The sequence below is a fragment of the Nocardia sp. genome (assembly GCF_025465275.1).
GTDB lineage: Bacteria > Actinomycetota > Actinomycetes > Mycobacteriales > Mycobacteriaceae > Nocardia.
Genome location: NZ_JAODNK010000072.1, coordinates 1 through 57671, shown reverse-complemented (window position 1 = coordinate 57671; position 57671 = coordinate 1). Strand labels below are relative to the sequence as shown.

Annotated in this window: 51 protein-coding genes and 1 tRNA gene (1 of these 52 running past the window's edge); 24 read left to right on the top strand and 28 right to left on the bottom strand. The window is 65.0% G+C overall.

The genetic code is table 11. The annotated features are described in order from the left end of the window. The 12 genes from JWN03_RS16225 to JWN03_RS16170 all read left to right on the top strand — a co-directional run. A protein-coding gene (locus JWN03_RS16225) for a MinD/ParA family ATP-binding protein (RefSeq protein ID WP_297615322.1) crosses the window boundary here: on the top strand, nucleotides 1-1055 show its 3' portion. Its footprint begins 322 nt before the window's first position; 1055 of the gene's 1377 nt are visible here — the last part of the coding sequence; the start codon falls outside the window, past its left edge; its stop codon occupies nucleotides 1053-1055. A 33-nt stretch (nucleotides 1056-1088) separates the two neighbouring features. After that, complete coding sequence (locus JWN03_RS16220) at nucleotides 1089-1484, top strand: hypothetical protein (RefSeq protein WP_297615321.1); 396 nt, start codon at nucleotides 1089-1091, stop codon at nucleotides 1482-1484. Nucleotides 1485-1727: 243 nt separating this feature from the next. Next, entirely contained in the window at nucleotides 1728-2261 is a 534-nt protein-coding gene (locus JWN03_RS16215) for a hypothetical protein (protein ID WP_297615320.1), read from the top strand. A 15-nt stretch (nucleotides 2262-2276) separates the two neighbouring features. Then, nucleotides 2277-4457, top strand: coding sequence for a hypothetical protein (locus JWN03_RS16210; RefSeq protein ID WP_297615318.1), 2181 nt, complete (start codon nucleotides 2277-2279; stop codon nucleotides 4455-4457). Continuing rightward, complete coding sequence (locus JWN03_RS16205) at nucleotides 4454-6028, top strand: hypothetical protein (RefSeq protein WP_297615316.1); 1575 nt, start codon at nucleotides 4454-4456, stop codon at nucleotides 6026-6028. Before JWN03_RS16210 ends, JWN03_RS16205 begins: the two co-directional genes overlap by 4 nt. Before the next feature lie 10 nt (nucleotides 6029-6038). After that, nucleotides 6039-7547: an ATP/GTP-binding protein gene (locus tag JWN03_RS16200; RefSeq protein WP_297615314.1), complete on the top strand. Its 1509-nt coding sequence runs from the start codon at nucleotides 6039-6041 to the stop codon at nucleotides 7545-7547. Further along, nucleotides 7544-8044 (top strand): hypothetical protein, encoded by a 501-nt coding sequence (locus tag JWN03_RS16195; RefSeq protein ID WP_297615312.1) that lies wholly within the window; start codon nucleotides 7544-7546, stop codon nucleotides 8042-8044. Before JWN03_RS16200 ends, JWN03_RS16195 begins: the two co-directional genes overlap by 4 nt. After that, entirely contained in the window at nucleotides 8041-9429 is a 1389-nt protein-coding gene (locus tag JWN03_RS16190; RefSeq protein ID WP_297615310.1) for a type IV secretory system conjugative DNA transfer family protein, read from the top strand. Before JWN03_RS16195 ends, JWN03_RS16190 begins: the two co-directional genes overlap by 4 nt. Then, the gene (locus JWN03_RS16185) at nucleotides 9426-9920 is read left to right on the top strand and encodes a hypothetical protein (protein WP_297615308.1); all 495 of its coding nucleotides are present in this window, start codon (nucleotides 9426-9428) and stop codon (nucleotides 9918-9920) included. The genes JWN03_RS16190 and JWN03_RS16185 overlap by 4 nt, the downstream gene beginning before the upstream one ends. A gap of 5 nt (nucleotides 9921-9925) precedes the next feature. Beyond that, nucleotides 9926-11305, top strand: coding sequence for a DUF1173 family protein (locus JWN03_RS16180; RefSeq protein WP_297615306.1), 1380 nt, complete (start codon nucleotides 9926-9928; stop codon nucleotides 11303-11305). Then, on the top strand, nucleotides 11224-12816 hold the full coding sequence (locus JWN03_RS16175; RefSeq protein WP_297615304.1) for a hypothetical protein: 1593 nt from the start codon (nucleotides 11224-11226) through the stop codon (nucleotides 12814-12816). Before JWN03_RS16180 ends, JWN03_RS16175 begins: the two co-directional genes overlap by 82 nt. 18 nt (nucleotides 12817-12834) lie before the next feature. Further along, nucleotides 12835-14142, top strand: coding sequence for a hypothetical protein (locus JWN03_RS16170; protein ID WP_297615302.1), 1308 nt, complete (start codon nucleotides 12835-12837; stop codon nucleotides 14140-14142). A gap of 326 nt (nucleotides 14143-14468) precedes the next feature. On the opposite strand, the gene JWN03_RS16165 is transcribed toward JWN03_RS16170, so the two are convergent. Continuing rightward, entirely contained in the window at nucleotides 14469-14723 is a 255-nt protein-coding gene (locus JWN03_RS16165) for a hypothetical protein (protein WP_297615300.1), read from the bottom strand. Between the two features lie 615 nt (nucleotides 14724-15338). Between JWN03_RS16165 and JWN03_RS16160 the strand changes: the two genes are divergently transcribed. Both JWN03_RS16160 and JWN03_RS16155 read left to right on the top strand, forming a co-directional pair. Then, nucleotides 15339-16247: a helix-turn-helix domain-containing protein gene (locus tag JWN03_RS16160; protein WP_297615298.1), complete on the top strand. Its 909-nt coding sequence runs from the start codon at nucleotides 15339-15341 to the stop codon at nucleotides 16245-16247. After that, nucleotides 16234-16428, top strand: coding sequence for a DUF397 domain-containing protein (locus JWN03_RS16155; protein WP_441343000.1), 195 nt, complete (start codon nucleotides 16234-16236; stop codon nucleotides 16426-16428). The genes JWN03_RS16160 and JWN03_RS16155 overlap by 14 nt, the downstream gene beginning before the upstream one ends. A gap of 74 nt (nucleotides 16429-16502) precedes the next feature. Here the strand turns inward: JWN03_RS16155 and JWN03_RS16150 are convergent, their stop codons facing one another. The 4 genes from JWN03_RS16150 to JWN03_RS16135 form a co-directional block, all read right to left on the bottom strand. Further along, the gene (locus JWN03_RS16150; RefSeq protein ID WP_297615294.1) at nucleotides 16503-16682 is read right to left on the bottom strand and encodes a DUF6374 family protein; all 180 of its coding nucleotides are present in this window, start codon (nucleotides 16680-16682) and stop codon (nucleotides 16503-16505) included. Between the two features lie 234 nt (nucleotides 16683-16916). Beyond that, on the bottom strand, nucleotides 16917-18326 hold the full coding sequence (gene cysS / locus JWN03_RS16145; RefSeq protein WP_297615292.1) for a cysteine--tRNA ligase: 1410 nt from the start codon (nucleotides 18324-18326) through the stop codon (nucleotides 16917-16919). A 23-nt stretch (nucleotides 18327-18349) separates the two neighbouring features. Continuing rightward, complete coding sequence (locus JWN03_RS16140) at nucleotides 18350-19777, bottom strand: KamA family radical SAM protein (RefSeq protein ID WP_297615291.1); 1428 nt, start codon at nucleotides 19775-19777, stop codon at nucleotides 18350-18352. Nucleotides 19778-19846: 69 nt separating this feature from the next. After that, nucleotides 19847-21583 carry a DinB family protein gene (locus JWN03_RS16135; protein ID WP_297615289.1) on the bottom strand — a complete coding sequence of 579 codons (1737 nt, stop codon included), beginning with the start codon at nucleotides 21581-21583 and terminating at the stop codon, nucleotides 19847-19849. A gap of 499 nt (nucleotides 21584-22082) precedes the next feature. On the opposite strand from JWN03_RS16135, the gene JWN03_RS16130 reads away from it, so the two are divergent. The 4 genes from JWN03_RS16130 (at nucleotide 22083) to JWN03_RS16115 (ending at nucleotide 26742) form a co-directional block, all read left to right on the top strand. Then, entirely contained in the window at nucleotides 22083-23168 is a 1086-nt protein-coding gene (locus tag JWN03_RS16130; protein ID WP_297615287.1) for a helix-turn-helix domain-containing protein, read from the top strand. Between the two features lie 82 nt (nucleotides 23169-23250). Then, entirely contained in the window at nucleotides 23251-24120 is an 870-nt protein-coding gene (locus JWN03_RS16125) for an inositol monophosphatase family protein (RefSeq protein ID WP_297615285.1), read from the top strand. A 68-nt stretch (nucleotides 24121-24188) separates the two neighbouring features. After that, nucleotides 24189-25241, top strand: a complete 1053-nt coding sequence (locus tag JWN03_RS16120; protein WP_297615283.1) for a Gfo/Idh/MocA family protein — start codon at nucleotides 24189-24191, stop codon at nucleotides 25239-25241. A gap of 133 nt (nucleotides 25242-25374) precedes the next feature. Further along, nucleotides 25375-26742: a hypothetical protein gene (locus JWN03_RS16115; protein ID WP_297615281.1), complete on the top strand. Its 1368-nt coding sequence runs from the start codon at nucleotides 25375-25377 to the stop codon at nucleotides 26740-26742. 262 nt (nucleotides 26743-27004) lie between these two features. On the opposite strand, the gene JWN03_RS16110 is transcribed toward JWN03_RS16115, so the two are convergent. The 14 genes from JWN03_RS16110 to JWN03_RS16045 all read right to left on the bottom strand — a co-directional run bounded on the left by JWN03_RS16110 (nucleotide 27005) and on the right by JWN03_RS16045 (nucleotide 43279). Continuing rightward, nucleotides 27005-28180 (bottom strand): SMI1/KNR4 family protein, encoded by a 1176-nt coding sequence (locus JWN03_RS16110; RefSeq protein ID WP_297615279.1) that lies wholly within the window; start codon nucleotides 28178-28180, stop codon nucleotides 27005-27007. Nucleotides 28181-28255: 75 nt separating this feature from the next. Next, nucleotides 28256-32878, bottom strand: coding sequence for a MobF family relaxase (gene mobF, locus JWN03_RS16105; protein ID WP_297615277.1), 4623 nt, complete (start codon nucleotides 32876-32878; stop codon nucleotides 28256-28258). Nucleotides 32879-33482: 604 nt separating this feature from the next. Beyond that, nucleotides 33483-33812, bottom strand: a complete 330-nt coding sequence (locus tag JWN03_RS16100) for a hypothetical protein (RefSeq protein WP_297615275.1) — start codon at nucleotides 33810-33812, stop codon at nucleotides 33483-33485. A gap of 99 nt (nucleotides 33813-33911) precedes the next feature. Then, nucleotides 33912-34205 (bottom strand): hypothetical protein, encoded by a 294-nt coding sequence (locus JWN03_RS16095; RefSeq protein WP_297615274.1) that lies wholly within the window; start codon nucleotides 34203-34205, stop codon nucleotides 33912-33914. Between the two features lie 119 nt (nucleotides 34206-34324). After that, nucleotides 34325-34771 (bottom strand): single-stranded DNA-binding protein, encoded by a 447-nt coding sequence (ssb, locus tag JWN03_RS16090; protein ID WP_297615273.1) that lies wholly within the window; start codon nucleotides 34769-34771, stop codon nucleotides 34325-34327. Nucleotides 34772-35160: 389 nt separating this feature from the next. Beyond that, on the bottom strand, nucleotides 35161-35382 hold the full coding sequence (locus JWN03_RS16085) for a hypothetical protein (protein ID WP_297615271.1): 222 nt from the start codon (nucleotides 35380-35382) through the stop codon (nucleotides 35161-35163). Between the two features lie 56 nt (nucleotides 35383-35438). Beyond that, nucleotides 35439-36296, bottom strand: coding sequence for a bifunctional DNA primase/polymerase (locus JWN03_RS16080; RefSeq protein ID WP_297615269.1), 858 nt, complete (start codon nucleotides 36294-36296; stop codon nucleotides 35439-35441). Between the two features lie 79 nt (nucleotides 36297-36375). Further along, nucleotides 36376-38079, bottom strand: a complete 1704-nt coding sequence (locus JWN03_RS16075; protein ID WP_297615267.1) for a ParB/RepB/Spo0J family partition protein — start codon at nucleotides 38077-38079, stop codon at nucleotides 36376-36378. 147 nt (nucleotides 38080-38226) lie between these two features. Further along, nucleotides 38227-38436, bottom strand: coding sequence for a hypothetical protein (locus tag JWN03_RS16070; RefSeq protein ID WP_297615265.1), 210 nt, complete (start codon nucleotides 38434-38436; stop codon nucleotides 38227-38229). Nucleotides 38437-38575: 139 nt separating this feature from the next. Then, entirely contained in the window at nucleotides 38576-39808 is a 1233-nt protein-coding gene (locus JWN03_RS16065; protein ID WP_297615263.1) for a hypothetical protein, read from the bottom strand. An 83-nt stretch (nucleotides 39809-39891) separates the two neighbouring features. After that, entirely contained in the window at nucleotides 39892-40473 is a 582-nt protein-coding gene (locus JWN03_RS16060) for a hypothetical protein (RefSeq protein ID WP_297615261.1), read from the bottom strand. Between the two features lie 46 nt (nucleotides 40474-40519). Then, nucleotides 40520-41221: a hypothetical protein gene (locus JWN03_RS16055; protein ID WP_297615259.1), complete on the bottom strand. Its 702-nt coding sequence runs from the start codon at nucleotides 41219-41221 to the stop codon at nucleotides 40520-40522. Between the two features lie 470 nt (nucleotides 41222-41691). Continuing rightward, complete coding sequence (locus JWN03_RS16050) at nucleotides 41692-42117, bottom strand: Rv3235 family protein (protein ID WP_297615257.1); 426 nt, start codon at nucleotides 42115-42117, stop codon at nucleotides 41692-41694. A 52-nt stretch (nucleotides 42118-42169) separates the two neighbouring features. Further along, complete coding sequence (locus tag JWN03_RS16045; protein WP_297615232.1) at nucleotides 42170-43279, bottom strand: DUF4192 domain-containing protein; 1110 nt, start codon at nucleotides 43277-43279, stop codon at nucleotides 42170-42172. Between the two features lie 1124 nt (nucleotides 43280-44403). On the opposite strand from JWN03_RS16045, the gene JWN03_RS16040 reads away from it, so the two are divergent. The 4 genes from JWN03_RS16040 to JWN03_RS16025 all read left to right on the top strand — a co-directional run bounded on the left by JWN03_RS16040 (nucleotide 44404) and on the right by JWN03_RS16025 (nucleotide 46811). Next, the gene (locus tag JWN03_RS16040; protein ID WP_297615231.1) at nucleotides 44404-44592 is read left to right on the top strand and encodes a hypothetical protein; all 189 of its coding nucleotides are present in this window, start codon (nucleotides 44404-44406) and stop codon (nucleotides 44590-44592) included. Nucleotides 44593-44969: 377 nt separating this feature from the next. Further along, nucleotides 44970-45302 (top strand): hypothetical protein, encoded by a 333-nt coding sequence (locus tag JWN03_RS16035; RefSeq protein ID WP_297615228.1) that lies wholly within the window; start codon nucleotides 44970-44972, stop codon nucleotides 45300-45302. Nucleotides 45303-45934: 632 nt separating this feature from the next. Next, on the top strand, nucleotides 45935-46408 hold the full coding sequence (locus JWN03_RS16030) for a roadblock/LC7 domain-containing protein (protein WP_297615226.1): 474 nt from the start codon (nucleotides 45935-45937) through the stop codon (nucleotides 46406-46408). A 31-nt stretch (nucleotides 46409-46439) separates the two neighbouring features. After that, on the top strand, nucleotides 46440-46811 hold the full coding sequence (locus JWN03_RS16025; protein ID WP_297615224.1) for a hypothetical protein: 372 nt from the start codon (nucleotides 46440-46442) through the stop codon (nucleotides 46809-46811). Nucleotides 46812-47039: 228 nt separating this feature from the next. Here the strand turns inward: JWN03_RS16025 and JWN03_RS16020 are convergent, their stop codons facing one another. From JWN03_RS16020 to JWN03_RS16010, 4 genes are all read right to left on the bottom strand, one after another. Then, nucleotides 47040-48041 (bottom strand): tyrosine-type recombinase/integrase, encoded by a 1002-nt coding sequence (locus JWN03_RS16020; RefSeq protein ID WP_297615222.1) that lies wholly within the window; start codon nucleotides 48039-48041, stop codon nucleotides 47040-47042. 237 nt (nucleotides 48042-48278) lie between these two features. Further along, nucleotides 48279-48461 carry a helix-turn-helix transcriptional regulator gene (locus tag JWN03_RS45500; protein ID WP_366914437.1) on the bottom strand — a complete coding sequence of 61 codons (183 nt, stop codon included), beginning with the start codon at nucleotides 48459-48461 and terminating at the stop codon, nucleotides 48279-48281. Between the two features lie 519 nt (nucleotides 48462-48980). After that, a tRNA-Pro gene (locus tag JWN03_RS16015) sits at nucleotides 48981-49057 on the bottom strand. 189 nt (nucleotides 49058-49246) lie between these two features. Continuing rightward, the gene (locus tag JWN03_RS16010; protein WP_297615220.1) at nucleotides 49247-50044 is read right to left on the bottom strand and encodes an SDR family NAD(P)-dependent oxidoreductase; all 798 of its coding nucleotides are present in this window, start codon (nucleotides 50042-50044) and stop codon (nucleotides 49247-49249) included. 146 nt (nucleotides 50045-50190) lie between these two features. Between JWN03_RS16010 and JWN03_RS16005 the strand changes: the two genes are divergently transcribed. Continuing rightward, nucleotides 50191-50898, top strand: coding sequence for a GNAT family N-acetyltransferase (locus JWN03_RS16005; protein ID WP_297615218.1), 708 nt, complete (start codon nucleotides 50191-50193; stop codon nucleotides 50896-50898). Nucleotides 50899-51011: 113 nt separating this feature from the next. On the opposite strand, the gene JWN03_RS16000 is transcribed toward JWN03_RS16005, so the two are convergent. The 5 genes from JWN03_RS16000 to JWN03_RS15980 form a co-directional block, all read right to left on the bottom strand. Next, nucleotides 51012-52073, bottom strand: coding sequence for an LLM class flavin-dependent oxidoreductase (locus tag JWN03_RS16000; RefSeq protein ID WP_297615216.1), 1062 nt, complete (start codon nucleotides 52071-52073; stop codon nucleotides 51012-51014). Between the two features lie 101 nt (nucleotides 52074-52174). Further along, nucleotides 52175-53098 (bottom strand): TIGR03564 family F420-dependent LLM class oxidoreductase, encoded by a 924-nt coding sequence (locus JWN03_RS15995; RefSeq protein ID WP_297615214.1) that lies wholly within the window; start codon nucleotides 53096-53098, stop codon nucleotides 52175-52177. Between the two features lie 46 nt (nucleotides 53099-53144). After that, entirely contained in the window at nucleotides 53145-54185 is a 1041-nt protein-coding gene (locus JWN03_RS15990; RefSeq protein WP_297615212.1) for an NAD(P)-dependent alcohol dehydrogenase, read from the bottom strand. A 118-nt stretch (nucleotides 54186-54303) separates the two neighbouring features. Beyond that, entirely contained in the window at nucleotides 54304-55908 is a 1605-nt protein-coding gene (locus JWN03_RS15985; RefSeq protein WP_297615210.1) for an FAD-binding protein, read from the bottom strand. A gap of 112 nt (nucleotides 55909-56020) precedes the next feature. After that, entirely contained in the window at nucleotides 56021-56665 is a 645-nt protein-coding gene (locus JWN03_RS15980) for a TetR/AcrR family transcriptional regulator (RefSeq protein WP_297615207.1), read from the bottom strand. A 105-nt stretch (nucleotides 56666-56770) separates the two neighbouring features. On the opposite strand from JWN03_RS15980, the gene JWN03_RS15975 reads away from it, so the two are divergent. Further along, nucleotides 56771-57622 (top strand): alpha/beta fold hydrolase, encoded by an 852-nt coding sequence (locus tag JWN03_RS15975; RefSeq protein ID WP_297615204.1) that lies wholly within the window; start codon nucleotides 56771-56773, stop codon nucleotides 57620-57622. Nucleotides 57623-57671 lie beyond the last annotated feature (49 nt).

Here is a 57671-nt window from a genome sequence, read left to right as displayed (position 1 = left end):
CCGCCCGGTGGGGATGGCGAGGACGAGTCAACGCCTTCGGATTGCGGGTGCGGCCACAGCGGCGTGGGCAGGAGGTGGCGTACCGGCAGGCGGTGGAACGGATCCGCCAGCCACTGCCCGGCACCCCGGTGGTACTGGTCGCCAATCCCAAAGGCGGCAGCGGCAAAACCCCAGCAGCAGTGTTGCTGTCGGCCCTGTTCGGGCGGCATCGCGGAGGCCGGGTGGTGGCCTGGGACGCCCACGAAGCATGCGGGAGCCTCGCCTCGCGGGCGGCCTGCTGCCCGAGCGAGCACACCGTGTGGGATGTCCTGAGCCACGCCCATGAACTGTGCACCGCCAACGCCGACGCCTCCGGGCTGGCCCGGTTCCTGCAACGCCAGCCGACTCTCGATGAGATCCTGGCCTCGGACCAAACACCCGGCGGCAGCGTGTGCATCGGCCGCGAGGAGTGCGCGGCGCTCTTGGCGGTGTTGCGGCGCCACCGCGAAATAGTGGTCGTCGATACCGGCAGCAACGACCGCGCCGATGGGTTCCGGTGGGCGGTAGCCAACGCTACCCAGTTGGTGGTGCCGGTGATCGGGCGCCGGGATGTGATCGTGTCGGCGCTGCGCTTGCTCGACGGCATCGCCGAGGACGGGCACGAAGACCTGGCCGCTCGCGCGGTGATCGCGCTGTGCGGTGCCGGTGCCCAGCAGGCGCAGGTCACGGACACTTTGGCGGCTGCCGGGATTACGCGCGTGGTTGTGGTGCCGTTCGACCCGGTCTTGGCCAGCGGCGAACGCATCGTCGTGAGCCGACTGGGCCGCCCGTCGGTGCGTGCCTGGACCGAAGTCGCCGCCACGGTGGCCGACAGTGTCGCGGAAACCCTTGCCGCTCGGCATCTTCCGATGCAGACCCGGTTCGTTCCCGATATCCGATGGGCAGCGGGTATGGACGAGGCGACTCATCAGCGGCTGCTGGCGTACGCGCTGCATGAAGGGCAGCTCTCGCGTAGCCGAACAATCCGCACTCCAGCCTCTCCCACCCCGGTCGACGACCTCGACCCGGGCTGGTGAGAACCGATCCGAACACAAATGAGGTGAACGGCTATGGAAACGAAACACATTGTCCTGCTGGGAGTTCGGGCCTGCCGCAGCGTGGGAGCGGCTCTCGCGGGCGCGGTGGTGGTCGTCTGCGCTGCCCCGTCGGCATCCGCGCAGATCACCAACCCGCTGGGCGGCATCAAGCCGGACTTCGGGCTCTTCGACGGCGCCCTGGATTCCTCGTGGAAACGGATCGTCGCGTTCCTGTGGGCGCTGGTGGTGATCGGTGCGTCGGTGCGGGTGATCGTCGGAGCGTTCAAAGTCAAACGCGCCAAGTCCCGCGGCTACACCAACGATCTCGCCGAAGGCAGTGAGGACCTGCAGGACGCGCTGGTGTCCCTCGGCCTGGTCGGGCTCGCCTCCCCGCTGGTGGCCACCGTCCTGTTCGTCGTCGGCGGATGATCCGCCCTTCATGAGGAGGTCGCAGTGAAATACACCCACGGCACACAATTCGCCGAGCTCTCCCCAGACACCGCAGCGAGCGGCCCAAAACCTTCTGGCAGTCCGGTCACCACCCCTCGTCGGGCTAGGATGCCGCTGCGCCGGTGGCTGATCGCGGCTCTGGTAGTGGCCTCGGCCACTGCCGCAGCACTTTTCGCTGTCGGGTCATGTGGGTCGAACTCCTCGGGCGGCCACGATCCGACGATGACGGTCCGGGTGGCGCATGGCCCGACCGCGACCGCACATGGTGTCCCGGTCGGATACGCGCACGATCGGGCGGGTGCGGAGACCGCGGCGGTGAACACCGTGCAGGCATTGACCCAAGCCGGCCAAGGGCGCATCCCGATGTCCGCGGTCGAGCACGCCGTCATCGCCCGCGATCCTGGCCCGGGTTTGCGGCGTTCGCTGGGCATCGGCGCGGACCGCGCTCCTGGACGTGACGTGGTCAATCTCGTTCCGGCGGCGGTGTCGATGGTGGAGTTCTCATCTTCGGCCGCGCGGGTGAGTGTGTGGACGGTCGCGGTGTCACGGTCTTCGATCAGTGACGGTGATCCGGCCTCGGTGATCACCGCGTGGGCCACCCACAGTGTGTCGCTGGTGTGGGAAGCCGGTGACTGGAAGGTGAAGGAACTTACCTCCCAGACCGGACCGACGCCCGAGCAGAGCGTGGCGCCCGGCGCGCAGTCCCCGCTGAGCGGGGCCCTCGAGTCCGGTTACTACAGCTTCTACATCAACTAGGGGGTGGGACAGGTCATGCCTCTGCGACGAATCGTCACCGTAATCTTCACCGCCACAGTGATATTCACCGCCTGCGTCCATTCGGTGGGGATCGCCGCCGCGGACCCGGACACCACGACACCGGCCTCGGCCGGATCGCTGCCGGACGGGTTTCCCTCGGATCTGCGCCAATTCGTCGCCAACACCGACGAATTCAAAGCAGCGTGGTTCTCCGGTACCTGTGCCAGCCGCGGCGGCGATGTCGGCGCGTATGTGAATGCGGTGATGCCGGCCGAAGACCGGCTGATGTATTGGACCGCCGACGACACACAGAAAGCGCAGCTACTCGGGGCCGACGTGCCGGTCACCGGCCGGCAGTCCGAAGCGCAAACGATCATCACCCAACACGCCGAACCTCCGAAAGACATGCTGCCCAAGGTGTTTCCCTCAGGAGACCCCACCTACCGGATGCCGGCACCCACGTGCGCCGACGACCTGAAACGCTGGACGGGACTGTCGGCGGGCAACGCCTGGGGCTTCGACTGGGCCACCCACCCCGATGATCAATCGCTGAGCGCCATTCGTACACAGCTCGGCGGACAGAAAGTCCCCGACCATGTGTGGACCGACCCGTGCCACGTCGGTTTCGCCTATTGCACGCACGCCTACTTCGTCAACTGCGCCAACTCCGACCCCGCCACCGGGGACCAAACCAACTGCCTGATCTGGAATCGCGCGGTCGGCAAGCTCTTAGGCGGCACCGCCAACTGGCTCGACAAGAACACCAGCCTCACAGACACGATCGAGAAAGCCGTGGACACAGCAGTCGGAGCGAACTTCGCCGCGGGTGCAGCGATCGTGTCGGGATTCGGGTGGCTGTGGAAAGCCGGGGCGGCAACACTGCGATTCGTCGACAACCCTCAGAGCGTGATCGACGACTGGGCCAACTCTTCCAAAGACAGTGCCGTGCAATTGAGTTCGCGGGTCTTGGACGGTCTGGCCAGCGTCGGGAAGTTCGACCCCACCGCGGACTGGTTCCTGCACTGGTACGCCCTGAGCACCGGCATCGGGGTGATCGTCATGGGCGCGATGACCCTGCTCGCCCTCTGGCGAGCCGCCGCGAAAGGCGAAACCCTCAAGACCATCAGCGCGGATCTGTTCGGCTACATGCCCGCCGGGGTGCTGCTGATGCTCTTCGCCCCGATGTTCGCGACCCTGCTGGTGAGCCTGGCCAACGACGCCTCCGACGCGATCACCCGCGCCTCCGGCCCGGACATGGGACAGATGATCACCAACCTGCAGACCTTCACCGGAAAACTCACCGCGAGCAACTTTGCGGGTGGGGTGCTGGTCGGGCTGATCCTGTTCCTGCTGTTGATCGCCGGGGCGCTGGCGGTGTTCTTCGGACTGCTCATGCACCAGGTCGCCCTGCCGATGCTGGCCGTGGCCTCCGGGATCGGGTTCGGGATGTGGGTGCACCCGAACTGGCGCAAGAAGGCGCTGCGCCCGGTGCTGCTGTTCATCGCGATCGTATTCTCCAAACCCCTGCTGTTTCTGCTCCTGGCCACCATGACCGGACTGCTGAACTCTGCCTTGACCGAGAGCGCAGGAGATCAACAGGAGCTCGGCACCCTCGGGCAGCTCTGCCTGGTTGTCGTCGCTTTCCTCATCGTCGGCCTGGCGCCGTGGACGCTGCTGCGCTACGCACCCTTGCTGCCCTCACGCTCGGACGCCGCAGGATTCGGCCAATCGGGGTCGCTCATGGCCGGCGCGGTCGGCGGGGCGGGAACTGCGATGTGGTGGACCGGTCGCCGCAGTTCCGGCGGCGAGGGAGCCGGTGGGCAACAAGCAGTCGGTGGCGGTGCAACCGGTGGTGCTGGTGAGGGCGGCGGCCGGTCTACCGGCGGTGGTGGCGAGGGTTCCGGTGGTACCGGGTCGAGTCCACGTAGCAGCAGCGGTGGGGAAGGTTCGTCCGGATCGCCGACCGCCGCCCGCTTCTCCGGCACCTTGAGCGCGAACGCTGGGTCGAAGTCCGGCCGTGGCAGGTCGGCCGCGCGCGCATCGGTGGGCGCTTTGGGCTCGGTCGGACGTGCACTGGGTAAGACGGCGATGGTCGCGACACCGATTGCGGCGCAAGCAGCGTCGGGCGCATTGAACAAGGCCCGCAGCACCGCCGAAGCCGCCCCCGGTGAGGCCGAGCCAGGGGGTGGCGAATGAGCACCGGGATGCGCACCAGCATTCTCGGCGGGGAGATCGCCCGCCGCAGCTGGCTCGGATTGTCACGGCCGGTCCTGACCGCCTGGGCGCTCAGTATCGTTGCCGCGCTGGCGATCTACATCCTCGGCGGCGGACAGGCATGGGCCATCGCGACCGCCCTCGGATGGCTGATCGCCGTGTTCGCAGCGACGATGGAATGGCGAGACAAACCCTCCTGGGCATCGCGGCGCGCCCACGATCTGCGCACCTGGACCCGGCGGCGGCGCGGTGAGCACGTCTACCGCAACGGCGGCGACCCCGCGTGCGGGGACCCGTCCTTGGATCCGGGCTGGGAATTCCCGCCGCCGCTGGGCAATACCGCACCGTTGCCGGTGGCCGGCACCGGGCTGGACGATATGTTCATTCTGCGGACCGCCAATCCTGGTGAGCGATCGTACTATTCGGTGGTCATCGCCGTCGACGGGATCGCCGACGGGCTCCGCGGTGACGCCGCCTACGCGGCGATGTCGATGGCGTTCGGGACGTTCCTGGCGCAGATGGCACGCACCAGCTCCCACGTGCGCGGCCTGCAACTGCTGCACCGCAGCATCCCCCACGACATGACCCGCCACACCCGCTGGGCGCACGCGCGGGTCGCACGGTTGCGTGATACGAGGCTCCTGCCAGCGGTGGAGTCCTACGGCACCCTCATCGACACCCTCACCCCTCTGGCGGAGGAACACCGGTCCTTCCTCGTGCTGCGGTTCCCGCAGACCGAGGCCTTCATGGCCGAAACCGCCCGGCTCGCCCGCAACAAGAACGCCCCGATCGGTGGCGGCATCGCCCAGGTCGTGCGGGACGAAACCGAACGTGCCACACGACTATTGACGATGGCCGGTATGGGGCGAGTTGATGTGCTCGGCGAGCGCAGAGTGTGCGCGGTGATCCGCGCGCTGCTCGATGCCAGCTACAAGATCGACCGGCACCGCGATGCCACCTGGTCGACCTGCTGGCCCAGTTACGTCGGCGGGAGCGACTGTGTCGCGATCGGGCCGCAAGGGCACTGGCGCACCCGCGTGGGACATATCCCCCCGCGGGTGATCGAACCCGTTGCGCTCGGGCCGTTGTGGCTGGCGCCGCTGCTGACCGGAGTCGAGGCCGATCCAGGCGATGACGACATCGCGCCGATGCCCACCATCCGAACCTTGAGCGTCCGGTTGGATTTCGTTCCCGCCCATCGTGCCCGTGCGGCCACCAAGGGTGATGTCACCGCCGATCAGGCGCGCAAGGCCAAGGAACAGGAGAAGGGCAAGCTCGACGACGGCTCCACCGAGGTCCTCGCCGACGCTTCCGAACGCCGCCGCCAAGACCTCATGCCCGGCACCGGGCACCACGGCGCCATCTACACCGCGTCCATCGCGGTCACCGGCCGCGACCTCGACGATCTCGACCGCGCGTGTCTGCGCGTCACTGAAGCCGCGAACGAGTCCGCGATCACCGAAATCGACTGGTGCGTAGGCGATCACGACGTCGCCGTCTTCACCACTCTGCCCTTGGCCCGGGGACTCGCCCCCACCCCACATACCCGGTAGGAGGTGTCCCATGCTGCGATACCACCCAAGTGCCGCACGCAGGTCGTCCGAACCGAACGGCCCGACCACAAGCCGCAGCGTCGCGGAGAATCCCGAATCGCCGCTGCGGCGCCGCGCGCCGCGGCGTACGCGGTGGCTGGACCGGTACGGCTGGTACGAGCCACGCAGTGAGGGCGGGTGGACCACTACCCGTCAAGCCGAGGCCTGGAATCTGGCCACCAGCCGCCGTCGCGTCCGCCAAGACGGGGTGCTGGCCGGCCTCAACACCATTTCCCAGGAACTCGAGATCGTCGACGCGTTCGCCGCCTACGGCGACGAGACCTCCGGCATCAACGTCTGCGTCATCGGCGACATCGGCCGCGGCAAATCCTCCTGGATCAAAACCGTCTGCGTCCTACGCCAACTCGTCGCCGGCCGCCAAGTCGTGATCCTGGACAAGAAGCCCCAAGCAGGACGCGGCGAATACACCCCCTTGGCCGAAGCCCTTGGCGCAGAAAGCATCCGATTCAAGGTCGGCGGCGCCGGCGCCCGGCTGAATCTGCTGGACCCGGCCATCAGTACGGGCGGGGAACACCACGGCGGGCTCGACGGTGTCGTGCCCGCCGGTCAGGAAGCCCTGGTGCTGGCCGTGCTCACCGACGCCATGGGCCGACAACTCGACGAGAAAGAAAAAGCCGCCGTCGGCACGGGCCTGGGACTGGTCAATGCCGATGCCCGCGCGCAAGGCCGCGACCCGATCATCCGCGAACTGGCGATGCGCTTGCTGGATCCGCACCCCGACGATGGACATGACCTCGGGGATCGCTGGAGCGCACGTGCCTTGGAATGGGGTTTGGAACCCGGGTTGGCCCTACTGCGCCTAGCCGACCGCGACCTGCGCGGGCTGGTCGACGCACCCACCAGCCCCGCGGTGCGCGACGCCTTGGATACGCACTCGCTGGTCCATATGGACCTGTCCGCGTTGCCGACCGAGGGTCCGGCATTGCGGGTGGTGATGACCACCGCGAACACCTGGCTGGCCAACAAGCTCGCCGCCCGCTCGGCCGCGCACGAGCAGACCATCCTGGTTGTCGAGGAAGGCTGGCATGTTGCGGTCGGCTCGACCGGTGAAGTCTTCCGGTCGAATCTGAAACTCTCTCGGGGACTGGCATTGTCGACCGTGTCGGCATTCCATCACCCCGCCGATACGCCCGCCGATTCCCCGGCACGGTCGTTGATGGCCGAAGCCTCGATCGTCGTGTTGTTCGGCCAAGCCCGCGCCGACGATGCCGCCGAAACCGCACGCCTGTACCGGCTGCCGCCCGGAACCGAGGACACGTTGATGCGGCTCGGGCGCGGACAGGCGCTGGTCAAGATCGGCTCACGCGATCCGATCCTGATCACGCACATTCGGTCCCCGTTCGAGGCGGCACTCACCGACACCGACGCGGCGATCACCGGAGATCCTGACACCCTGTCCCTGCGCGAGCTCGCCCACGTGAACACCGAAGACGATGAGCCACAAGGTGAACCGTCGTGAACGCGGGACGAGGGATCCCGCACCCGGTGCGGCGTGAACCGATCCTCCCGGCAGGAATGACGCTGGCACTTCACCTCCTCGCCACCGTCATCGTCGGGGTATTCGTTGGCGGCGCCCTCTCCGGTGCACTCGTAAGGCATGGATTCGGAATCGCTGCGCCAGAACAGATGTCGACGACACTGGCCGGGCTGGTGGCACAGCCTGCCGATCCCGCCACCGCGTGGCCCAGCGACCCGCGCCCCGGCCCTGCCTGGCTGACCTGGCTGTGTATCAGCCTGGTCGCCGGCCTGTGGTGCACGGTGATCGCCATGGCGGGCAGCGAAATCGACACCCGCCTGCGCCGTCGGCACCGCGACGGGCTCGCCGGGTCGGCCGACCTGAACCACCTCGGACTCGACGAGCGCGCCGCTATGCGAAAGGCAGCCTACGAGTATCCCCGGTTGGCCAAGGAGCGTCCGGTCCATCGAAAGCTCTTTCCGCCCAGGCGGCGAAGATGAAAAGGCTGGCATGGCAGCGGAAAACGATTCCGTCGCCGCTAGCAGTGGATGTCGGCGCCCTGATCGGGCAGCCGCGTCGGCACGTGCACTTGCAGCACCGCGACGGAGTGATCGTGCACGGTCCCACCGGTGCCGGCAAAACCTGGCGGGTCGCCTGGCAGCGCGTCATCGATGCACCCGGCTTCGTCCTGGCCACCACCACCAAAGCCGACCTGGTCGCCGCCACCCTCATGAACCGGGCCGCGCGCGGGCGAGTGGCGGTGTTCGACCCCGAGCACCTCACCGGGTGGCCTGACAGCCTTGCGTGGTCGATCCTGACCGGCTGCACTGACCCCGACACCGCAATCCGCCGCGCCGACGCCCTCGCCCGCGCCATGCCCTTGGAAGGCACCCGCAACGGTGCCTACTTCGAGCAGAAGGCCGCCACCGTGCTGCGCTGTTGCTTGCACGCTGCCGCGCTGCGCGGGCTCTCTATTCGCGAAGTCCGCGTGTGGGTCTCGGCACGCACCAACCACACCCCGGTCGACATCCTCGCCGACACCCTGCCCGACTGGGCCAGCGAACTCGACCAAATCCTCTCCTCGGCAAGCGAATCCAGCGACGACGTCCTCGCCGCCGCATCGCGGCTGCTGGAGCCCTTGGCGTCCCCGACACTGCTCGCTGCCGTCGACGTACCGGTCGAGCAGACCTTCGACGTCGGCGACTTCGTGCTGTCGGGAGCGAACACGCTCTATCTCGTCTCCCGAGGCACCTCGCGGTCGATGGCACCGTTCGTCGCGGCCCTGGCCGCCGAGGTTCATCACGTCGCAGACCGCGCCTCTCAACTACGGCCGGGCAAGCGTCTGGATCCGCCGGTGCGGCTGGTGCTGGATGAAATGAACAATGTCGCACCGATTCCCGACCTGCCGCAGATCATGACCGACTCCGGTGGCAAAGGCATCACGGTGTGGGCGTTCGCCCACAACCAGGACCAGAACGAACTGCGTTGGGGCACTGATGGCGGACGGGTCCTGGCCCAATCCGCGCCGGCCATGCTCATTCTGCCGGGCCTGCGAGGCGTCGAGGAACTCTCGGCGCTCTCGCGGTTGATCGGTGAACGCCGCCGCTGGGAAGCGAGCCTGCACGAAGGATCGCGCAGCTATGCCCTGCATGACGACACTGTGCTGCGCACTGACGAAATCCGCGAACTGGGTACTGACCACGCACTGCTGATCTACCGCAATGCGCCCGCGATGTTGCTGCGGCTGCCCAGTGTCTGGGAACACCGGGCCTGGCGCGAGAGCGTGACCGCTTCCACTCGCGCCTTCGACGACATCGTCGCCGGGCGCCGCCCACCTCCGGGACATGGGCAGCGTGCCGCCCGATCCGGAAGGAGGTATCCATGATGAATAGTCCGCTAGCGCAACCCAACTCGGAGCCGAATGGTCCAGCTTTATCGCCGCTGCAGCCGTGTCGGTATTGCTGGCGTGAGATCGATCAGCGTGATGCGGCCCGGTTGTGGGCCGAACTCCTGGATTGGGTGGACTGGTTGCGTCATCGCTACCAGCTCGGCTCGCGCGTACCTGCCTGCTGGTACCGCCATGAGGCCATCGTCGAAGAACTCACCGCCCTGATGGCCGCCCACACTGCCGCCTACTGGTGCGATCTCGACAGCGCCGACCTGCCACGTGAGGACATGACGGCCTGGCACACCCAATGGCTATGGCCGGTCATCGAACGCCTCACCCGCATCAGCGATTTCAGTGCCTGCCGCCCCCATCACTGCCGCTACCAGAACCATCCACAGCCTGTCCATGCCGGAGTCGAGGAGTACCTCGCCGCTGAAATCGACACCCACGCACCGCCACTCGGCACGGCGCCGGGTTCGGAGGGATAGGGGAGATGTACGCGATCGACGATCAGATCATCGACCGGGCCCGCGTCGGCGACGACTACCTGCAACCCCTGCTCGCCGCGCTTCACCGGAGCCCTCAGCGGCGCCCGCGATGTTTGTGCAGCGCAAGCGAAACCGGGGGAGTGGACATGTACGTTGCCCGCATCGGCGGCCGGTACGTGCTCAAACGCATGCCCGGAACCGGACCCCACCACGCCCCGGCATGCACCTCCTACACCCCACCCGCCGAGTTGACCGGCCAGGCAGCACTACTCGGCACCGCGATCCGCGAACAACCCAGCACCGGACTCACCCGCCTCTCACTGAGCTTCCCCCTGACCCGAAACCCGTCACGGCGCACGAGCGAATCCAACGACCTCGCTCCGGACACCGGGAGCGCGGACGTCGACGGCAAAAAGCTGACGTTGCGTGCCCTTCTGCACTTCCTCTGGGACGAAGCCGGATTCGTCCGCTGGGTACCTGCCATGGCGGGGCGGCGCAGCTGGCCCGCGATCCGCCGACACATACTCCTGGCCGCGGAGACGAAGACAACGAAATCGCGTGAGCTGCCGGAACTGCTCTGGCTGCCCGAACCGTTCACCCTCGCGCAGAAAGCCGACATCGCCACACGCCGCACCGCCGCGTTCGCCCCGCTGGTCGGTACCGGCAAGCACCGCAAGCTCATGCTCGCCCTCGGCGAAGTCAAGGACATCACCCCCGCCCGTTTCGGACGACACAAGCTGCTCATCAAACACGCCCCCGACTGCCCGTTCATGATCGAACCCGACACCCTCACCCACCTGCGCCACGCCTTCGCTACCGAACTCGCACTGCGCCAGTCTCTTCCAGGCTCCAAGCTGATCGCGCTGCTCACCTTCGGTGTCACCGCAGCCGGCGTCGCCGTCGCGGACCGCATCGCTGTGATGAGCGTGAGCACTGACTGGATCCCGTTCGAATCGGTCTTCGAGCACACCCTGATCAGCGGGCTGATCGGCCGCGGCCGCCGATTCACCAAATCCCTGCGCTACAACCAGCCCGTCACTAGCCCGCTGGCGTCACTGGTACTCACCGACACTGACCCACCCACCGCCTGCTACCTCACCACCGGCGCCACCACCGGATCACCTGCCCTCGCAGATTCGAATCTTCCTCTGAAGCAATGGATCTGGAACACCTGCGTCGACCCCATCCCCGCAATCCCCTCGACCCTCAGCCACACCCGCAGAACCGGACACGCCCGGACCCCGAGCCCACGCGAGAACGCCCAGGAGGCACCCGACCCAGCACCCACCCAGGAGGCACCACCATGCCCGACACACAGCCCGCGCCCGACCGACCATTCGACGAACACGCCCTGCACGAGGATTTCCGCCAGTACCACCAGCTGACCGGGATGCAGAGCTGGGCGATTGTCTCCGAACCCGAACAACAGCAGCTCACCCGACAGATCAACCTCCTCACCGACCGCTGGCGCGCCGCCCCGAGCCCCTGGAAAGACCACTGGGATCACCTGCTCACCGCGGCGCAACGCTGGGAACAGAACCCGGAAACCACGCAACTGATGCTCGACAGCATCGCAGGGGACTACGAACGCACCGGTACCACCGATCTTGCCAGCCCTATCCAGGTCCGAAACCTGCTGCTGGCAGGGGAACTGGCCGAAGCGCGACGCACCGACCTCGGCCTCTTTAACGATCCGGGTGCCCCAGATCATGTCGACTTCGTCTACGGGTATCTGACCAGCTACCGCACCGCCGGTCACACCACAACGTGGCAATCGCTGCCGAGCTGGTCGACCGCACGCCGCTGGCTCATCGACCAAGCCGCAGCCACCGCACCCGAGACCGGTGTCGACATCACCATCACCGGACCCGACCCACTCATCGGGGCCGCGGCACGACCCCTCATGACCGGTACCGGCCTGACCGCTCGGGAACTCGGCGACCAACTGCGCCACCTCGACCAATTGCTCGGCACCGCAGCGATTCCCGTCGACCCCTACGCACAGTCCTGGCTCGATGACCTGCGCTACGAGGTGCTGTGCGACGCCTACCGCGACACCCTGACCGAGCATGCCAACCCGTGGGCAGTGGGCCGCCGATTCGAACACTACCTGCGCGCCGACGACCTTTACACCGACATCGTCGACTACGCCGACCGGGCCGCACTCCATCACAGCGAAGAAGACGATCCCGGAGAAGAGCGGCACGACACCGTCGAATACCGCCTCGCCGACATCCGCCAAGACATTCGACAAAACGACATCGATTGGGGCACTGCGCCACGCACCAGCACCTGGCTCGACGAAGCCCTCGACCAGGCCCAGCAGCGGCTCGACGATTTCGCCCGCGGCGGCCTCACACTCAACTACCCCGATCCCACACAAACCGGCCACTTCACCGAGATCGGATTCGACCACGACCAGTGGTACATCCAGCACATCCACACCGGCGCAGACGGCCGAACACGCCTCTACGACACCCCACCGACCCCATATTCCTCATGCGACGAATTGTTCGACAGCACAGCCGCATTCGTGGCTACATCAGACCCCTCTCCCGCACCGGATGCCTCGATCCCCGAATCGATCATCAGCGAGCTGCGCACGTTCGACAGCGAGCTGACCTCGTTGCACCGGGACCTTGCCACTGTGCGCGAGCTCCACGACGCCATCCGCGTCGGCAGCCCCTACACGATGCGCCGGCCCCAGCCCACTACCGAACACATGCGCACACAGTCACGGACCGGCACCGCGACAAGTCGCGACGCCAACCGGATCACCCTGCACACGCCCGATAGTGAAAAGCCGACGCCCCCAGCACAACCGGCTAAGGAACCGCGCGCGAAGCGCCGTCAACCACCGAAACCAGGCGGACGACCACACCGGCGAGGGCTGTGATCGAGGAAGGAGGCCGCGATGAGCAACCCAACCCCAGCACCCAGCGACCCCGCTGAGGCGAACGCCATCCACGCGATCCGCAGCCTCGTCGAAGCCAAGGACCTGCGGGCAGCCAAACAGCAACTGCGCCAACTCCAAGCCACGACAGACGACGCGACATGGGCCATGGTCGTCGAGATCGCCAATACCCTGCGATTCAAGACCCACACCGTCGCGGTCACGAAACTGCGAAACCTCTGGCGCAACAACGAACAATTCCGGCCGCTCATCGAAGCCTGCGCGCCGAAAGCTGGAGAACACCAACACATTCCCGAACCCCCGTCCGTGAGGGCTGACAACGGACCGATCGTCGCGCGAGCGAGCGAAGTCCGCCAGGACATCGACCCGGACAAACGCGTTGCACCGAAGGACAGGAGACGCAACCCCAACAAAAAGATCATCGAGGACTATGAAGATTCCCTGGCCAAGGACGAACGCGACGACCCGGGTATAGCTCGTGAGGAGCCGATTGTCGGCCGTCGCGACTACGAAGCCGAAGCTCTCACTCATGTGCCGACCACGCTGTGTGTCTCGTGCAGACTCGAACGCGCAGCCGTCGACCGGCACACCGATCGTGTCCGCGGCGGACTCGGCGACGATGGCCTCTGCGGTGAATGCCGCAGTCTGGGCCGGCCGGGTCTTCCGGAACTCTCCCCGGGCCACACCGTCACCGATCAGGTACATGCTCGGCTCGACTTCGTGGCCGAACATTTTCCCACCGGCGACCGTGGCATCTTCCGCCAGGAATGGCGCTACGCCGACGAAAGCGCCCGGCCGATCATCAGCGCCTGGGTGAAAGACCACACCAGCCCAGATCCGGATCGTCGAACAACCGTGCGCGCCAATCAAACTCCCGATCTCAATGGGTGGTGCGAAGGCTGCAGCGAATACCGTCAACTCGCTCCCGGATCCGGAAGCAAAAGACTGTGCTTCGACTGCGATCGGCGCTATCAGCGATCGGCGGTCCATCCGGGCAGTGTTGAACCAGCGCACCGCAAGTACGGTGAGGAGGTCCGCAGCGCCAGCGGCGAGTCCAGAACACACGGCTCATCGGATGGAGCCCAAAGTTCGGACGTAGCCAACGAATCTGGCACCAGGCAGGGGCCAGCGTCAGCCGAACGCGGTGGGTCAGCAACGAAACCGGAAGCTAGCGTTCCCTCGGTCGATCACCGTAGGAAATTGGTCGAGAGTGCCCGTGAAAAAGCAAGAGCCGCTGCACAAGAGCGTCGGCGTGGGATGACTCGTCAGCCCACCGCGGTGGCGCGGCCGCGCACACTTCGGCACTAGAGGTGGGTGAGTTCACGGATTCGCACAAGCAGGTGGCAGTTTGGTCAGAACAATCAGCGGCGGTGTCGGGTCCGGTATCCAAGGGACGGAGAAGGTCTCCAGTCATCCGGGCCTGACCTTGTGGCTACGAAGCTGGGAAGGTCTTCAGGTGCCGCTCGGGTGAGTCCAGACGTTCCACCCCAGGGATGGCCCTCGGGCGATCTCTCTGACCGCCTTGTTGTAGTACTGCCTTGCCTCGCATGCCTTGTCGCAACAAAGCATGACTGTGCAATCCGGCCTTGGCCTCAGCGAGGGTCATCGACCTGTGCGTGGGTGCTGGATGCCGATTACGGATCGCCGCTGCCATAGCCCACCACCTTGAAATGCCGGGTCCTGAGTGGGATGACCTTCGCGTCATCGACATACTGATCCACTTCAACTCCGATGATTCGAGTGGCCTCGACCTGCCGACTGCAATCGGACGGAAGGCATTCTCGATGAATGATGATGGCTTCCAGTGCCTCAGCGGCGGTCATCTCGATATCGTGATCGCGGACGTGGCAGTCTTCGAGTCTTTGTAAGCGTGGACCGTAGAATTCCACGGGCCTACTCCTTGCTATCTGGTTCTCGTCTTGGTCTATGGGTCGTCTGTGCTCGGGGCGTACGGCCGATGATCAGTGCTTCACCACCTCTCGGAGATGGCTGGGGCGGTGGCGTCCGTGGACCCCGGCAAGCCGCGGCACTTCGACGTAGCCGCTACCGTCGAGGTACGTCAGCCTATGAGTACTTCGGTGCCGCTCGGCCGCAAGCCGCTCTTGCCGAGCGGAGTGCAAGGCGAACAGTGCAAGTACTGCGAAACCTATTGCTAACCAGAGCATTTCGTTTCCCCTCTGGGTCAGAGAGCTGGTTGCGGATCTTCCACCCGGTACTGAGATGCTTGGCCTCGGCACCGGTGTCTTCCTCTGGTGCTATGCGTTAATCGGAGGTTCGCTTCGATGGAACCGGGAGGGTCGGGGATCGGCCGAATGGTGATGTCGTGTGTACCTGGTGGCTCTCATCTCGACTGTCCTTAAAAGCACATCACCAGTGCTGGATAGAGACCAGCGAAAACGAGAACCCGATTATGATTGCTCTAGAACCGCAGGACAGAACTCGCTTGTGAGGCAGACCCCGACTCGCTTTTCGTTCCGACGTGACTCGATTTCCAGGAGAGCCCTGTGACCAGCACTGAAGATGATGGACCCTCGTCAACACTGCCGCGCCGCCAGCTCGGCCGGTTTCTTCGCGAACGTCGAGAAGCCGCTGGATTCACCATCTCCGAGGCCGCCAAATTGGTCGACCTGTCGCGAGCTGTGCTCCAGCGCATCGAGACCGGACAGATTCAGAAGGTTCGAAGGCAAGACGTCGCGGCGCTGTGCAGTGTGTACGACGTGGGGGGAGGCGAGACTCAGGCTGCGGTCGACCTCGCCGCACAAGCAAGAGCGAAGAGCTGGCATCACGTCTACGGCGGCCTGTACGGTACCGCCTTCAACATGTACGTCGGCCTGGAAGCGGCGGCTCGCAGGCTGACTACCTGCCACGATCAGCACATCCCTGGACTGCTTCAAACGGCCGACTATGCGCGGGCGATCATCGATGCTTTCCCCTCGTTCACCAACCCCGAAGAAATCGACCGTCGCGTCGAGCACCGGCTCAAGCGGCAAGCGCTCATCACCCGCAGGACCAACCCTGTCGAACTGGACGTGCTGCTGCACGCATCGGTGCTCTACCGCATGATAGGAGGACCGGAAACCATGGCCGTCGCGCTGCGGCAGTTGGCCGAGGTATCGAAGCGGCCCAATATCGCGATCCGAATCCAGCCCTTCCGCGCCGGCCTCACCTGGGGAATTCCTCACGGCTCGTTTATCATTCTGGACTTCGGTCGCACTGCGAGGAATGAGCCGGTCGAGCCTCCGGTGGTATTCATAGAAGGGGGAGCGGCTCAGGACGTCTACCTCGAGAAGCCCGAGGAAATTCGGCTCTACAGTGAGCTGGCCGCGGCCATCCGGGGTACATGCCTCGGTGAGGTAGAAAGCAGGAACCTGCTGCGGCAGGTGGCGAAGGAGTATGAGCGTGGCGAACATTGATCTGTCCGAGGCGAAGTGGATCAAAAGCACCTACAGCGAGGGCGGCGCTCAGTGTGTCGAGGTTTGCCATGCTGGCGATGCGGTCGGAGTGCGCGACTCGAAGAACCCTGGTGGGCCAGAGTTGTTCTTCACCCAAGAGCAGTGGAACAGCTTCCTCGCGAACGGTATCTGGAAGCACTGACGCCGGCCATAACCCTCGACCGCCAAAAGGACCCGCCCCCCGCGTATCTGGGGTGGGTCGCTTTGGCTTGAGTCCTAGTCGCTTCCGTCGGTCGATAGCCTGAGGAAGACCCGCAGCCCCTCATTGATCTTCCCGGCGGCATTCTCGAGTTGCTCGGGAGTGAGGTATTTGCCGAAGGCTGCAGCATCGAGAAGTTGGTTGCGGACCTGTTCCAGGTTCATTGCGGCCCAGTCGCGAGGCATCAGTTCAGGCATGGCCGAGAGACTATCTCGAGTCGAACCTATGTTCGAACCGAATGGTTTCTGTTTCAATGAACCTATCTTGATCGGAATCGGGCACCCGCTGGGCGGTTCTGGATCGCCAACCCCTGATGGAACAGACTCCTGGCATCGCCTTGCCGCCGGGCCGCGTATCGCGTGACCCAGCGGAGTCCGGTTGCCTCTCAACGGATTTACCAACCCAGCCGTACGCGCCGTGAGGCGCTGCGTTCATTTGCGATCATCCTGATCCGGGTGAAGTGTCCATTTCGCACCGTCGGGTGTGTCGGTCACGCCGATACCAGCAGCGACCAGACGGTCTCGCACTTCATCTGCGGCGAGCCAGTCCTTTGCTGCGCGGGCGGTGTCGCGTTGCTCGAGTTGGGCGGCAACCAGTACTTCGAGTGCATGGCTGGTGACGTCGACCTTGTCGGCTCCGCGTCGGTCCCAATGCGGGTCCAAGGGGTCTACCCCGAGAATGTCGAGCATCTTGCGCACTTGTGCGGCGATGTTGGTGGCTGCGGCCGTGTCGTTGCTGTCGAGTGCCTTGTTGCCTTCGGTAACCAGGTTGTGGATCTCGGCCAACGCCTTGGGTATTGAGAGATCGTCGTCCAGCGCAACGCCGAACGCGCCGGTCCATTCACCCGGTGGCACGTCTCCCACGATGTCACGGACCTTGTGCACGAAGGCTTCCAGCCGTCGGTAGGCGGCGGCGGCATCGTCGAGTGCTTGCTCGGAGTACTCCAGCATGGAGCGGTAATGCGCGCTGCCGAGGTAGTAACGAAGTTCCACTGCGCGCACTCGGGTGAGCATGTTGGGTACCGAGAGGACGTTGCCCAGTGATTTCGACATCTTTTCTCCGCCCAGGCTGACCCACCCGTTGTGGAGCCAGTAGCGGGCGAAACCGTCTCCGGCTGCTCGGGATTGGGCGATCTCGTTTTCGTGGTGGGGGAATATCAGATCGATTCCACCGCAGTGGATGTCGAATTCGGCACCGAGGTAGGTGGTGGCCATCGCGGAGCATTCCACATGCCAGCCGGGCCGTCCGGGGCCCCAGGGCGACGGCCATGTCGGCTCACCGGGTTTCGCGGCCTTCCATAGCGTGAAGTCGCGCGGATCGTGTTTGCCCAATCCGGCGCTCTCGCCTTGCTGTACGTCGTCGAGCTTGTGCCCGGACAGCGCACCGTAGTCGGCGTAGCTGCGAACGTCGAAATACACGTTGCCGCAGGCGGAGTAGGCGTGGCCGGCGTCGATGAGTCGCGCCATCAGCTCGATCATCTGGGTGATGTGCTCGGTCGCACGGGGCTGCACGGACGGTGGCACTACACCGAGTGCGTCATAGGCGCGGTCGAACGCGCGTTCATAGGTGGTGGCCCATTCCCACCAGGGGCGTCCGGCGTCGGCGGCTTTGTCCAAAATCTTGTCGTTGACGTCGGTGACGTTGCGGACGAAGGCAACCTCGTAGTCGTTGGCCTGCAACCATCGTCGCAGCACGTCGAAGGCGACTCCGCAGCGCACATGCCCGATATGCGGTTCGCCCTGCACGGTGGCGCCGCAGAGGTACACCGACGCACGGCCAGGGGTGATCGGGGTGAAATCGCGCAGGGTCCGCGTCACGGTGTCGAACAGGCGCAGCGTCATGGCCGAGGATGTTACCGGTGCTATCACCGGTCCGTCGCTGCCATCGGTGAATGCCGAATCGTGTTCTCGGGTGCGGAAACTGGACCGTTGTCATGGTCGCCCGCCCACCATTGGCGGCCTTCCGGTGGAAGGGTGTCGAGTGGGTCGTAGAACTCGTGCAGGCGGGTCAACGCCTCGGAGTCATCGGCTTCTGCCATGGTGCGATAGTTCTTGGACCAGTACGAAATTCCACGTATCCGGTCGTAGTAGCACGGCTGGTGCACCCATCGTTTGCCGACGAAGGGTACGTCACACACGATCCGCGGGGTTGCGAAGCCTGGGAGATAGCCCATGATGTCCAGTTGCAGGGCCTGCGCTTGGGCTACCGAGGTTCGCCAGTGCTCGCTGAACGGGATCATGTCGCACATGTAGATGTAGTACGGCATCACTGCGGCCTGGTCGAGCAACGCGAAGGACAAGTCGAGCAGGGCCTGCGCGCTGTCGTTGACCGATCGCAGCAGCACTGCCTGATTGCGAATGTCGCGTAACCCTGCTTCCAAGAGGCGACGTGCCGCAGCACAGACGCTCGGGGTGATCTGCTGGGCCGCGTTGGCGTGAGTGTGCATTGACAGCTGGACTCCGCGAATGTGTGCGGTGAGAGCCAATCGTGCGAGACCGGAGACAACGTGCTCGTCGGCCCAGTGCTGGGGCAGGCCGATCAGCGCCTTGCTCGCCAACCGAATGTCGCGGATGGAATCGATTCCCAGCAGGCTGTTCACGAATGCTTCGACCCGCGGCCACGGCATGTTCGCGAGGTCTCCGCCGGAGACCACCACGTCCCGCACGGTCGGCGTCGTTCGCAGATAGGTGAGCATCGCGTCCAGTCGCGCTTGTGGTTTGAGGGTGAAGCCGGTCTTGCTGATCTGCGCGGTGGAGGTGCCGACCAGATCCATCCGGGTGCAGTGTCCGCAGTATTGCGGACAGGTGGACACCACCTCGGCCAGCACTTTGGTCGGATACCGGTGGGTCAAGCCCTCGACCGCCCACATATCGCGCTCGTGCAGCGAGTCCCGTTGAGCGCGAGGGTGGGACGGAAAATCGGTACGTCGGTCGGAGAATAGCGGCAGCATGTAGCGCCGGACCGGATCTCGGAGGAAGGCGTCGGTGAGGCTCCCGGGTCCACTGACCGGGGTCTCGGCGGCGATCGTGTTGACCATGTGAGGGGTGATCAACATCGACATGGTCGCGCGCTCGCGTTGATCACGTGCTAGATCGTCGAAGAAGGAGTCGTTGACAAGGTCTGCGGTGACGTCGCGGAGTTGACCGAGGTTCTTGAGGCAGTGGGCTCGTTGCCACTGCGGCGAATTCCACTCCTGCGCAGTCGTTTTACGCCAGCCGGGAAACCGCCGGTGGTCGGGCTCCTGCGTGGTTCGCCGTCTGTAGGAGTATGGCTGGAGCAGATCGGGAGACATTCGTCCTCGCAGTGCTATCTCTGGGGTAGGCACGTGTCCGTCGCTAGTGGCGCTTGGCTGCGACGGGTATCAGCTGTCGGTGACCTGGTTGAGCAGCCGGGCAGCTTCGTCGGCGCGTTGATTGATGGTGGTTGCGAGAGAGTCGATCTGGTCGGTGAAGAATCCGTCAGCGCCGATCAGTGCGGCTTCGGCCGTTCCCAATCCGCTGAACAGTCGTGAGGCGAAGCGGTGGTTGGCGGTATGCCGGTGTCCGGAAGCGTCGAGAATCTTGTCGATCGACACGGCATGGTCGCGGGGGTGCCAGATGTAGCGCCGGAGCCGGAAGCGCAGCTCGACGGGGCCCAGTTCCCACCATGCGGAACGGATTCCGAGTTCATCGTGGGTGATGCCGGAGTAGTCCTGTGTGTTGCGCAGATGCACGCGCTCATACAGCGCCAGCAGCTCGTGCAGACTTTCGTGGTTGCCCGGCGGTTCACCGTGCTGAGCAACAGTGTCGGAAGCCGGAACGGCTTGTGGCGGTAGCGCTTTGCGGCCTCGATCCAGGGCGTGCAAGATCTGCGGCCGGTAGGCCCACCATTCCGCCATGATCACATGGGCCAGGTTTTCACGGATGGAGCGCTCGGAACGCAGCGGTGTTCGGTCCAGCAACGCGTCCGGGACGCCGACGAACAGCGACTGGAATTCGCGGTACGCGAACCGGTGCTGGCCCAGCAGCCGGTACGTGTCGGTGAATTGTGGTCCATGCTTTGCCCGTTCACGCTCGGCGGTGACCGCGAAATCGCACAGTTCTTGATAGCCCTGAAGGACAACTTCACGCAGACAGTCCGAGTACCACTGCCAGTCGCCGGCCCCAGGCTTGCCGACCCAGTCCTTCATCAGAAGCTCGTCAGGCACTGCGGCGACAGTCTGGGCGAAGCGCTCGACCGCGATCGCGAGGGGAGATGTCGTCACCTGACGATGACGGTCCCACGTTGATTCGATCACGCCGCCGCTGCGGGCGACTTTGCGCCACCGTGTGGCTTCCTCCACCGTGACGCGATCATCACAGTGACGCGTGATCGCCTCGTCGAAGAGCCGGATCGCCTCGCCGTGCTTCTTCTTCCGCAGCGCCGCTTTGCCCCGTCCGACGAGCAACTGAGCTTTGAAGCTCTCCGGCGTCAGGTGACCAGGCGTGTCGTGGAAGACGGTCTGGTAGCCGACGGACAACCGCGTGCGACGCGGTGCCCCGTTCCATTCGTGGTATCGCGTCTGGTCGGGTGCGAGCAATTGGATGGTCGGCGACCAGATGTAGATGTGGCTATTGATGATGTCCGTGGCCGCCTGGTCCGGAGCGGTAGTGACAACCCGAACAGGGAAAGTGTGCTCGGCAATGTCGCGGGCAACGTCGGGATCGGAGTAGATATTTCGATCATGACTCAGACAGCCGGAGCATTCCGGTGAGTGTAAATCCAGAAGGACCGGCTTGTCTTCGACATCAGATCGCTTCAATAGCGTGTGAAAATCGTGTTGATTTGCCCATTGAACTATCAATTTACTAATCCATTCGGCGTGAGTCCGTTGCGGACGCTGTCCAGTGGCCGGAGTCGATCGGTGTTGTCTCCTTCGAGTGCGACCGATCGAGCGCCTAATGCGCCGTCCATTGTCTTGTCGCGAGTTGCGTAGCAGGGCAAGAGAATTGGCGAAAGAATCGAGAATCTCTTGGTGATTTCGTTCAACGGTGTTGTGGCGGCTCGTCCCCGCTGCCTTCTCCAGATCCTGTGACGGCGGTGGGTTCGTTTCCTGCGCGCCGTTCGGGGTGCGCCGCACGGAATCGGGCTATCACGCCGTCGATTTCGGCTTGAGTTCCCGCATTCCCGGGTTGCGTTCGTAGCTCGCTGATGATGTCGGCCAACGTGCCGGGGTCCGCGCGGCTGGCATCGCGCAAGATGGCTTCCACCTCGACGTGACTGTCCCGCGAGCGTGCTCGGCGAGGAATCAGGCGTCGTCCGTTGTCGTTCACATGCCACCTCCAGATGGGATGTCATCTCCTGCACTGGTTTTCGGGTGAGTTGTTCGGTGTTCACCAACCGTCGCATTCGTACCGGCCCTTGACACCTGCCTGACAGTGCGAGAGCCGTCCGATTCTTGGGCTACTCTGACCTGCGGTTTTCGCGTAAGCGCCGGTCTTGCCCATCGCGATGGGTAATCTGAGGGCTGTGCAGGTTCCGGGTGTGGAGGACTGGGTGCCGTGGAAGCTTCATCGGGGCAGTCGAATCCGAGCGCGCAGATGATCCAGCCCCCGACTCCGCAGGCACGTGGCCGGGAGATGGCCGCCGTCGGCAAGAAGCTCTGGACCACCCTGGGATCGGTCACGCGCGCAGCGACAGAGTTGATGGCCCTGTATCAGGATGTGCCGAGTCTGCAGGCATACCGATACGCCGCCGGCCTGTCGCAGGACCACGCCGCTGAGAGGTACAACGCGAGCACCGGCAACCAGACCAGCCTCGGCGGCACCTCCATCAATGCCTGGGAAACCTGGGCACGCGGGCGCGGACGCGGCTCACCACCCTCGTTATCGAGCATCTTGATCCTGTGCGCCGCGTACGGCCGGGGCCCCTTCGGTGTGGCTGAGGAGAATATTTCGCCCACCGAGCTGATCGCCGAAGCCTACGAACACCTACCGATCGAGGACCAACTGTCCCTCAAACAGTTCACCCTCGGCCCCCAACCCGAGCCTGCGCACCGGCCGCCAAGAACAACCGTAACGTCTCATGGACTACTCGCAACCCCGTCGGGCAGATCGACCGGTCAGGTAGGCGAGGAGTTCGTACTGTCAGTGCCGACCGTCGAACATGGCAATCCCGATATCTGTGTCTTCGCCCTGCCCAACCCACGTCCAGGCCAGCTGTTGGATCTGACCTGGGAGACGTTCGGGTACGGGCTGGAGCAACTTTCGGTCCAGATCAAGAATGTGGGACGACGGCTTGATGTCGATGTGTGCTTCGGTGTGAACGAGGCCGGCCTCGTCATGGCAACCTTCATGGCGTCATCTCGGTTCTCGCGCTGCAAGATCGGCTACCTGCGCTGCAACAAGATCCGCGACGGCATCGACCTCGATGAGGCATCATTCTTCCCCGATGCTCCAGACACCCCTACGATCGTTATCTGTGATTTCGAGGTCAAACACGCCGACGTCGTCGGCTACCTCGCTCGTCAGCTGCGTGTGAGGTACCCGAACGCCGAACTGTACTTCGCGGTATTCGGTGCAATGACCAAGAGCCGCGGCCTTACGGTGGAAAGCTTCGACGACCTGACCGGCGCGAAAATCATGCGCGCCGCCGGTTTCGAGGCCATCTTCATCGCCGCCACCATGAACCCGCCGGGAATCGAACCCCCTATGGAGCTGCGATGACACAGTCGAAAGGTGACCCGCAATGACCACTGGGGCAACGAACACCGAACTGGCACACCACATCGCCGACTTGGTGCGCCAGATGATCACCGAAATCCGCCCCCGCCTGATCGACGCCGCCCTGACCGGTCACCGGGCAGAGAACGAGAACCTGCGCCACAGCGACAACTTCCTGTCCGACTACGACCTGTGGATGCACCACCGCTACAAAGAGCTACTGGCACAAAAGATCCCCTCGTTCGTCTACGCCTCTGAGGAAGCCGATCCCGAGGTTATCGGCCCCGACCCGGACCCCGACCTGTGTGTGCTGGTCGACCCGCTCGACACCAGCGAGCTGGCCGTACGCGGCCTGTACGGATACACCCACGTCCTGATCTACTCACGTGCTCTGGCGCGGCCCGTCGCTGCGGTGGTCGGCGACATCTTTCACCACATCCAGATCTACCTCGCGGCCATGGACGACGCCGGAAACGACCGAGCACTCATGATCACCGCAGACGGTGCCCGATACGCTCTCGACCGGCCATCGCAAGCCTCACTGTCGGACGCATTGGTCACCAACTACCTCATGCGACCTGCCCAACGATTCCAGCCATTGGCCGGGCAGCAAGAATTTCTGAAAGCGTTGAGCGCTCCGGCCGGGAACGGAAAATCGAACGGGCGTATCGGTGTTGATTTCGGCTCGATCGGCTTATGTCACGTCGCGGCCGGATTCTCCGATGCCATGATCGAATTCGCCAAAGGTTTTGCAATCTGGGACCTTTCGCCAGGGCACTACATCCTGCACGCCGCAGGCGGTATCGTGACTGACCTCGACGGCAGAGATATCCCACTGGACTACCGTTTGAACTCGATGTCCGACATCAACAAAGCCATGAACACGCGTCAGAAGTTCATTGCCGCCGGAAACGACAACCTGGCTCGCGAAATTCAGTACACGTTGCATACGTGAATCACAGTGTCCGGCATGGTCGGGTTGTGGCTGCGGAAAAGCCGGATCATCGGTGTAAGGGGAGTGATATGGCGGAACTTCGAGTGGCAGTGGTGGGATACGGGCTGGCCGGGTCAGTGTTCCATGCACCACTGATCGCCGCCGAACCACGCATGCGCTTGGACGTGGTAGTCACCTCGTCGGCCGAACGCGCCGAACAGGCGCGCCGGGAACATCCGGGGGTACGGGTCCTCGCCTCAGCCGGGCAGTTGTTCGCTGATCTCTCCGGAATCGATCTGGTCGTGATCGCGACACCCAATCGAACCCATGCCTCGATCGCGCTGGCGGCGATCGAGGCCGGGATATCGGTAGTGGTGGACAAACCGTTCACCGTCACCTCGGCCGAGGCCGAGCAGGTCATCGCTGCGGCCGATCGGCGTGGGGTGGCGTTGTCGGTGTTCCAGAACCGACGGTGGGACGGCGACTTCCGCACCGTCCAAACCTTGATGGCGAACGGCCGCTTGGGGAAGGTACGGCGATTCGAGTCGCGGATCGAGCGGTGGCGACCAGTGGGCAAAGGCGGCTGGCGTGAGCTCGGTTCAGCCGCCGACGGCGCCGGCTATCTCTACGACCTCGGCAGCCACCTCGTCGACCAGGTGCTGACCCTGTTCGGCGCGGTCACTGATGTCTACTGCGAACTCGACCGCCGACGTGCCGGAGTGCAGGCCGATGACGACGCGTTCCTTGCCCTCACCCACGCTTCAGGCGTCCGGTCTCATTTGTGGATGAGCGCAGTATCAGCACAGATAGGCCCCCGCTTCCGTGTTTTGGGATCCGAAGCCTCCTTCGTCCTACACGGTTTCGACCCACAGGAAGCGGCTCTGCGCGCCGGCCGACGCCCAAATAGTGAACATTCCTGGGGCACAGTCGAACCCGACTGTTGGGGCCAGTTAGGGACAGACGGCGATACCTGTCGGATTCCCACCGAGCCCGGCGACTACCCTGCGTTCTATCGCGCGATGGCCGACGCCCTCTGCGACGGCACGTCGGTCCCGGTTGATCCCCACGACGCGCTCGAGGCACTCAGGATTCTGGAGCAGGGATTCAGCGCCGCCGATCGAACCGTGACTCGGCGGCGATAGCTGGTGGACTGGCGGCGACTGCGCCGTTCGCCAAACCGGTTGCGGGTCGCGTAAATCACATGCATGCTCTCGCACGGCGTGGATCTTCAGGTCCAGAAGATCGGACGGAAATCGGAATTCAGGGGTGGGATTGATGAGTTCTGCGATGCGGTGGGCGGGCGCGGTCGCGGTGGCCGGGGTTGCGGTTTCGATCGCACGGCGTACGCGGGTGACTGCGACAGCAATACCTGCCTTCAGCCAGGTACCGGCACCGTCGCCTGACCCGGAGGACATCGATGAGAAGGTGGCCAATCAGATTATCGCTCGGATGCAGGCGCAAGGTCGGGCGCAACTGCAGGCTATCGCTGGAACCGCGGCGTCGCTGGTGCTCACTGCGCTGCTGGCCGCTTGGCTTTTCGCGGTTCCGAGCACAGTCCGACAAGTCACGCTGCCAACGCAATTCTGGGTGTGGGTTCCCTTGGCGTGGACGGCCCTCGGCGGCCGGTTCTCGGGTAGTCAGACCGTTACGTTCAACGCCGTGATGCTCGCCTTGTGCGGAAGCCTCACCGTGGCGTTAGCCGCCGGCAAGTCGAACCTGCTGACCACTCGTGACCAGGTCATATCTCACACATGGCGACTCCATCTGGAGCTGGCGGCCAACGCGGCCGCCACGGCCGCCGTGGTGGCCGCCGTGTTGTGCTGGGCAGGTCCACTGACCCACGACAGCGTCGGCCCGAATATCGCCGCAGCAATGATCACGTTCCTGGCAGTCCTTCTCGTCACCGCAATCCGCCAGGAACGCAACCCCATCACCGACGCAGCCGCCATCCGAAACTATCGTGCCCGATTGAAGACGATTGATACCCGCCGTACCGAAATCGCAGTTCCCACACTCATTGACAAAGACTCGGGCAAAGTAGCCAAGCCCTCGACTAGCACGCTGATCGTGCGCGGCCTGACAGGTGGAACCGTCCTCGGATTGCCGGTAGCCCTTGCCACTGCAGTCATCGGCGAAGGCGCCGACGCGCTTACCCGGGAGCACCTCATGACCTGGCCGAAGATGATCGGGCTCGTAGTCATGTTGTCGCTCACCGCGGGCATTACGGCGTGCGCAATGGGCGCGAATACCGCACAGAGGTGGTCAGCGAACCGTACGAGCTGGCCAGCGAATGGCCGACGCTGGACAACCGTCGGCGTACGGAGTTTAGAAGTGGGCTTTTTTGTTCTTGTCACCGTGGTCTACGGGCAGGGGCGAGCCGCTTCGACCATCATGCTGTTTGTGTTCTTCCTCGGCACAGGAACCGTGATCAGGTCCGCAATCGCACAGGGCCGACAGCAGCGCGACCAGCGATGGATCGCCCGAAGAATGAGCGAACCTCTGTGGCAGCGTGTGCTGTGCAACCTGCAGCAGCTGGAAGAGGCGACACAGACGGAACTCGACGACGCACAGACATCACTGCGCGCCTCCAAGAGACTCGGCTCCAGCCCCGCCGCGAACCGTGCCGACCTGGCGCGGCAGTGAACAGCATTGTCGAGGTTCGGCGCGGTCGGTGTGCCGAGTGGAACCCAGGTTTCAGGGGCCCGCCCAAACGATGAGGCGTCCTCCCGTCATAGCGCCGACGGCGTGTTCCGCGCGACGGTGGCCGGTGGTGGGACCTGGACCCGTACGGCCTGCCAGCCACCGACCCACACCTGCTGCGATTCCTCCGCAAGCTCGACAGCGTCCTGTTGCCGGAGACGCGCCGGTGAGCGTGTTGGTCGTGACTCGTGGGATTGCTCCAAGATCATGCATCTCGTTCGGTGTTTGATGCACGATTTGTGATGCCCAGGCCCCGGAGGTGATCGCAGACGGTGAGCAGGTGTTCGCGGACATTTCCGAACGAGATGGCGTAGGCGGGGAAAGCTCCGGGGATGAAGGCATCGTCGAGCAGTGCGCGGACCTTGCCGGTGCGGGTGTCGATTCCATAGACGCGCCCGTCATATACGGAGAAAGGGACAATGGGTAACTGGAGTATGCGTTCGCGGACAGGAGGTTTCGGAGGTGGGGGTCGGTCACCTTCGCGGGCTGCTTGTTCGGCGAGGTAACCGAAGTAGTCGTCTTCGATGGTTTGGGCGCGAGTGAGGGCGTTGTGCCAGTGGGTGCCCTCGCGGATGTCGTCGACGGACAGGACATGGCCGAGCATCGGTTCCGGGGTGCAGAGTCCGTCGGTGATCGACAGAAGTTCCCGATGTTCGGGATGCAAGGCGCCAGCGAGGTCGGCATCGAGTGCGTCGAGGGAGGCGCGGGCTGCGCCGGGATTCGGCTGCACGGGCTGGCCGGGGTACGCGGCGTCGCTCAGGTCGATGATCCTGGTGATGATGTCACTGAAGCTGGGCGGATCGATGCGGATGTCGCGTCCCCAAGTCTCCGAATGGGGCCCGAACACCGCCTGATCGGTGAAATAGACGATCTGGCCTAGCTCTGCCACCAGATAGGAGTACAAGTCCGGCCAGATGCCGCCAAAGTCAATGAAGAGGGAGAAGATGGATCCGGCCGGGCCTTGGGAAGTGTCCCGCAGGAGCATGCACAGGCGGTCGGCGATCGGCAGGTAGCTGCTGGCGTAGTCGTCGGGTATTGCGAGATTTCGTGCGGTTTCGGGTCCGATGTCATCGACAAACCAGTGCAGTGATTCGACTGCTTCGTCCCAGCGTGGCCCGATGCCCAGGTCACCGGTTCCGAGAAGGTCATTGTAGAAGTCGTATCGGTCCCAGCCGTTGGCGATCGACAGGAATTCGCGATACTGCGGGTCCAATCGGAAACCGAGCCGGTTCTCGGCGTCGCGAAGCTGTTGCTCGGTGGCTCCGATTGCCGGCTGTATCAGCGGGTGCTGCTCAGGATCAGCGGCGGCGCGGCGCCGGTGTTGCTCAAGCAGGTCATCGTGTATTTGGCGCCAGACCTCATCCCCAGCGGGTTCACCCATGGTGCCTCCTCGCAGGAACCTCACCTCAATCCCATTGTGGCAATTTCTCTGCAAACTTCAATGGGATCGGTGGCATCACATGCCGCGGCGGGGTCTACCGGGTGAGGCGGGTTTGATGCGACGGCGCGCGTCTGCGGCGGTCTTTCGGGGGGCCGGTGAACGTGGTGCGGGTGCGGTCGGCGGCGTGGTCGGGGTCGGGGCCGGGGGTGTGGTTGCGGATGTTGTGGCTGGGGTGCGTGGTTGCGATTGTGCGGTGTCGATTCGTGTGCGGAGTTCGCTGGCGCAGTCGGCGAGTTGTTCGTCGCGGCCCGGGTAGTAGGGGATCGGCCGGAACTGACCGGGGTAGGGGCTGTCGGTGAGGGCACGGAATGCGGCTGCGTCGGTGGGTTCGGTGTTGGGTAGATGGTGGTGGATCCATATGTCGGCGCGGTCGCGTAGCTCGCGTGCGGGGTCGCTGGCGAGGAGCAGGGAGGCGCCCAGGTCGTTGTAGTTGTCGGTGGTGATGGCTGCGATCAGTGTGTTGGTGTCGAGCTGGTGGGCGTCGGCGAGGGCGATGGTGTCCAGCAGGGCATTCCAGTGTCGGGAGTTCACCGCTAGCCGGTGCAGGACCGCAGGCATCGCGAGGTAGAGAGCGCGATCGGTGTGGGTGTCAGCGAGTTGTTTGACGTAGTCGTGGTAGTCCGAATGCATGCGCGCCAGTCGTTCCGCGCTGACTGGTGGAGGCCGGCGATCGGTATCGGCTTCCGGCAGGGTTCCTGGTTCGGTGGTGAGAGTTTCAACGGAGTTGAGCCGTGCGATAAACGCGATTGGATCGTAATTATTGGTCGCAGTGAGGTTTTCGGTGTGCCAGGCAACGGCACTGGGAAGATCCGGGCGCCCGATTTCGTCAGAGTTCGGGAGATTGTCGGGCGAGGCAGGCGGTACATTCTGGCGATTTTCGGTGTCGGGGAGAGTGGTGTCGGCGTTCGGGCCCAGAAGCCTTCGCCGAAGTTCGTGTGCGTAGTCGCGCAGTGTGGTGTCGATGCCGCGCCATGGTGTGGGCACCGGCAGGAACGGGCTTGGGTAGGGGGCATCGCGCAAGGCGCGGAAGCGTTGTGCGGCAGGTGTGGTCAGGATCGGCAGAGCGTTGAGTCGTGCGATGAGGTTCGTGATGGCGGAAAAGTCTGTCGTGGTGAGGGTTTCGACAGGGGCAATGGTGATCGGGTTGGGGATGGGTGAGAGTCGTTGTTGGATCCAGCGGTCGGCGCGTGAGCGTAGTAGGGCGGCGGTGTCGCGGGCGGTGACCAGTGATTCGCCGAGGTCTTCGAGGTTGTTGGTAGCGATGGCGGTGACGAGTGCGCCGGTGTCGAGTCGATGTGCGTCGGCGAGTGCGATGGTGTCGAGCAGATCCTGGTAGTTTGGCGAGTTTTTGGCCTCGTGGAGGAACACAGCGGGGAGTGCTCGGTTGAGTAGATGCTCGGCGCGTGCATCGGCCAGGAGTTGGTAGGCGTGCTGGTAGTTGACGCGAATGCGGTGGTCGGCGGCGGTTTGTTCTTCGCGCATGATGTCGGTCGCGGAGCGGTTGTCGTCCTCGCGTGCCAGGACACGGGCGAAGCAACGGAAGGGCTCCCCCGGGTCGTCGGGTTGTTGGTCGCCGGAGATGTCGATGAGGGCGTCGGTGGCGAGGAAGAGTTGATTGAGGTCGGTGCCGCGGGTCAGGCCCACGTAGGCAAGTGCGCGACCGAGGGTGTCGTTGAGCAGGGTGTAAGCGTGGCGGACGGTGATGCCCTGGGAACGGTGGATGGTCGAGGCATAACCGAGTTCGACCTGTTGGGTCACATAGTCCGCTGGCAGGGTGACATGCCCGCGGTGGTCGATTCCGGTGACGGTGATCGACCCGTCGGTGTGGATGGCATGGATGGACCAGAGGTCGCCGTTATCGACCTGGGTGTTATGGCGACGCCCACCGAGAACTTTCAGGAACGGCTTGTTGAGACGGGTGACGACGGTGTCGCCGAGGTACCCGGTGTGGCGGTCGGACAACAGGATTGCTCCGCTGTCGGCGCGGACGCGACCGGCGGCGAGGTGGCTTGTTTGGGCGGCGGCGTTGAGTGCTGCGACGTCGAGAAGGGTCGCGGCGATCATGACCGAGGAGATCCCGGCGTCGGCATCGGCGAGGTGCCGCGACAGGATCTCTGTGCGAAGTTGGTCGCTGAGGCCGTGGGTGACGCGGCCATGACTGTCGTAGAACTCCCACGCCTTATTTGCGTTTCCCGCCCGCACGGCCAGGGTTGCTTCGGCCTCTTCCGGGTCGGCGAAGCGCACCAGTTCTGAGAGTTCGGGTGAATGGTTGTCACGGGCGATCGTGCGAATGATGCCGCCGGATTCGACGGCAGAGAGTTGTTCGGGATCGCCGACGCCCCGGATGATCGCGCCGTGGGTATCGGCGAGGGCGAGCAGGTCATCGAGGTCGAAGGTGGCGGCCATAGCGGCCTCGTCGACGAGCAGCATCGCCCCGGGCGTGATCCCGGTTGGGACACCGTGGTCGGCTTGGGCGAAGAGTTTATGGATGGTCCGGGCCGGAACACCGAGACTGGCCGAGAGCTGACGGGCCGCCGACGCCGAGGGTGCCAGGGCGATAACATCACGCCCGCTCTCGCGCCAGGTGGCAGCGACGGCCGCCATGGCGGTGGTTTTGCCACTGCCGGCGGGTCCGATCGCGACAGCGAATTTCGTTGCGGCCGTGCACAGATAACGCGCGATGACACGCTGCCCGGGATTGAGAACACGTCCACCACCGCGTTGGATTAGTGCGATGGCCGCGTCGACTTTTCGGGCGGGAACGGTGACGGCGCTCGGGGTGCGGGCGGCATCCAGGAGTCGGGTTTCCGCATCCAGGATAGCCCGGCTGGTCCAGCGGGCGGTGCCGGTGGCGGTGAAGATGCTTTCCCCCGAGGCGCGGGCCATGGCGGCGGGAACCGGATCCGGGTCGATGGTCAGGAGAATCGAATGGTGATCACGCACGGCGACGGTGATCGCTTCCACGGCCGCGCGGTGCGCGGTATCGCTGACGAAATCACACAGTCCGACCCGGTCTTCGACGGCGGAACGGATATTGGCTTCGGTCCAGGTGGCGCGGCGCCGTCCCACCGTGTCGGTGACCTCCACCGCGATCCCCTCCGGGTCGTAAATTGTGCGGCGCCGTACGAGACATATGGCGTCGATGCGGTCGAGCAGCGACTCCTCCGGGTCGGATGCAAACCGCACCGACAATGTTCGGGCGGCGCCTGCGGTGGCCTGGGGTGTGCTGAATTGGAATCGGCCGAGTTGGTTAGTGATTGCTTGCTGCAGCTGTAGCGGTGTGGCGGTGAGCAGTTCGGCGACACCGCCGAGGCCGACACCGATCTCGACAATGGCGTCGTCGGGATCGAACGGTCGGGGTGCGTCGGGATGGTTGTGGGCCCACAGCAGGTCATCGACGAACTGTTGCCCACTGCGGCCGCGGCCGAACACACAGCGGAACCGGGCATCCCATTCGCCGATCATCTGCCGCAGCGCCTTGGGTAATGGTTTGCCCGCACGGGTTTGCAGAGTGGCCTGCTGGGCGAGTTTGTACTGGGTGACCTTGCTCGGGGTGCAACCGTGGCTGCTGCGGTAGTCGGCGACGAGGTCCTCGAAGCGCGCGAGGATGTCCTCGCGACGGGAGAATTCGGCGACCATGTCCTCGCCGACACCGACCACTTCCAGGACGGGTTGTTTGCCTCGGCCGCGGGTGCGTTCCTCGAACCGTAACCCCATGCGCCGCTTCAACTTCCCCACGATCGTCGCGTTGTAGCGGCACGAGAGCGACACCGTCGCCGCGTACAACGCACGCGCATCCAACGCCGACCACTTGCCATCGGAGCCGAGAACCTTTCCCGAAATCACCGCATGCGTGTGTGGATTCATGTCCCCGGCGCGATTGTCGAAGTGGGTGAACGCTGCGATGATCAGCCCGGTCGCATCGATCTGCCTGACCCCGTTCGCGCCGCGGCGGGTCACCGCATACCGGGATTCGGCGAATTCCAGGACCTCCCGCACGGCCTCGAGATGGCACTGCCAGATCTCGCGGCGCACCGTATCCGAACCCAGGCCCCACAGGATGCTGATGGACTTCTGTGGGGTGAACACGTTGTCGAACCCGGCCACCGCCTTGCGGGTCTCGGCTTTCTCGGCGGCGAGTGCGTGGTCGATCTCGGCGCGTCTGGGAGCGCGGCCGAGCACGCTGGTGAGGTGTTCGCGGGCGGCATCGGTGCGCAGGATCGTGCGCTCGTCCCAGTCCGGGCGCCGCCGCTGCACGAAAGTGAACTCGGCCAACTTGCGGTCGAGAATGTCGCGAATCGGTGAGGGTTCGGTGGAGAATTCGTAGAACATTCGGCCGATCTGCGCGGCCTCGATGGCTTGCTTCACGGTCTTTCCATCCGCTATTGCAGTGGCAATGATGGTGTCGGCGTCAGGATTCAAACCCTCGCCGAAGAGCGCTTTCATCTGCGCCTCGGTCACCATTCCCGACAGGCCGAGTTCGGCCGCGCCCCGGCCCATCCATATTCCGGGCGGAGTGCCGTGCTCGGTGTAATAGTCGGTGAGGTCGCGGGTGCGATCTCGCAGGCGATCTCCGCTGGCCACTTGCCTGGTCAGGTACTCGTAGCCGTCTCCGGCGTGTAAGCGGTGAAGGGTCATCACCTCATCGAAAATAGCGCGGAATGTAAACTTAAAAAAGACATTACCCGTGAGTAGCATTGGAAATGCAAGAGGTGTGACGGAATGAAGAATAGAACCCATATGGGAAGTGGGAGAACGGAACTCGGAAGGTTGAGGAAAGGGTTCATGAAGGGGAAAGTGGGAGGTGGATATGGGAATAAATGAAATGGAAGTATTCAACTCCTGAGTGCGTCGCCCTCCGAATGCGAGCGTGCGCCCGGGAGGGGGTCGGAGAGGAGGCGCGATGGGAGACAAGACGACAGCGCGTCAGTGGGCGCGGACGGTGACGACGCGGCTGCTGGCTGAGCAGGTGCAGTTGGTGCGAGCGAACGAAGCTGATCTGGCGGAGTTCCGCAAGCAGCACGGCCGATGGGAACGGACAGAGCAGCGGCGGGAAGTGGCGATCGCCGCAGTGAATGCGCGCTATCGGCAGAGCGAAGCCGAAGCCGAAGCGAGCGCGGGAGCCGCCCTGGGGCGGCTACATACGCGCGGGATGAGCGAAGCCCAACTGTGCGAAATCACCGGTCTGAGCGCGTCACGGGTCCGCCAGCTACTGCGCTGTGGGCAGCGCACGGGCGCGGGTTCACCGGTAGGAGTCGCGCTCGACGTGGACGAGAGCGGAGCGCGGGATGACACGGCGCAGGCCCGGCAGCGCGAAGATGCACAGGGCGACACGGGAATCCCAGACGCCGTGCTTGACCACCGACACCCAGTGCCCGGCAAGCCAGACGAGCAAAAAACCGAGCACCAGCCAGGACAGTTCGCCCGGGATAGCGCGCGCCGGGGTGATAACGATCGCGAGCGGTGAGTCGACGATGAGAAAGAATCCGACGACCCGGGCGAGGATGGGGAACACCCACCACAGCACCATCGCCGCCAGGACAGCGACCGCCGCCAGCCAGATCAGGCCCATGAGGCCACTGCTTCCGCGGAGTGGGTGTGGCAGGTATCGGTGTACTCATCGCACGCCGATACCTGCTGGTAGATAGCCGGATCGGGGAATTGGGCTCGATCAACACCGTTCGACGCGAGGGAGCCGGTCGTAGAACTGGACGAGTCCGATCAGCCGCTCCTCGTGCGCGCACAGGGAATGGATGTCGGCGGCATCGAGCAGATCGTCACGGGCCAGAGTGAGCTCTTGCACGCGCAACACGAGCGCCTGGTTCTCAAATTGGACAGCCTGCAGACATGCAGTCAGTGCAACAACGAGCAGGAGCAATGCGTCGAGGTCTCGGCCGCGGTGACCGGCTGGAGTGGGCAGCGAATCTGTTGGCGGGCACGGGTGGTGGGTTTCATGGGCGGGCATCGGGGCCACCTCCGAACGGATGCGAGAGGAAACCGAGTCCGCCCCACCGACAAACGGCGAGGCGGACTCGATGGGGAACAGCGGCGGTGCACCCCGCAGGGTGCACCGCTGATGAATGATCAGAAGTCGGGCTGGTCCCCGGCTCCCGCGGCCACGAGGGGGCGCTTGCCGCGGCGAGCGGGTTGCTCCTGCTGCTCGGCCTCCTCCGTGGTCTGGACTTCGACGGCGGTGAAGCGCAATGAGGCTGCGATGTCGTCGATCATGACTTCGGTGATCCATTGGGTGGCGCCGTTGCGGTCCTCGTAGCTGCGCTGGCGCAGCCGCCCGGTCGCGATGACTCGCGTGCCCTTGGTCAGGCTGGCGGCGACGTGGTCGGCCATCTCGTTCCACACGACGCAGCGCATGAACGCGGCTGCGCCGTCGCGCCATTCGCCTGAGGCGCGGTCGTAGACGCGGGAGTTCTGGGCGACGGTGAGGTTCGCGACGACCTGGCCGCTGGGCAATGTGCGGTGGTCGGGGTCTGCGGTGAGGTTGCCGACCACGGTGACGATGATTTCTCCAGACATGACAATGCACTCCTGAATTGCGAAGGGATGAGGGAAAGCCAGACCGCTGCGCCCTCCGAAACCTCGATCACGGTGAAATCCGTGATCGGGTGGTGTCTCGGAGGGCTGGCGATCTGTGGCTTCGCCATCAGGGGTGGGCCGGGCCCCGGAGGGGCCGGCGGGGGTTCTGCGGTGCGGAATGCGGATCGCCGCGCTTTTTGCGGCGACCGGAGCGCAGCGCCGGCTCGTCCCTATTCCGCACCGCAGGTTCATCGGCGGGTACCCGGCCCGCCCCTGATCCCCTGGGGGCAGATCGCCGGGACTCCGGGAAACACCCGATGATCAGCTCGCCCGTCTCCCCTCTCTATTGCCTCAGCGAGAAGTCATGGGGAGAGGGACTGAAGCTGGACCTAGATGATGGGCCTGACCCGGCGCGGGTGATCGCCGTCTCGGAGCTCCCAGTCGCCGTGGCTGTCGCAGTAGGCGGTGGAGAGCCAGCGCCGGATTCCCCAGCGCTCCATATCGATCCACCGAGTCGCCGGATTGGTGCATCCCATCTGGTAGCAACCGGCGGTGCCGTCGGGTAATCGGTCAAAATGTTGCACGGTGCTCTTGCTGGTTCCTTTTCCCATGTTGATTCCTCGTCTAATGCGGTAGCGGATGGGCTTCGCGCGGGTTCGCTGGTGGCTCAAGCGTTGGTTGTCGCCGCGGGGAGGCTCCGGGGTCGGCGCGCGCCGATGGTGAAGCCGCTGGTGATGGTTCGCTCGATCTCCCGGGCAGTGAACTGGTGATGTCCGATGTGCACTGCCGCGGCGGCAGCGAGGACCTCGTGCGCGTGGTGCTGGTCGAGTGCGCCTCCGGCGACGAGACGGCCGAGTGTGAACGCCGCCCGGAACAAGGCGGTGTTGCGGGTGCCGGGAACGGCGGCAGTGACCTTGCCGGTCTCGGCGCTGAGGATGGCGCGCAGATACGCGTCCGGATGAGCCGGTGGCGCACCAGGTTCCGCCGCTGGCGCAGGTGAAGGGGGAGGTGTGAGCATTTGCAGGATCCACGGGGGCAACTCGCGGGGGTGGCGGTTGGTGAGGGCTCGGTAGTCGCCGTCGTTGGTGTGTGAGCCGGCGGCGACGACGTATCCGCCGTGTCCGCGCGAATCGATCCCCGGTGCGATGAGGGCGGCGGTGTTGGGCAGGAGCAGCCCACCGGGCATTCGGTAGTAGAGGTGGCGGCCATTCGGTGTGGCGACGGTATAGGTCAGCAGGGTTGCTCGGACGCCGCTTCTGGTGGCGAGCTGGTAGAGCGCGGCGGGGCCATCGAGGCCGCGGTGGGTGTCGAGATCGATGACGTGCAAACCGGAGGGGCCGGTGGCGATGGCGACGTTATTTCTGCAGTGGTGGGGCCAGAAGTCTCTGATGCGGATTTCGTCGGTGGTGGCGCGGTGCGGCCAGTCCTTGATCGCCGGGACCTTCGAGTGGGGTTGCAGTGGGAAGACGTACCAGCCCCGCATGGCCGCGGACAGGGCGGCGTCGAGGAATCGATTCGCGGACAACGGAACTCCTTTCCAGGAGAAAAGGGGCGGGCAGGCTCCGGAGACGAGGGAGCCTGCCCGCCCATTGCGGGTCGGAGGTTCAGGAGTCGATGTCGATGGTGTTGGGATCGACGTCGCCGGCTGCCGCTTGCTCGATGGGTGTGAGGGCGTGGCCGTGGTTGGCGAGGAAGTGCAGATAGTGAGTGACAAGGCCGTCGGTGTATTGCCAGGCGTGCTTGGTGGTCCGGACCTCGTAGGCGCCCAGTACCAGCGCGAGGATGATTGTCTGGCAGCGTTGTGCTTTGGCCGACTCGATGCTCGTCAGTAGGGCACTCGCGCCACCCTTGAGACCGAGCAGTCCGTGAGCGATTCGGTCGGCGTCGGGTCCCAGGAGCAGATCGGGCTTCTCGGTGAGTGATTGGGCAACGAATGGCCACACCGTCTGCGGCGGAGCCGTTTTGCGGGACAGGAACCGGGTGAGGAACTCGCGGCGTGCTTCGAGCGCGGCCTGGCCCTGCTTGTTGAGTTCGTCTCGGCGATGACGCGCCGCCGCCTCCTGGGCACGCACCGCTTCCGCTGCAGCCCGGGCCGCTGCTGCTTGTTCGGCCGCTGCGCGGCGGCGTGCCTCGATATCGGGATGGGCAGTGCCGGCAGGATCGGGCTGTGCGTCGGTGCCGATGTGAGCATCGTCCGCGGCCGGCTCGGCAACGTCGCTCGCCTGGCGAAATCCGGACTCGTCGAGCCGGTCAGTGCGCAGGTAGTACTCCGGTGCCCACAGGTACCCGCGTTCGACACTGTCGGCGTGGCGAAGCCCCTCAGCGGCAATCGCATTCGGTTGTCCCTTGGTGGTGGGGTCGATGCTGTCGGAGTCCACGACGTGCCCGGTGTCGGGGTCGATGAGTACTTCGACGTCCGTGGGCTGGCAGTAGACCGTCCACAGCATGGGAGTGGCGTGAATCTGCGCAACGCTGATCTCGGTGCCGTCGCTGGTGCACAGGCATTCGGCGGCGAGGAACCGGTCGTCGGCATGGGGGTCGGTGCTGTGTACACCGAAGCCCTGCGTGGCGTAGAGCAGCGATTCACGGAACCGGTCGCGCGATTCGTCGCGTTCGACGACGATGCGGCGGACGTGATAGGCGAACATCGACCGGGGTGCGGCGAGCAGGCGCGCGACCGCGTCGGTGTCCTCGACGTTCTCGTACACCGCGAGGACCGCGGCCTGCTCGAAATCGAGTTGGTGGGCATCGATGGCGTCGCGGGCGGTCTTGCTGCGGCCCACCGCGACCGCGAGCTTGACCTGTTCACGTCGTTGCCCGATCTCCGCGCTGATGCGCGTCAGGGAGGCACCGAAGTCGAACATCCGGGTCATCCCCGCGGCGCGGTCACCGTCGGTGAGCGCGATCCGGTGATCGTTGACCGAGATCTGCTGCGAGGTCCGGCGGATCTCCCGTTCGGCCGCGTCGGCCTGCGGCGCGGGCGTGATCCAGACCGGTACCTTGCCCACCTTGAGCTCGATCGCGATCAGCGCACGGATCTGGCCGTCGACAACGGTGATGGTGCCGTCGGATTCTCGGTGAGCGATGATCGGAATCTCCACCCCGCGTTGACGAATCGATGCCGTGACTTCGGGGTGATCGTCGAGATCGAAGGTCTTGCGCACGTTCTCATCGATGACCAGCTGTGTCGGCGGCAGGAACGCTGCCTGAGCGGCAACCGGACTGCCGAGATCTTTGGGGGTATCACCGGAGTCGGCTGGTGCGGGGTCGTCGGTGGTGTGAGCGGTGTCGATTGTCGTGGCGGTCATTGAAACTCCTGTCGAAAATGCGACAGGCGGGTACCGGCCCGAGAATGGGCCGGTACCCGCCTGAAAACGGAAAGGGTGGTCGAATCAACGAATCCTGCTGTCAGGCAGGAGGTTCCCGTCGTGAAAGACGAGGATTGGGAGTGAGTGTTACGGCTTCTTGTCGCGGGTGGCGACGTTGATCGGGTGCAATGACCAAACCCTGTCGTCGGCGCGGACAAACAGCCAGTACTTGCCCAACCATTGCGGTGTACCGGCGCGCCAGGCGGCGATGGTTTGTGCGTCGAGGTGCGAGACGGGGCCGGCCGATCCGAAATGCCGCTCGTGCTCATAGTCCTTGCGGGACAACGTGTCGATCATGGAACGAACCTCCTGATATGAGAAAGGGCGGGATCCACGACAATCAGTCGCGACGTCTCGCCCAGGGGGAAATCGGTTAAAGCTGTCAAGAAGTGTGTTAGCTGTAGTGGAATTACGTTCCGGGGCAATGCATTTGATGTCAGACCAGACTCATGGCCTGGAAGGCGAGATCGTCGAGGGTATTGGCGCGGTCGGCGTCGCGAATGGTTTGGGAGTAGCTGGTGACCGCATTGGCGACACCGGCGGCCGTGAGCTGACCGCCGGCGATGAAATGCGACAAGATCCCGGCGCGTTCGCTCTCGCTGAAACCCAGTCGCTTGGACAGGGTTTCGAGGGTCTTGTCCGGTTGGGTGACCGGTGCGCCGGCGGCGTGTTCGAGTTCCTCGACCCGGGCGGCGAAGAACTCTGGCGACAACCACTCCGCCACACGGTCACGGGTTTCGGCGGTGATGACCGCCAGCTTCTTGCGCAACGTGTCCTGCGACCAGGACACCGTCCCGGTGTCGAGGCGTTCACCGACGTGGCGGTGGGTGTGGGCGAACAGGGGGATGGTCAGCCCGTTGCCGCAGATCTGTACCACCAGTTCGGGGGTCAGCCGGACGGCGTGGTGGCCGGTTTCGTCGTTGCTGAACCGGAATCCGGCGAACACCACCGGTTCGCTGCCGGGTTCGTATCCTTTGCCTTCGCGGGCGGCGAGGGGCCGAATGCGGTCGAGATCGCCTGCGACACGGCGACGTTCGGCCTCGAGCTCGGGGTGGGCGAACGCGCTGCGATAGTTGGCCAGGAACCGCGGTGCCAGCGCCGACATCTGCGGGGAATACACCTTGCAGTGCATCCTGGAATCGGTCAGGTCACAACCGCGGATCTCGGTGTCGGCCCCGGCGCCGCGGATGCCCTCGAGCACTGCGGTAAGCACGTCGAGGTTGTCGATGATCCCGTACCGATCCGACACCATCGCGCGCAGCACACCGGGTTGATCTGGGCGCGGTGGGGTGAACAAGCGCAGCAGAAACGACCGGTCATCGGGTTCGGGCAGGTCGGTGCCGGTGGGGCCGTGCAGCCACCCGTTGACGTTGCCGTCGAACAGGTCCAGGCGATCGTGCTCGCGTAACCGGCGCAGGTAGCGCACCGGGATACCGAGCTTGTCCGCGATCTGCCCGTCGGCCGCGCCGGTCGGACGATAGAGGCCATCGACGCAGGCGACACCGCGCTCGTCGACGACCGGGCCGATCCCGAACAACTCGACCATCCCGCCGGTGGCGCGAATCGAGGACGCGGACGCAACAACGTCGACCTTGGCGGCCTGCTGCTCCTCCAGCAGAGGCACCAGATCCTGCAACGACAAATGACGAACGTAGCTATCTACAGGCATGAGACTTGCTTCCTTTCACAGGGATTGGATCAATCACGGGTAGAGCGGAGGGCTGCCGAGGTGCGAATTGGCACCTGGACCGTTCAGGAGACGGTCTTGCTGCGCACAGCGGCCAGCAGCGCGTCTGCTGCGTCGGCCGCACCCCGGGCCTGGCGGTACTGCAGACGGGCGATGTCTTTGCGCATTCCGGCCAATTCCTGTGCGCGCGAAGCTCGATCGCATCGCTGCGCAGCTTGCTCCTGCCGATACTGCGCGACCCGCAGGTCGGTGAGGAACCGCAGCGACAACGCGGTCAGCACTGGAGCCACCGCCTGCTGGATGTGAGCGGGTTGATCGGTGAGCAGCCGACCCACCTCGACCACCAGATGGCCGGGTTCACCCAAACTGAGCATCGGTGTTCCGGGCTGGTGATCGCTCCAGTTCGGGTGGAATGCCGCGGTGCTGACCGGTGCCCCCAGCCAGCGGCCGTGCACCGAGAGCCCGAAGAACCGGAACACGATCTTCGGGCGGCGCTCGTACCCGCTGTTGCCGGGCACGGTGTGTTCGGTCAAATCGACGAACACGCGCCCGCTGAGAGGGGCCTCGTCGGTGGGTTCGATGCTGTAGCAGGTGCCGAGATCGGAGGAGTTCTCGTAGGTATCCTCGACGAAGGAAGGGATGGACATGGTGGACGGAATCCTTTCTGGTGGAGTGGGTTTCACTTGGGTTGAGTCACTCAGTGGCATCGGCTGGCTCAGGTGCCCACGACACGAGGGTGTGGCCGGAGGACAGATCGGTGATCTCGATCGACTCGACCGTTTCGCCCTGCGCCCCGTTGTGCGCGAGGATCTGATCCGGGGTCGGGGTATGCGCCGTGCACGCATGCGCGACGGTGACGAACGGGACCATCGATCCGCGGACGGTGACCCGGGTGGCAGCGAGGACACCCCGGCCGAAATGCTCGGCCAGCTCACAGCGCGGTGGCAGTGCCACAACGACTTTCGCGCCGGCAGTGAGCTTGTGCAGCGCGCGTTCGTCGCGGGTGATCCACCATCCGCCTGCGTGGCGGCGCACCACGAAGTCGAGTGGAAGTCGTGCGGTGAGGGCGCGGGCACCGTCGGCGGTGAGCGGGCGGGACACCACCACGTGGACCTCGTCGCCGCGATCGGTGACGGTGAACGCGGAATCGATGGTGTAGGTCGCCGAGCGGCGCTCCCGCCGACCACCAACGGAGTCACGTGTGAGAGCCCCACCGGCCGAGACCCGGCGGGCCGGGCCGCCGAGTTCACGTCGCGCTGCTGCGGCGAGTTGCGCCGACCAGGCCGATTCGGAGAGCGGCGGATCATCGCTCGAACGAGACAGCGTGACGTGCAGCAGCGAACCTTCCCGGTCCACGACCACGGTGCTGCCCTGCGGATTTCGGTATCCGGACATCGGAAATCTCCTTGAAAGCGAAGGGAATTCACCAGCCGACCCAGCCGGGTACGAGACCGGGCGGTGCTGGATCGGTGGTGGGTGAACGGTGGTGATCGGCTGGCGTGGGCCCGGGCGACATGTCCACGCCAGCCGACGACAAGGCACCCAGAACCGACCACACCCGCAACGGCGCCTGGTGCTGCGCGCGTCGTGCGGGTGTGGTCGGTGGGGCGCTTCACGCGGACACCGGCGGCGGGAGTGGGCGGTCAAGCCGTGGCACCGACGATCGGTGCCGTTTCTGTGACGGTTGATGCCGGCCGGTGCGTGGCTCGGTGCGGCTTGATCGGCCGCGCCGCCGGTGTAGCGTGCGCGCTGCCCCACCGACCACCCGCCCGCGACTGGAGAGAAAACGACGAATCAGCAAGCGCTACAACGGCGTATCGGTGGTCTCTTTCCAGTTGGATGACCACAGGGCGGTCACGCACTGGTCAGTGCCCGTTGTGGGGCGAACGGAGTTCGGTCGCGACCCAACGGTCACGCTGGCGCTCCAACCGCCCGGCCACCGTCAGCGCCCGTGATCGGTCGCGGCGATCGGTCACCCACACCGTGGCGCAGAATTCGATGACGTTCTCGGCGCACCGGCAGGCATGCAGCGAATGCAGCCGATAGCGGCCCTGCGCGCATCGCGCGCGCGTGAGCAACCCAGCGAGGACCTTCTCCGACAACAAGCCACGCAGCTGCATCGCCGGCCGACGATGATTGATGACCTCTACCAGCCGGGAGAGCAGATGCCACAACTGTTGATGGATCTCGCCGGATCCGATCCGGACCGGGAACGTTTCCGGGTGCAGGGCAGCGGCCGTTTCGGCGTCGCCGCCACGACCGACCAGTTCGATCAGCGGGGCGGAAGACATGCTTGCCGTACGGCAATCAGAGCCCAAGGAAACTGGCTCGTACAGACCGATGTCACTTCGTCACCGACATCGACGGATCCGGTTGCGTGACACCGATGTCTACGCGCAGATCGGCAGCTTCCTCTACGCCGCACTGAATCAGCTTCTGCAAGCGGTCGGGATGCATCGCAGACTGCAACGCGGTGTCGAGCAACAGGGCCATCCTGTGCCCGGGGTCGGCGGCCAACGCAACCTCCAGGGCAACCCCAGCCAGTGCTCCGTCACCGCGGCGGTAGGCATTGAACGCCAGCAACATTGCTGCCTCGGCCCGGTCCGGTCCCGACAACGAACGTGTCAAAGTCAGCCAAACCTGTTCCGCAGCACGCATATATATCCCGGCAGTAACTCCGAACATGCAATCGCGCACCTGCGGATCCCGCAATGCAACAGCGGTCTCCGCCAACACCGAAGGCGGACACGTCGAGAAATCGGTCGCCTGTTTGATGGCCTCGATCACGCGCCACAACGCCATTCGACTGTAGGCGTCGGGATTACCGATCCGGACAGCCCGCAAGAAGCGTCGATGCGCATCGGCCGCTGCCGGGGGCAGCGCACGTGCGACCTGATCCCGCAACGATTCATCGACCGCGACAAGGTGTTCCAGATCGGCGCGGGAACGATACAGCGGGCAACCGTCGAATACCCGCAGCATAGCTGTCCTGGAAGCCCTGGGATCGGGAAGCGTTCCGCGGCGATACGGACGAACCAGAGTCCACCACAGTGCGGTCGCGCAGAACTCGGCGACAGCCCAGGCGTTGACGAGCACGACATCGAGTTCCGTCAGCCTCTTGTCCAAGTCCGCTATCAATTGGTGGTGATCGCGGTGCGGGCGGACGCCGTCGCCCACTGGCGGCGAGACCCGGTCGTCGACCACGATGGCAAAGGCGGCAACGATCTCCGAACGGCGACAAACATTGGCGACCTGCGATATCGCCGGGCACTCCGAATGCGTTCTGTATTGCGGAAGATCAGCGCGCACGGTGGTAGCGATTTCGAGCGTGCCGGTCTCGGTAGGTCGCTTGAGTGCGATCACGACCAATGACTGCTCGGGGGTGAACCCGAGTACTGCGGGTACGGCGGCGATCAGATCGCCAGGTGTGCTGATACGCAACTCCGACACCATGGGGTGGCTCCTCCTGGAAGGGGAAGCCCCACGCACGCAACACATTATTGAGCAATTCCAAGTGCGCTGCGCCTGCGGGGCGGTGGGCGCATCGCGTAGACACCGGCGGCGGAAAAGGGCGGTCAAGCCGCAGCAGAGACATTCACCGCAGTGATCCGGCGGTCGGCGTTTCTGGTCTCGGCCCCTCGCGGCTTGACCGCCCGCGCGGCCGGTGTAGCGTGCGCCCGCCCACCGCCCCGCAGGTGCGGTCGCACTGATAAAGCTGTCATCCCCTCAAAACCTGAGGTGTTGAACAAGAGCCAGTTGGCGCAGGCGCTCGGGCACACGTAGGCGCCCTGTGGTGATCGGCATCGCCGCATGCCGATTCAACCTGGTTGGCCGGATGGACGATGAGTAGCATTGTGAGACAACGCTATTCGGAGTTCAATACCGCGTCCGAACACAGCAAGGGTCCCGGTGAAGGTATCGGTTGGTGCCTGTGTGCTGGATGCCGCCCGGCTCATCGCCGGTGAGGACACGCTGCTCGCGGTGATCTCCACGGTTGCGTGCGCTGGCCCCTGCGCTGTCCTGCCTGAGCTCGGCAGTCGCGGTCTACCCATATCGCGGGCGATGGTGTTTCTATGTACCGCTGCGGTGGTTACGTGGGGCTGGGTTGGCGGGTTTTCTCGGCACCCTGCGTTGTGTGCCGATCCGGTGGCCTGTCCGGCGGGGCGAGGATTCGGGTGACCCCGCCGGACAAGCGCGTATCCGGACTGCATTCCGGGAATGGTTGGCGAAACCGTGCAGTAATTCGATGCAGAGCGTGCGGATGGATTGCTCAACGCTGTCAGGATCGAACCGTTTGTGGCGCGGTCGAGGGCGGCCATGATCGGTGCGTGTCGTGAATGCCCTACTCGCGGGGTGAGTTTACCGGTTTCGGCGGCAGGATCACCGGCCAAGGGACGACGGTGGCTACAGATCTCTGCTGGTTCGCTGTGGGTGAATATATTGGCACGATTCGGCATGGTGTGCTTCACGGTCGATGTGGTTCAGGGCAGTAGAGTCACTGCCGCTGAACCAGCGGTCGACGGGCGGGACCTTTTTGACTATGTGATGCGGTGACCCTTCGAGGCGGGAGAGCGGGTATGGACGAGTCGCTCAGCGGTGCGAATCTGCAGAACCTGCTTGCGCAGGTGTTGGCCCGTTACGGCAGTATCGACGCGTTCTGCGCGCAGCTCTATCGATGGCTGGACTACCCCACTACCGAACTCCCGATTCTGATCGGGCTGCCCGACACGAGTCGCGGGCGGCACCAGTTCCGCGACGTGTGCTGAGCCACGAGACCTCGCCGCAGCTTCGCGCAGCACCCGAGGCCACGGATCTACGTCTCGGTATCTACGAATTACCGTGTCCCGCCTGGTGTCAGCCTTCGGGGATTTCCCGTCGGACGCTTCACTGGGGAGGCTGTTCGATCGGCATGGCGGAAATATTCGGTCTCACCCTGCTGCTGGACGTGGACCAGATGGTGCTGTCGGGGTTCGGGTCGGCCACGAACTCCGCTGTCGAGGGCATCGGTCGCAGCGAGTTGTTCGGTGGTGAGTGTGCCGAGTCGAAGCGTCGAAGTTCTCAGCGGTGCGAGCGGGTTTGATCTACTCGACGCCACGCCCATTCCCTACCGGCCGACCGGTAGGTTTTGTGGGATGCTGAGCGTGTGTCCAACTCCGACTCCGACACGTCGCTGCCATGGACCTACCGGGTCGAGATCTCCTGTCCTGGCGACCTGGACCGGCCGTGGTGGAATGTCGCCAACGCCGGTCGGTGTGCTCAGGTCGCCGCCGCGTTGGCCGAGCTCGCGCATCGGCTCGCCCGCGAACCGGCCGCCGCCGGCGCGCGCTGGTGCCGCTACCACTGCGAGATCCGTGACAGCATCGGCGTGGCCGCGCATCATCACTCCGCGCTGCTGCCCGCCCGCGATGTGCCCATCGTTCTGGCCGCCATCGCCGCCCGCCTCGCCGATCCCGACCGTGCCAACCCGCGTCGGTAACCCCGTCAATCGAAGAACCGGCGCGCGAGCTGGCACGTCATTGCCGACCGATGTGGGTGTCGTGTGTCCGGTTCGAGTGTGGCTTCGATGGATGATGGCTCGTTCCTGCCATTGAGTTGGAGGTATACCAGTAGGGATCGGCTGAGATGCGTGGGCGAGTAGGTAAGTCGCTCAGCATTATTCGGCATGCTGGCGTGCGGATTCGCCTGCAGCGGCGCGGTTGCCCGGGAAGGGGGCAGTGCCGATTCCTGCCGCAACCGGATTTGTAGCTGCGCATTCGCCATCACCCCGCTATGCTGTAAAAGCCTAGCTAACGTAGCGAAAACATCAGTGCCCCAAGGGGGCCGGTCGACACCGAGCTGCCAGTCCAGGTTGCCGAACTAGTTCGGAACCGATGCTGCGGCAGATTTTTGTCGGGGTTTCGGTTCGGTAGGTGCAATAACGTACGCGCACGCGAATAGTGCAGCGACCCAATAGAACTCGCCCTCAGCTGAATGGAATGTGCTGCGTGCGGGGATGGATGACGCTCGCGGTCGAGCTGATCTCATTCACGAGCGGGCTGTCCGAATGGTCGGCGTCGGTCGCGGTGGGACGAATGACCTCGGGGAACAGTCCAGAAAGGGGCGATTTGTTTGCACTCTCACCGGGAATCGCCGAACAGTGACATCGAAGCCCACCTATCGAGACTCCGGCAGCGCGTTCCCCACCTGGTCGGTGCGGTCGTGGCGTCGAGTGACGGTCTGCTGATCGCTGCTGATCTGCCCGAGGTGATCGAGCCCACCGGTATCGCCGCCCTGGCGGCCGCGCAGCTTTCGCTGTCGCTGACATTCGTTGCGACGACCCATGGTTCGAACCTGCACGAGGTGACCATCGACAGCGGCGGGGGACACGTGGTCGTCTACGCCGCGGGACCGGCCGCGCTGCTGACCGTCCTGACCGACACCGACGCCGTTCTGGGACGGGTGCATCTGGAAGCGCGTCCGGTGGCCCGGGCGATCGAGGAACTGTTGACCCCAGCTGTCGCGCCGGCGGAAATGATGATGACCAGTAGTGGATTCGCGGTGGCATCCAACGGATCCCGGCCCGAAGCTCCGAAAATCCACTGAGCCGCACCACAATGCGGGAGAGAGGCGAACGATGTCGAATTTGGATGTGGCATTGAAGGACATGATGAACATCGACGGTGCGCTGGGCGCGGCGGTCGTCGACTACACCAGCGGGATGGCCCTGGGTACAGCCGGAGGTTCCCGGACTCTGGATCTTCAAGTCGGCGCCGCGGGCAACACCGAGGTGATGCGCGCCAAGATCCGCACGATCGAACAGCTGGGCCTGAACGAGGGGATCGAGGACATCCTGATCACACTCTCGGGTCAGTACCATATTCTGCGCCCGCTGAGCGCCCAGCGTTCCACCGGACTGTTCCTCTACCTGGCGCTAGATCGCGCTCGCGCCAATTTGGCTCTCGCACGCCATCACCTGCGCCAAATCGACGACGAACTCGAGATCTGACCAGACTTCGAAATATCGGCCGATCAGGCAGCTCGGTTACTCGGAAGATCAGCCGCAGCATGCGAACGTCGGGACTTCCGCCGGAGGATTCTCTGCCAGGCAGCCGCCTTGCTACATGCGTGATCGGTTAGTATCTCCGCGTCAATAGCTTTGCGACCATTGACGATTACCCAGCTGGCGCCCCATACCTCTTCGCACGAGGGTGTGGGGCGCCAGTGGTTTACGCCGTCATGCGACCGTTTGCAGATGGTTGGACATCCGCTTCGAATCCTTCGCCAGCTGCGTGTGATCCGGGCGAAGGTACAACTCGGTCACGCGCGAGTCGGCATGGCCAGCGATCAGTTGCAGACGATGAATTGGAACGCCGGCATCGGCAAACCAGGTGAGTCCGGTGTGGCGAAGGGTGTGGCGTACCAGATGCCGGTATCCGAGTGAGGCTACGACCTCGTCCCAGTGGGTTGCTCGGTGCAAGCTCCCGGTATCGATGCTCCCGCCACGTGGGCCGATGAACAACCGTGCGTCTGGGTTGCGTCGGCGCGGCGCGAGCCGATCAGCGATCATCGCCTGGATCTCCTCGATCAGCGGCACATAGCGGGCTCGATTTCCCTTGGTCCCCTTGTCGATTGCTCCTATCGAGCTGCGTGTGGTCTGGCGGCGAACAGTCCAGATCCACGAGTCTGTATCGATATCGCGGACGCGGCATCCGGCTACTTCGCCGATGCGTGCCGCTGTGCAGGCGGCGAACATGACCACGTCGCCCCAGCCTTGGTATTGCTCGGCCGAGGCAGCGACCAGCGCGTCGCAAAGCTCTACCAACGCTTGCCAATTCGGCAACGCCAACGCACGTGGGTTCTGGAGCTCGTCTTCGAGCTGCTTGTACAGCGCTTGCCAGCCACGTACCCGCGCGGGATTGATGTCTATGAGACCATCGCGCTTGGCCTGAGCCATCAGCCGGGACAGGACTGCGAGAGTGTTCTTGATGGTGGATTTTCCGCAGCCGTCGTCTTCGATCCATCCGACCACGGCCCTGTCCACCATACCGTTGGTGATCATCGGAACCCCGAGGTGGCCGAGAGTAGGTTTCACCCGCAACCGCCAACCACACATGTACGGGTCCAGAGTCTTCTGCTCCAGACCTCGCAGCGCCAGGTTCATGTTGGCCTCGCCGTAGTCCAGCAGACTGACGTCGGCGCACGCGGGCGAGATCCCGCGCATTGCCAAGGTCTTCATTTCCGCGAACCATTCGTCGGCGAGGTCGCCGGTCGGGAAGGTCTCGGACTTCGAATCACGTTTTCCGGACTGCGGATTGGTCCATCGCACCCGCGCTCGGAACGGATTTCCGGACCGGCTCCGCGCGAGCTTCTCGATATCGCAGTTCAGCCGGGTTCCGATCGGTAGCTTCAGAATCTCAGACATGGGAGCGCACCCGCCGCTCCCGCGCGACCGGAACTCGATCGACTGCGACCATCACGCAGCCGGTATCACATGCCGCGCAGCCAGATACGCCTCGATATCGCTTTCCGGGTACTTCGCCACCCGATTCGAAATCCGGATGAAGCCCGGGCCTTCGACCGGCTCTGCGCGGCGCCACCGCCGCAGAGTCGATGTATCGACACCGAGTAACCGTGCGGCCTCGCCAGTCGAGTACATCCGCTGGTTCAACCACGATAGGTGATTGTTGTTCTGCTCCTCCACAATCCACCACCTCCCTCCGGCCCTGGAGGTCGACCAGCGACAATCGCTCCGGCTCAATTGCCTTCGTGGCCAACGCACGCGGGGACCCAGTCGTCCGGCGGCGCGACATCGAAGGATGTGGTTCGGCTCCGCCGAGCGTGGAATCGACAGCATGCCGCGGATATCGCGAGCAGTTGCCTGTCGGTGCTTCATCCGGCTCCGCTGCGGCAGTTACCGGGAACCCCGAGGATCCGGGGAGTCTCTCCAAGGTAGGGCGGAACCCGATATGCCCGCAACCTTGCGGCATCCGCGATATGGGATGTGACATGTGCGGTTGGCGGCGCGTCGAACGGCCCGCGAAGACGGCATCGGAGGACCCGAAATACCCGTTGATGATCTCTGTGCCCGACAACCCCGAGATACCCGGGGTAGGCGCTGTGGTCCACAATTGGTCCACAAAACGTGACCGGTCGGGGGCGGAAACCGCCCCCGACCTGGTCGGGCTGACAGGATTTGAACCTGCGACCACTTGACCCCCAGTCAAGTGCGCTACCAAGCTGCGCCACAGCCCGTTGCACTCCGCTTCGCTTCGTGCTCGATGAGATTACATCAGGACCCCCTGGTTCCTCCAAATCGGCACGTTACGGGCGTGTGGGAGGGGTTTCGGAGGGGTTCGGTCGGGGGCTTTCGGGTTCGTGGGCCACTTGGCGGGGGGTCAAGTGGCCTGCGGGCGAATTGTGGTGGGTTTCTTGGGGTTTGCGTCAGTAGTAGACCGGGCCCGGTACCCCGCCGCCTGCGGCGATGGCGTCGCCGGTGATGGCGACGCTGCGGGGGGAGGCGAGGAAGGTGACTACGTCGGCTACTTCTCCGGCGTCGATGACTCGGCGGATGGAGTTCTTGGGGAGGTCGGCTTCCAAGGCGGCGACTGTGGTGCCGGATTCTTCGGCCTGGGCGGTCAGACGGTGGGTGAGGCGTTCGGTTCTGGTCAGGCCGGGGTGGACGACCGTGACGTTGATGCCCTTGGGGCCGAGTTCGTCGGCGAGGTTCTTGATCAGGGCGGAGACGCTGACATTGCGGATGGTTTGGGCGATCGAATTGGCTTGGCGGGCACCGAGTCCGCTGATGTTGATGATGCGGCCCCAGCCCTGTTCGATGAAGTGCGGTGCGACGGCGCGTACGGTGCGCAGATAGCCGAGGACCTTGATCTCGACCTCGTGGCGGACGACGTCGTCGGTAGTGGCGGTCAGGTTTGTGGGTGCGCCGGCACTCCAGGGTGTTGCGGCGGAGTTGACCAGGATGTCGACGCCGCCGAGCTCCTCGACGGTGCGCCGGACGAGCTCCTGCACCTGGTCGTCGTCGCCGGTGTCGGTCGGGATCGCGATGATTCGTCGGCCGGTCTCCGCGGCCAAAGCCTGTGCCGCGGCTTTGAGCGGTTCGGCCGAGCGGGCGGCGAGCACGATATCCACGCCTTCGGCCGCGAGTCCGCGCGCAATGGCCAGACCGATGCCTTTGCTGCCGCCGGTGACAATCGCGCGCTTTCCAGTCAGATTCAGATCCACCCCAGTCACGCTAACCACGCCGCCGGCACCGGTCGCCGATTCGGCTCGAGCTGAGCACATCGAAATCGTGGTGAGTGCAACCGCTGTCCGATGTGGTGCGCTTCGCTAACGTTCATTGGTCGGATGCTGATGCGGAGGAGTGTGTATTGACCACCGAGTCGATCGTCGAAATCGGTACCTCGCTGCACCCGCTCGACGACCCGGTGCGGGCGTCGTTGCGTGGTGTGCACAGCCGGTTCGCCCACTGGGTGGGCGAGATCGGCCGCTACGACCCGGAGGTCGCCCGGTTCATCGGGCATCCGCCGGTGCTGGAGGAACAGGACTGGGCCGATCTGGCCGCGGTGCTCGGACCGGGCGGCGGTACCGCACTGCGCGGGCACGGCCATGTGCTGCCGGACGGATGGACACTGCTGGATCAGTTCGGCTCGGTGCAGATGGACGGCACCGGGCTCGAGGTCGCCCATGATCCGGAGCTAGAGGTGCTCACCGCGGCGGATGTGCCCGAGGTTCTGGAGTTGATCGCCCGGACCGAACCGGGCCCGTACGCGCCGCGGACCATCGAAATGGGCACGTATCTGGGCCTGCGGGTGGACGGCAAGCTGGTGGCGATGGCGGGGGAGCGCATGCATCCGCCGGGCTGGACCGAGATCAGTGCCGTCTGCACCGATGCCGAATTCCGGGGCCGGGGTCTTGCGACCCGTTTGATCCGGGCGGTCGGCGCGGGGATTCGGGCGCGCGGCGAAACGCCGTTCCTGCATGCCGTCGCGCACAACACGACGGCGATCAGCCTCTACGAGACGCTGGGATTCACGCTCCGCAAACGCGGGCAACTGAGCCTGGTGCAGGCGCCATGACCTACGCGCTCATCGAGGAGCACGGCGTCCACGGCACCGGCCTCGCACTGTAAAGCCACCGGGACGACCGCAAGGGTTGGGAGCCGAGCTCCCAACCCTGGTGTGGTCCTTGCCTATTCGTGCAGCAGCGGCAGCAGTTGGTTGCCCTGCCGTTCGATCTCCGTCAGGTACGGGGTATCGGACAGCACGAAGTGGGTGACCCCGAGATCGCGGTATTTGCGCAGCGATTTGGCGACATCCTCCGCGGAGCCGACCAGCCAGGTGGTGCCGGCGCCACCACCGCCGAATCTGCCGGGTGCGGTGTAGAGATTGTCGTCGAGCACTTCGCCGCGGGCGGCCAGGTCGAGCAGTCGCTGCTGCCCAACGGCTGCGCTGCGCAGCGGATCCCGCAGCGCGCCTTCGGAGTTGGCCATCTCCGCGACCTTCGCTTCGGCATCCGCCCAGGCCTGCTCGGTGGTGTCCCGGACGAAAGTGGTTACCCGCAGCCCGAATTCGAGCGGCGCGTGCTCCCGCCCGAGTTCCGAGCTCAGAGCTCGCAGACGCTCGATCCGCTCACGCACACCGTCGAGCGGCTCGCCCCAGAACAGCTGGACGTCGGCTTCGGTCGCCGCAACTCGCTCGGCCGCCTCGGACGCGCCGCCGAGGTAGAGCTTCGGGTGCAGCCGGTCCCCGCGCGGGGTGATCCGCGGTACGACCGTGGAGTCGGTCACCTGATAGTGCTCACCGCGGTAGGTGACGTTCTCCTGCGTCCACAGTTTGCGGACCAGCTGGAGGAACTCCTTGGTCCGGCCGTACCGCTGCGCCTGATCCTCCTCGGCCGCACCGTAGGCCCCCAGATTGTCCTTCCCGGACACGATATTGACGCGCACCCGCCCGCCGGACAGCTGATCCAGAGTGGCTGCGGCGGTGGCGAAATGGGCGGGCTGCCAGTATCCGGGCCGAATCGCGACCAGCGGTTCGAAGCTGGTGGTCCGGGCGGCCAGGGCGGTGGCGACGGTGAGCGTGTCCGGCCGACCCCAGCCGGTGCCGATCAGCGCCCCCTTCCAGCCGTGCTCCTCGAGGGCTTTGGCCTGCGCGCTGAGGGTTTCGAGGCTGTTGTGATCGGTCGTGACCGGCTCGCCGCGGTGCCCCGGGGTGACCTGATTCGGGATGTACCAAAGGAATTCGAGACTCACCTCGAAAGTATCGACCTCGGCCGTGCCCGCGGCCCCGGCCCAGCGCTCGTCATCGATTCAGGAAATGCGCCTGACCAGCAGCGGATCACAAGGCTGAGACATTAATTCGTCGAGATTCCAGCAGCAAGCTCACCGAGCAGCTTCCAGGTCCGCCGCTGATCGTCCGGACCGGCCAGGTCGGTGCTGGTGAGCACGACCTCGGTGGCCCCGGCCTCGAAATAGCGCCGGATCTGGGCGGCGACGGTCTCCTCGTCGCCGATTACGGCCAGGTCCGCCGCCCGGGTCGCGCCCTCGAGTTCGATAATCCGGGTGTAGGAGGGCACCTGGTCGTAGAACGAGAGCTGCCGCACCGCCTCGGCGCGCGCCGCCTCCACATCGGCGGTGACCACGGCCGGTACGAACGCGACAATGCGCGGCGGTGTCGAGGACGCCTTGGTGATGGCCGGAACGATGTGCTCGCCGAGGGTTTTCGGGCCCGCCAGATACGGCAGCGTGCCATCGGCGAGTTCGCCGGTGACCCGCAGCGACTGCGGCCCCATGGCCGCGACCAGCACCGGTACCCGCGGCTGCGCGCCCGGGAGGGCGGTGGGCATCGGGGGAGTGGCGGTGAGCAGTTCGCCGTGGAAGTCGGCCGTCCCGGTATCGAGCAATTCCCGCAGTGCGGTGAGGAATTCGCGCAGGCGGGCGATGGGCCGATCGAACGGCAAGCCGAAAGCGCCTGCGGCAAAGCTGGATCCGACCGCCAGCCCCAGGTGATAGCGCCCGTGGGTGGCCGCCTGTGTGGTCTGGGCTTGCGCGCAGACCAGCAGTGGATGCCGACCGACCACCGGAATTGCCGAGGTGCCCACCTGCAGCTGTGGCACCTCCCGGCCCACAATGGCGGCCAGAGCGGCCGAGTCGTAATCCATCCGCTGGCCGAACCACACCGATCGCACCCCATACTGCGCGGCCTCGCGCGCGGCGAGCACGATCGCATCGACATAGTTCGTTGTATTCGCCTGGGCGAGAGCTATTCCGAGGTTCACGACCGAGTGCAACCACACGCGATCGCATAATGTTCCGGCTTCGCTTTTACGAATTGGGCAGAATCACCGCGCGACCATCGATCGTGCCCGCGTGCAATCGCTCATAGGCCAGGGGCGCTTCGTCGATGCCGAAGGTCTCGACGTGCACCTCGACCTCACCGCCACGGGCGATGTCGAGCACCTCGATCAGTTCCGCCCGAGTGCCCCAGTACGGGGCGGTCACCGCGGTTTCGTAAGGGAGCGAACCGAATCCGACGGGCACCGAGCCACCGCCGATTCCCACGATGGTGAGATCGGATTCCACACCCGCACACGCGGCGGCAATGGATGCGGTGGGCGGCGCACCGACGAAGTCGAGCACCACCTCGGCGCCGCGTCCGCCGGTGAGCGCCTTGACCTTGTCCGGTGCGCTGGAATCGGAGAGGAGCGTTTCGTGCGCGCCGACGCGACGAGCGAGGTCGAGTTTGTCCTCGGACACATCCAGCGCGATGACGCGGGTGGCCGTCATGGCGCGCAGCAGCTGGATGGCCACATGGCCGAGACCGCCCGCTCCGATCACCACCGTCGTACTACCCGGAATCAGCTTGGGCACAGACCTTTTGATCGCATGGTAGGGAGTGAGCCCCGCATCGGTGAGCGGCACACTGCGTACCGGATCGAGGTCGCCCAAGGGCACCAGATGGCGGGCATTGTCGACGATCATGTACTCCGCCATCGCGCCCGGCGCACCGAGACCCGGCGGGAAGATCTGCAACTCGGCCGCACGCAGGCAGTAGTTCTCCTTGCCCTCCGCGCATTTGTGGCACGCACCGCATCCCCACGGTCCGTACACGGCCATCATGTCGCCGATCCGGACACCCTCCACCCCGGAACCGAGCGCCGCGACGGTGCCCGCACCTTCGTGTCCGAGCGTGAGCGGCAACGGAAACCTGATGGCCTCGGCCGGCAGACTCATCACCATGACGTCGGAATGACATACCCCGGCGGCGGCGACCTTCAACAGCACCTGACCCGGCCCGGGTTCGGGATCGGGCACGGTGACAACTTCGGGCGACCCGCCCACGGTTCGATACTGCACAGCCTTCACTGTCGACCTCCGTTCGGAAAACCTCTCGGGAGCTGCCGGTCGGTGGTGCGTTCGCAAACCGAAGGTTACTCCGGCGAACGGGGCCTCCGAATGCTGGTGTGTGGAGGCCCTGCTCGGCTCAGTGAGTGCTCAGAGACTGAACGGCGTGCGCACCCGCCCGGCGACCGGAGAAGACGCAGTCGGCCAGGGAGAGCCCGCTGACATAGGAATTGGAGCAGACGCCGACCGCTGCGCGTCCCGCCGCGTACAGCCCGGGGATGGTGCCGCCGTCGTCGGTGCGCACGGCGCCGGTGTCCTCGTCGACGAGCAGGCCGCCCAGGGTGAGCATCGGCATCGGGTAGCTCAGCCGGGCCTTGAAGGAGATGTCGAGTAGCTGGAACGGCCCGTTGCGAAGCGGGCGGCGAATGTCGGCCGGCTTGCCCATGGGGTCGGGCAGGTTCTCCTCGATCGCGCGATTGTGTGCGTCGACGGTTGTGCGCAGTGCGGCCGGTTCGATACCCGCGCGGGCCGCGACATCCTCGATCGACTTACCCGTGATCGGATTCAGCCGCATGAGCCGTTCGGCCTGCATGCGCTGGAACCACACCGACTGCGGCCCGATCTGCGTGCGGGACTCCGCGACCAGCTCCGAATCCAGCAGCAGCCAGGCCCGATTGCCGGGGCTGGTGGCGATCGCCGCGCCCATGGCCGCGCCGTAGCGGGATTCGTCGATCATGCGCCGGCCGTTGGCATCCACGGCGATCGAGCCGAAGAACGCACTCGGCGGCGCGATGAACCGCCAGGTCGACATGGCATCCATCTTGCCTGTGGCCGCACCGATCGCCTCGGCCATGGTGATGCCGCTGCCGTCGTCGCCGGCGGTGCCGAGCGGCAGGCCCTCGGCCCACGGGTAGGTCGGTGCGTGCCGCGCGACCATCGCGCCATTGGCAATGAAGCCACCGGTGGTGAGAATGACGCCGGACCGGGCCTCGATGCGCACCGGCACGCCGTAGCGGCGCTCCATACGATCGAGCTGCGACTGCACGAGCTGCCGCAGACCCGGGTGGTACACACCGGGTTTCGCGGAAATCCGGGCCAGCGCCGCAAATCGCTTCAGTACTGCGGGGGAGGCACCGGTGAGCGTGATGGCCTCCACTCCGACCACGCGACCGTCCTCGACCACGAGTCCCGTTGCGCGGGTGGCGGTTTGCGTCCGCACCCCGTGCCGCGCGGCGGAGTCCGCCAGCGGCCCGAACAGCTTCTTGCCCGAGACACCGCGCCCGTGCGCGCGATGCCCGCGCTGCCGCGGTTTCGCCAATTCCCGGAAGCCGCCGGAGTTTTCGCTGCCGGAGTAGTACAGGTAGTGCTCGTCGGTCGGGTACGACGTCTTGTACGGGCACAGCGAGGGCTCGAACGGCACCCCGTGCCCGGTCAGCCAGTCGATCATGGCGGAGGATTCCTCGCAGAACCGGCGCAGTGTCTGCTCGCTCACCGCATCGCCGACCTCGGCGCGCAGGTAGGCGAGCATATTGTCGACATCGTCCTCGACGCCCGCCGCGCGCTGCACCCAGGTGCCGCCGCCGGCGTACACGATGCCGCCGGACAGCGCGGTCGCGCCGCCGCCGATGAACCGGTCGATGGCCAGTACGTCCGCGCCGGATTCGCGCGCGGCCAGTGCCGCCGCGACACCCGCGCCGCCGTATCCGACGACCACAACATCGGCCGAAGAGTCCCAGGTCCGCACCTTCGCGACCACCTTCCAGAACGGAAAAACGCCCACCCATGACGAGCGAGACAACTATAACGTGTTCTAATTCACCGGCGATCGGAGGGTGTGCCCGCAATTCGGCTGGGCTTCAAGCCGATAGGTGCGCGATCAACTCGTCGATATAGGCGCGGAAGAGTTGCGCCATATCGACGCTGTCGGGCTCGAGCAGCCACTGCAATTGCAGGCCGTCCATCATGGCGAAGATCTGGCGGGCGACGGCCGGGGTGTCGACATCGGCGCGGATGGTGCCGTCGGCGATGCCGTCGTCGAGCGCGCCCGCGAGGTAGGTCTCGAAAGTGCGGTACCGGTTGACCACCCAGTCGCGCGCCGGATGGTCCATGGTGACCGCCTCGCTGGTGACCACGGTGAACAGCCGGACCAGTCCGGGCACGTGCATATTGTGTTCGACGAGCCGGACCAGTCGTTCCAGTGCGTCCTTGCCACGAAGTTGCTGGCTGAAGCCCAGGCGGTCGTAGTCGAGGCGGTCGCGGTAGTCGAGGACCGCGGCCAGCAGTGCCGCCTTGTTCGGAAAATAGTGCAGCAGACCGGGCTGCGACAGTCCGCAGCGCGCGGCGATCTCGGCGATCGACGCGCCGCGATAACCATTGTCGGCGAAGGCCTTCAGGGCCTCGTCGATGATCTGCTCGCGGCGGTAGTCGGCCCGCCGGCGGCGTTGCGGGTGCGGGGCCATGTGCAGCGACAGTAGTCGCGGCCCGGGGAGCTGCACCTTCACGCTAGGTAACGAAGCGATTACAGTACCGAGTGATCACTCGGTTAGTGGGTTATCCGCTGGCAGACTCGGGGCAGCCGTACAGGGCCGTACGAGGAAGGACAGCCGATGACTCAGGGCACCGAAGCACCGATCGAATCGATCACGCTGCAGGGCGGGGCGGGCACGCTCGCCGCATGGGAGACGAAGCCGCCGAGCGGTACGAAAAACCGCGGCACGGTGGTGCTGGTGCCGGGCTTCACCGGCTCCAAAGAAGACTTCGAGTACATGCTTCCGCTGCTGGCCGCCGCCGGCTATCGCGCCGTCGCCTACGACCAGCGTGGCCAGTGGCAGTCGCAGGGCCCGGACGATATCTCCGGCTACACGATGGCCGATTTCACCGGTGATCTGCTGGGCGTCATCGATCAGGTCTCGCCGGACGAGCCCGTGCACCTCGTCGGCCATTCCTTCGGCGGCTATGTCGCCCGCGTCGCGGTGGTCACCAGCCCGCAGCGCTTCCGCAGCTTCACCCTGCTCGCCTCCGGGCCGTCCTCGGTCGAGGACATCAAGTTCCCGCCGCCGCAGGCGGTCGCGCAGATCGTGGAAACCGCTGGGCAGGAGGCGATCTGGCAGCAGATGAGCGCCGCCATGACCGCGGCCGGTCAGCCCCCGTCGCCCGAGCGCATGGAGTTCCTGCACCAGCGCATCCTGCAGACGAAGAAGGCCAATATTCTCGGCATTCTGAAGGTCATGGAGGTGCCGCCGATCACCGATCTCGCCGCGCTGCGGGATGCCGGTGTGCCGCTGCTGGTCGGCTACGGCGACACGAACGATCTCTGGGACCCCAGCGTCCACGAGAAATTCGCGCAGGAGCTGCACGCTGAGACCGCGGTGTATGCGGGTTCCGGGCATGTGCCCAATGAGACCGTGCCCGCGCAGGTGTCGGCGGATCTGGTGAACTTCTGGGAGGAACTGGCATGAACGACGTCATCGACGACCTATTGGCCAAACTGGATCTGGCGGCCAAGGT

Coding starts and splice junctions, on each gene's coding strand:
- JWN03_RS16220 (WP_297615321.1), top strand. CDS start 1,089: ATGGAAACGAAACACATTGTCCTGCTGGGAGTTCGGGCCTGCCGCAGC.
- JWN03_RS16215 (WP_297615320.1), top strand. CDS start 1,728: ATGACGGTCCGGGTGGCGCATGGCCCGACCGCGACCGCACATGGTGTC.
- JWN03_RS16210 (WP_297615318.1), top strand. CDS start 2,277: ATGCCTCTGCGACGAATCGTCACCGTAATCTTCACCGCCACAGTGATA.
- JWN03_RS16205 (WP_297615316.1), top strand. CDS start 4,454: ATGAGCACCGGGATGCGCACCAGCATTCTCGGCGGGGAGATCGCCCGC.
- JWN03_RS16200 (WP_297615314.1), top strand. CDS start 6,039: ATGCTGCGATACCACCCAAGTGCCGCACGCAGGTCGTCCGAACCGAAC.
- JWN03_RS16190 (WP_297615310.1), top strand. CDS start 8,041: ATGAAAAGGCTGGCATGGCAGCGGAAAACGATTCCGTCGCCGCTAGCA.
- JWN03_RS16185 (WP_297615308.1), top strand. CDS start 9,426: ATGATGAATAGTCCGCTAGCGCAACCCAACTCGGAGCCGAATGGTCCA.
- JWN03_RS16180 (WP_297615306.1), top strand. CDS start 9,926: ATGTACGCGATCGACGATCAGATCATCGACCGGGCCCGCGTCGGCGAC.
- JWN03_RS16175 (WP_297615304.1), top strand. CDS start 11,224: ATGCCCGACACACAGCCCGCGCCCGACCGACCATTCGACGAACACGCC.
- JWN03_RS16170 (WP_297615302.1), top strand. CDS start 12,835: ATGAGCAACCCAACCCCAGCACCCAGCGACCCCGCTGAGGCGAACGCC.
- JWN03_RS16150 (WP_297615294.1), bottom strand. CDS start 16,682: ATGCCTGAACTGATGCCTCGCGACTGGGCCGCAATGAACCTGGAACAG.
- cysS (WP_297615292.1), bottom strand. CDS start 18,326: ATGACGCTGCGCCTGTTCGACACCGTGACGCGGACCCTGCGCGATTTC.
- JWN03_RS16140 (WP_297615291.1), bottom strand. CDS start 19,777: ATGTCTCCCGATCTGCTCCAGCCATACTCCTACAGACGGCGAACCACG.
- JWN03_RS16130 (WP_297615287.1), top strand. CDS start 22,083: ATGGCCGCCGTCGGCAAGAAGCTCTGGACCACCCTGGGATCGGTCACG.
- JWN03_RS16125 (WP_297615285.1), top strand. CDS start 23,251: ATGATCACCGAAATCCGCCCCCGCCTGATCGACGCCGCCCTGACCGGT.
- JWN03_RS16120 (WP_297615283.1), top strand. CDS start 24,189: ATGGCGGAACTTCGAGTGGCAGTGGTGGGATACGGGCTGGCCGGGTCA.
- JWN03_RS16115 (WP_297615281.1), top strand. CDS start 25,375: ATGAGTTCTGCGATGCGGTGGGCGGGCGCGGTCGCGGTGGCCGGGGTT.
- JWN03_RS16110 (WP_297615279.1), bottom strand. CDS start 28,180: ATGGGTGAACCCGCTGGGGATGAGGTCTGGCGCCAAATACACGATGAC.
- mobF (WP_297615277.1), bottom strand. CDS start 32,878: ATGACCCTTCACCGCTTACACGCCGGAGACGGCTACGAGTACCTGACC.
- JWN03_RS16100 (WP_297615275.1), bottom strand. CDS start 33,812: ATGGGCCTGATCTGGCTGGCGGCGGTCGCTGTCCTGGCGGCGATGGTG.
- JWN03_RS16095 (WP_297615274.1), bottom strand. CDS start 34,205: ATGCCCGCCCATGAAACCCACCACCCGTGCCCGCCAACAGATTCGCTG.
- ssb (WP_297615273.1), bottom strand. CDS start 34,771: ATGTCTGGAGAAATCATCGTCACCGTGGTCGGCAACCTCACCGCAGAC.
- JWN03_RS16085 (WP_297615271.1), bottom strand. CDS start 35,382: ATGGGAAAAGGAACCAGCAAGAGCACCGTGCAACATTTTGACCGATTA.
- JWN03_RS16075 (WP_297615267.1), bottom strand. CDS start 38,079: ATGACCGCCACGACAATCGACACCGCTCACACCACCGACGACCCCGCA.
- JWN03_RS16070 (WP_297615265.1), bottom strand. CDS start 38,436: ATGATCGACACGTTGTCCCGCAAGGACTATGAGCACGAGCGGCATTTC.
- JWN03_RS16065 (WP_297615263.1), bottom strand. CDS start 39,808: ATGCCTGTAGATAGCTACGTTCGTCATTTGTCGTTGCAGGATCTGGTG.
- JWN03_RS16060 (WP_297615261.1), bottom strand. CDS start 40,473: ATGTCCATCCCTTCCTTCGTCGAGGATACCTACGAGAACTCCTCCGAT.
- JWN03_RS16055 (WP_297615259.1), bottom strand. CDS start 41,221: ATGTCCGGATACCGAAATCCGCAGGGCAGCACCGTGGTCGTGGACCGG.
- JWN03_RS16050 (WP_297615257.1), bottom strand. CDS start 42,117: ATGTCTTCCGCCCCGCTGATCGAACTGGTCGGTCGTGGCGGCGACGCC.
- JWN03_RS16045 (WP_297615232.1), bottom strand. CDS start 43,279: ATGGTGTCGGAGTTGCGTATCAGCACACCTGGCGATCTGATCGCCGCC.
- JWN03_RS16040 (WP_297615231.1), top strand. CDS start 44,404: ATGGACGAGTCGCTCAGCGGTGCGAATCTGCAGAACCTGCTTGCGCAG.
- JWN03_RS16025 (WP_297615224.1), top strand. CDS start 46,440: ATGTCGAATTTGGATGTGGCATTGAAGGACATGATGAACATCGACGGT.
- JWN03_RS16020 (WP_297615222.1), bottom strand. CDS start 48,041: ATGAAGACCTTGGCAATGCGCGGGATCTCGCCCGCGTGCGCCGACGTC.
- JWN03_RS45500 (WP_366914437.1), bottom strand. CDS start 48,461: ATGTACTCGACTGGCGAGGCCGCACGGTTACTCGGTGTCGATACATCG.
- JWN03_RS15975 (WP_297615204.1), top strand. CDS start 56,771: ATGACTCAGGGCACCGAAGCACCGATCGAATCGATCACGCTGCAGGGC.